At 63.5% G+C, this 57,111-nt stretch carries 50 protein-coding genes and 3 tRNA genes (2 of these 53 cut by a window edge); 23 read left to right on the top strand and 30 right to left on the bottom strand.

The genetic code is table 11. The annotated features are described in order from the left end of the window. On the top strand, positions 1-1,325 hold the 3' portion of the coding sequence (locus tag JGZ97_RS06770) for a CoA-acylating methylmalonate-semialdehyde dehydrogenase (protein WP_207061870.1). Its footprint begins 172 nt before the window's first position; the window shows 1,325 of its 1,497 coding nt (coding positions 173-1,497); its start codon lies beyond the left edge, outside the window; the stop codon is at positions 1,323-1,325. A gap of 117 nt (positions 1,326-1,442) precedes the next feature. After that, the gene (locus JGZ97_RS06775; RefSeq protein ID WP_207061871.1) at positions 1,443-2,222 is read left to right on the top strand and encodes an IclR family transcriptional regulator; all 780 of its coding nucleotides are present in this window, start codon (positions 1,443-1,445) and stop codon (positions 2,220-2,222) included. An 86-nt stretch (positions 2,223-2,308) separates the two neighbouring features. Here the strand turns inward: JGZ97_RS06775 and JGZ97_RS06780 are convergent, their stop codons facing one another. Continuing rightward, positions 2,309-2,719 carry a DUF2249 domain-containing protein gene (locus JGZ97_RS06780; RefSeq protein WP_207061872.1) on the bottom strand — a complete coding sequence of 137 codons (411 nt, stop codon included), beginning with the start codon at positions 2,717-2,719 and terminating at the stop codon, positions 2,309-2,311. A gap of 342 nt (positions 2,720-3,061) precedes the next feature. On the opposite strand from JGZ97_RS06780, the gene JGZ97_RS06785 reads away from it, so the two are divergent. The 4 genes from JGZ97_RS06785 (at position 3,062) to ahpF (ending at position 6,384) form a co-directional block, all read left to right on the top strand. After that, on the top strand, positions 3,062-3,331 hold the full coding sequence (locus JGZ97_RS06785) for a DUF6482 family protein (protein WP_207061873.1): 270 nt from the start codon (positions 3,062-3,064) through the stop codon (positions 3,329-3,331). A 53-nt stretch (positions 3,332-3,384) separates the two neighbouring features. After that, on the top strand, positions 3,385-3,822 hold the full coding sequence (locus JGZ97_RS06790; protein WP_207061874.1) for a DUF3429 domain-containing protein: 438 nt from the start codon (positions 3,385-3,387) through the stop codon (positions 3,820-3,822). A 330-nt stretch (positions 3,823-4,152) separates the two neighbouring features. Further along, on the top strand, positions 4,153-4,719 hold the full coding sequence (ahpC, locus tag JGZ97_RS06795) for an alkyl hydroperoxide reductase subunit C (protein WP_207061875.1): 567 nt from the start codon (positions 4,153-4,155) through the stop codon (positions 4,717-4,719). An 81-nt stretch (positions 4,720-4,800) separates the two neighbouring features. After that, positions 4,801-6,384, top strand: coding sequence for an alkyl hydroperoxide reductase subunit F (ahpF, locus tag JGZ97_RS06800; protein ID WP_207061876.1), 1,584 nt, complete (start codon positions 4,801-4,803; stop codon positions 6,382-6,384). A gap of 106 nt (positions 6,385-6,490) precedes the next feature. Here ahpF and JGZ97_RS06805 read toward each other — a convergent pair whose 3' ends face one another. The 4 genes from JGZ97_RS06805 to JGZ97_RS06820 all read right to left on the bottom strand — a co-directional run bounded on the left by JGZ97_RS06805 (position 6,491) and on the right by JGZ97_RS06820 (position 9,586). Further along, the gene (locus JGZ97_RS06805; RefSeq protein ID WP_207061877.1) at positions 6,491-6,898 is read right to left on the bottom strand and encodes an ArsC/Spx/MgsR family protein; all 408 of its coding nucleotides are present in this window, start codon (positions 6,896-6,898) and stop codon (positions 6,491-6,493) included. Beyond that, a complete protein-coding gene (locus JGZ97_RS06810; RefSeq protein ID WP_207061878.1) occupies positions 6,898-7,098 on the bottom strand; it encodes a CCE_0567 family metalloprotein in 201 nt (66 codons plus the stop codon). Before JGZ97_RS06810 ends, JGZ97_RS06805 begins: the two co-directional genes overlap by 1 nt. Positions 7,099-7,272: 174 nt before the next feature. Then, positions 7,273-7,947, bottom strand: a complete 675-nt coding sequence (locus JGZ97_RS06815) for a DUF502 domain-containing protein (protein ID WP_207061879.1) — start codon at positions 7,945-7,947, stop codon at positions 7,273-7,275. A gap of 112 nt (positions 7,948-8,059) precedes the next feature. Then, a complete protein-coding gene (locus JGZ97_RS06820) occupies positions 8,060-9,586 on the bottom strand; it encodes a bifunctional GNAT family N-acetyltransferase/carbon-nitrogen hydrolase family protein (RefSeq protein WP_207061880.1) in 1,527 nt (508 codons plus the stop codon). A gap of 211 nt (positions 9,587-9,797) precedes the next feature. Between JGZ97_RS06820 and wrbA the strand changes: the two genes are divergently transcribed. Next, the gene (gene wrbA, locus JGZ97_RS06825) at positions 9,798-10,400 is read left to right on the top strand and encodes an NAD(P)H:quinone oxidoreductase (RefSeq protein ID WP_207061881.1); all 603 of its coding nucleotides are present in this window, start codon (positions 9,798-9,800) and stop codon (positions 10,398-10,400) included. 81 nt (positions 10,401-10,481) lie between these two features. Here wrbA and JGZ97_RS06830 read toward each other — a convergent pair whose 3' ends face one another. Further along, complete coding sequence (locus tag JGZ97_RS06830) at positions 10,482-10,970, bottom strand: DUF411 domain-containing protein (protein WP_242521589.1); 489 nt, start codon at positions 10,968-10,970, stop codon at positions 10,482-10,484. Between the two features lie 136 nt (positions 10,971-11,106). Between JGZ97_RS06830 and JGZ97_RS06835 the strand changes: the two genes are divergently transcribed. Further along, a complete protein-coding gene (locus JGZ97_RS06835) occupies positions 11,107-12,096 on the top strand; it encodes a TIGR00341 family protein (protein WP_207061882.1) in 990 nt (329 codons plus the stop codon). Between the two features lie 33 nt (positions 12,097-12,129). On the opposite strand, the gene JGZ97_RS06840 is transcribed toward JGZ97_RS06835, so the two are convergent. Then, a complete protein-coding gene (locus JGZ97_RS06840) occupies positions 12,130-12,849 on the bottom strand; it encodes an aspartate/glutamate racemase family protein (protein ID WP_370584022.1) in 720 nt (239 codons plus the stop codon). Between the two features lie 280 nt (positions 12,850-13,129). Between JGZ97_RS06840 and gltA the strand changes: the two genes are divergently transcribed. Next, a complete protein-coding gene (gene gltA / locus JGZ97_RS06845) occupies positions 13,130-14,425 on the top strand; it encodes a citrate synthase (protein WP_207061884.1) in 1,296 nt (431 codons plus the stop codon). 91 nt (positions 14,426-14,516) lie between these two features. Here the strand turns inward: gltA and JGZ97_RS06850 are convergent, their stop codons facing one another. Next, positions 14,517-14,804 (bottom strand): encapsulin-associated ferritin-like protein, encoded by a 288-nt coding sequence (locus tag JGZ97_RS06850; RefSeq protein ID WP_207061885.1) that lies wholly within the window; start codon positions 14,802-14,804, stop codon positions 14,517-14,519. 291 nt (positions 14,805-15,095) lie between these two features. Here JGZ97_RS06850 and JGZ97_RS06855 point away from each other — a divergent pair, with 291 nt between their 5' ends. Further along, positions 15,096-17,450: a diguanylate cyclase domain-containing protein gene (locus JGZ97_RS06855; protein ID WP_207061886.1), complete on the top strand. Its 2,355-nt coding sequence runs from the start codon at positions 15,096-15,098 to the stop codon at positions 17,448-17,450. A gap of 135 nt (positions 17,451-17,585) precedes the next feature. Here JGZ97_RS06855 and JGZ97_RS06860 read toward each other — a convergent pair whose 3' ends face one another. Continuing rightward, positions 17,586-18,089, bottom strand: coding sequence for a hypothetical protein (locus tag JGZ97_RS06860; protein WP_207061887.1), 504 nt, complete (start codon positions 18,087-18,089; stop codon positions 17,586-17,588). Positions 18,090-18,237: 148 nt separating this feature from the next. Between JGZ97_RS06860 and paaX the strand changes: the two genes are divergently transcribed. Beyond that, entirely contained in the window at positions 18,238-19,158 is a 921-nt protein-coding gene (gene paaX / locus JGZ97_RS06865; RefSeq protein WP_207061888.1) for a phenylacetic acid degradation operon negative regulatory protein PaaX, read from the top strand. Between the two features lie 53 nt (positions 19,159-19,211). Here the strand turns inward: paaX and paaY are convergent, their stop codons facing one another. The 7 genes from paaY to JGZ97_RS06900 form a co-directional block, all read right to left on the bottom strand. Beyond that, a complete protein-coding gene (paaY, locus tag JGZ97_RS06870) occupies positions 19,212-19,814 on the bottom strand; it encodes a phenylacetic acid degradation protein PaaY (RefSeq protein WP_207061889.1) in 603 nt (200 codons plus the stop codon). 279 nt (positions 19,815-20,093) lie between these two features. Further along, positions 20,094-20,876: a DUF2189 domain-containing protein gene (locus tag JGZ97_RS06875; RefSeq protein WP_207061890.1), complete on the bottom strand. Its 783-nt coding sequence runs from the start codon at positions 20,874-20,876 to the stop codon at positions 20,094-20,096. A gap of 221 nt (positions 20,877-21,097) precedes the next feature. Then, positions 21,098-21,415: a cytochrome c gene (locus JGZ97_RS06880; RefSeq protein ID WP_207061891.1), complete on the bottom strand. Its 318-nt coding sequence runs from the start codon at positions 21,413-21,415 to the stop codon at positions 21,098-21,100. 200 nt (positions 21,416-21,615) lie between these two features. After that, positions 21,616-21,975 carry a rhodanese-like domain-containing protein gene (locus tag JGZ97_RS06885; protein WP_207061892.1) on the bottom strand — a complete coding sequence of 120 codons (360 nt, stop codon included), beginning with the start codon at positions 21,973-21,975 and terminating at the stop codon, positions 21,616-21,618. Positions 21,976-22,163: 188 nt separating this feature from the next. Further along, positions 22,164-22,877 carry a 3'-5' exonuclease gene (locus tag JGZ97_RS06890; RefSeq protein WP_207061893.1) on the bottom strand — a complete coding sequence of 238 codons (714 nt, stop codon included), beginning with the start codon at positions 22,875-22,877 and terminating at the stop codon, positions 22,164-22,166. A gap of 43 nt (positions 22,878-22,920) precedes the next feature. Beyond that, a complete protein-coding gene (locus JGZ97_RS06895; RefSeq protein ID WP_207061894.1) occupies positions 22,921-24,792 on the bottom strand; it encodes a putative nucleotidyltransferase substrate binding domain-containing protein in 1,872 nt (623 codons plus the stop codon). A 52-nt stretch (positions 24,793-24,844) separates the two neighbouring features. Beyond that, on the bottom strand, positions 24,845-26,476 hold the full coding sequence (locus JGZ97_RS06900; RefSeq protein WP_207061895.1) for a BCCT family transporter: 1,632 nt from the start codon (positions 26,474-26,476) through the stop codon (positions 24,845-24,847). Between the two features lie 243 nt (positions 26,477-26,719). Here JGZ97_RS06900 and JGZ97_RS06905 point away from each other — a divergent pair, with 243 nt between their 5' ends. Next, positions 26,720-29,110, top strand: a complete 2,391-nt coding sequence (locus JGZ97_RS06905; protein WP_207061896.1) for an EAL domain-containing protein — start codon at positions 26,720-26,722, stop codon at positions 29,108-29,110. Then, positions 29,098-29,991 carry an ABC transporter substrate-binding protein gene (locus JGZ97_RS06910; RefSeq protein ID WP_207061897.1) on the top strand — a complete coding sequence of 298 codons (894 nt, stop codon included), beginning with the start codon at positions 29,098-29,100 and terminating at the stop codon, positions 29,989-29,991. Before JGZ97_RS06905 ends, JGZ97_RS06910 begins: the two co-directional genes overlap by 13 nt. A gap of 32 nt (positions 29,992-30,023) precedes the next feature. On the opposite strand, the gene JGZ97_RS06915 is transcribed toward JGZ97_RS06910, so the two are convergent. After that, positions 30,024-30,494 carry an Lrp/AsnC ligand binding domain-containing protein gene (locus tag JGZ97_RS06915; RefSeq protein ID WP_207061898.1) on the bottom strand — a complete coding sequence of 157 codons (471 nt, stop codon included), beginning with the start codon at positions 30,492-30,494 and terminating at the stop codon, positions 30,024-30,026. Between the two features lie 427 nt (positions 30,495-30,921). Here JGZ97_RS06915 and putP point away from each other — a divergent pair, with 427 nt between their 5' ends. The 4 genes from putP (at position 30,922) to JGZ97_RS06935 (ending at position 37,877) form a co-directional block, all read left to right on the top strand. Beyond that, on the top strand, positions 30,922-32,388 hold the full coding sequence (gene putP, locus JGZ97_RS06920) for a sodium/proline symporter PutP (RefSeq protein WP_207061899.1): 1,467 nt from the start codon (positions 30,922-30,924) through the stop codon (positions 32,386-32,388). A 278-nt stretch (positions 32,389-32,666) separates the two neighbouring features. Continuing rightward, a complete protein-coding gene (gene putA, locus JGZ97_RS06925) occupies positions 32,667-36,299 on the top strand; it encodes a bifunctional proline dehydrogenase/L-glutamate gamma-semialdehyde dehydrogenase PutA (RefSeq protein ID WP_207061900.1) in 3,633 nt (1,210 codons plus the stop codon). Between the two features lie 461 nt (positions 36,300-36,760). Continuing rightward, entirely contained in the window at positions 36,761-37,117 is a 357-nt protein-coding gene (locus JGZ97_RS06930; protein ID WP_207061901.1) for a 2Fe-2S iron-sulfur cluster-binding protein, read from the top strand. A 406-nt stretch (positions 37,118-37,523) separates the two neighbouring features. Further along, positions 37,524-37,877, top strand: coding sequence for a hypothetical protein (locus tag JGZ97_RS06935; RefSeq protein WP_207061902.1), 354 nt, complete (start codon positions 37,524-37,526; stop codon positions 37,875-37,877). Between the two features lie 309 nt (positions 37,878-38,186). Here the strand turns inward: JGZ97_RS06935 and JGZ97_RS06940 are convergent, their stop codons facing one another. The 11 genes from JGZ97_RS06940 to JGZ97_RS06990 all read right to left on the bottom strand — a co-directional run bounded on the left by JGZ97_RS06940 (position 38,187) and on the right by JGZ97_RS06990 (position 47,727). Further along, a complete protein-coding gene (locus tag JGZ97_RS06940; protein WP_207061903.1) occupies positions 38,187-38,666 on the bottom strand; it encodes a hypothetical protein in 480 nt (159 codons plus the stop codon). Positions 38,667-38,931: 265 nt separating this feature from the next. Beyond that, the gene (gene ltaE / locus JGZ97_RS06945; protein ID WP_207061904.1) at positions 38,932-39,957 is read right to left on the bottom strand and encodes a low-specificity L-threonine aldolase; all 1,026 of its coding nucleotides are present in this window, start codon (positions 39,955-39,957) and stop codon (positions 38,932-38,934) included. 24 nt (positions 39,958-39,981) lie between these two features. Beyond that, complete coding sequence (locus tag JGZ97_RS06950; protein ID WP_207061905.1) at positions 39,982-41,418, bottom strand: AMP-binding protein; 1,437 nt, start codon at positions 41,416-41,418, stop codon at positions 39,982-39,984. After that, a complete protein-coding gene (gene menC, locus JGZ97_RS06955; protein ID WP_207061906.1) occupies positions 41,400-42,386 on the bottom strand; it encodes an o-succinylbenzoate synthase in 987 nt (328 codons plus the stop codon). Before menC ends, JGZ97_RS06950 begins: the two co-directional genes overlap by 19 nt. A gap of 15 nt (positions 42,387-42,401) precedes the next feature. Then, on the bottom strand, positions 42,402-43,256 hold the full coding sequence (menB, locus tag JGZ97_RS06960) for a 1,4-dihydroxy-2-naphthoyl-CoA synthase (RefSeq protein WP_304609760.1): 855 nt from the start codon (positions 43,254-43,256) through the stop codon (positions 42,402-42,404). Positions 43,257-43,313: 57 nt separating this feature from the next. Further along, entirely contained in the window at positions 43,314-45,029 is a 1,716-nt protein-coding gene (gene menD, locus JGZ97_RS06965; RefSeq protein ID WP_207061907.1) for a 2-succinyl-5-enolpyruvyl-6-hydroxy-3-cyclohexene-1-carboxylic-acid synthase, read from the bottom strand. Then, the gene (locus JGZ97_RS06970; RefSeq protein WP_207061908.1) at positions 45,001-46,254 is read right to left on the bottom strand and encodes an isochorismate synthase MenF; all 1,254 of its coding nucleotides are present in this window, start codon (positions 46,252-46,254) and stop codon (positions 45,001-45,003) included. Before JGZ97_RS06970 ends, menD begins: the two co-directional genes overlap by 29 nt. A gap of 420 nt (positions 46,255-46,674) precedes the next feature. Continuing rightward, a tRNA-Ala gene (locus JGZ97_RS06975) sits at positions 46,675-46,750 on the bottom strand. A 27-nt stretch (positions 46,751-46,777) separates the two neighbouring features. Beyond that, a tRNA-Glu gene (locus JGZ97_RS06980) sits at positions 46,778-46,853 on the bottom strand. A gap of 24 nt (positions 46,854-46,877) precedes the next feature. Continuing rightward, positions 46,878-46,953: transfer RNA gene (locus JGZ97_RS06985), tRNA-Ala, on the bottom strand. Positions 46,954-47,115: 162 nt separating this feature from the next. Continuing rightward, positions 47,116-47,727: a class I SAM-dependent methyltransferase gene (locus tag JGZ97_RS06990; protein WP_207061909.1), complete on the bottom strand. Its 612-nt coding sequence runs from the start codon at positions 47,725-47,727 to the stop codon at positions 47,116-47,118. Between the two features lie 122 nt (positions 47,728-47,849). Between JGZ97_RS06990 and JGZ97_RS06995 the strand changes: the two genes are divergently transcribed. Further along, a complete protein-coding gene (locus JGZ97_RS06995; protein WP_207061910.1) occupies positions 47,850-48,773 on the top strand; it encodes an ABC transporter ATP-binding protein in 924 nt (307 codons plus the stop codon). After that, the gene (locus JGZ97_RS07000; protein ID WP_207061911.1) at positions 48,770-49,531 is read left to right on the top strand and encodes an ABC transporter permease; all 762 of its coding nucleotides are present in this window, start codon (positions 48,770-48,772) and stop codon (positions 49,529-49,531) included. The genes JGZ97_RS06995 and JGZ97_RS07000 overlap by 4 nt, the downstream gene beginning before the upstream one ends. 26 nt (positions 49,532-49,557) lie before the next feature. On the opposite strand, the gene JGZ97_RS07005 is transcribed toward JGZ97_RS07000, so the two are convergent. Both JGZ97_RS07005 and JGZ97_RS07010 read right to left on the bottom strand, forming a co-directional pair. Then, entirely contained in the window at positions 49,558-50,961 is a 1,404-nt protein-coding gene (locus tag JGZ97_RS07005) for a sigma-54 dependent transcriptional regulator (protein ID WP_207061912.1), read from the bottom strand. Then, a complete protein-coding gene (locus JGZ97_RS07010; RefSeq protein ID WP_207061913.1) occupies positions 50,954-52,792 on the bottom strand; it encodes an ATP-binding protein in 1,839 nt (612 codons plus the stop codon). Before JGZ97_RS07010 ends, JGZ97_RS07005 begins: the two co-directional genes overlap by 8 nt. A 474-nt stretch (positions 52,793-53,266) precedes the next feature. On the opposite strand from JGZ97_RS07010, the gene dctP reads away from it, so the two are divergent. The 4 genes from dctP to JGZ97_RS07030 form a co-directional block, all read left to right on the top strand. Continuing rightward, positions 53,267-54,274, top strand: coding sequence for a TRAP transporter substrate-binding protein DctP (gene dctP / locus JGZ97_RS07015; protein ID WP_207061914.1), 1,008 nt, complete (start codon positions 53,267-53,269; stop codon positions 54,272-54,274). A gap of 98 nt (positions 54,275-54,372) precedes the next feature. Continuing rightward, the gene (locus tag JGZ97_RS07020) at positions 54,373-54,987 is read left to right on the top strand and encodes a TRAP transporter small permease subunit (RefSeq protein WP_207061915.1); all 615 of its coding nucleotides are present in this window, start codon (positions 54,373-54,375) and stop codon (positions 54,985-54,987) included. Positions 54,988-54,998: 11 nt separating this feature from the next. Then, complete coding sequence (locus JGZ97_RS07025; protein ID WP_207061916.1) at positions 54,999-56,408, top strand: TRAP transporter large permease; 1,410 nt, start codon at positions 54,999-55,001, stop codon at positions 56,406-56,408. Between the two features lie 99 nt (positions 56,409-56,507). After that, positions 56,508-57,111, top strand: partial view of a sulfite exporter TauE/SafE family protein gene (locus tag JGZ97_RS07030; protein ID WP_207061917.1) — the 5' portion only. It continues 155 nt past the right edge of the window; only the first 604 of its 759 coding nucleotides appear in the window; it begins with the start codon at positions 56,508-56,510; the stop codon falls past the right edge of the window.

Consider the following 57,111-nt stretch of genomic DNA (forward strand, 5'->3'; position numbering starts at 1 on the left):
ATACCCCGCCCATCAAGCGGGCGCGGGTGATGTTCAAGTTCAAGGAGCTGCTCGAAGCCCACGCGGACAAAATCTGCCAGCTGATCGGCGAAGAGCACGGCAAGATTGCCCACGACGCCATGGGCGAGCTGCAGCGCGGCATTGAGAACGTCGAATACGCCTGCGGGGCCCCCGAACTGCTCAAGGGTGAGCACAGCCGTAACGTCGGCCCCGGCATCGACTCCTGGAGCGAGTTTCAACCGCTGGGCGTGGTGGCCGGCATCACCCCCTTCAATTTTCCCGCCATGGTCCCCCTGTGGATGTTCCCGATGGCGATCGTGTGCGGTAACTGTTTTGTGCTCAAACCCTCCGAGCGCGACCCCGGACCCACGCTCTATATCGCCCAGCTGCTGCAGGAAGCGGGGCTGCCGAACGGCGTCTTCAACATGGTCAACGGTGACAAGGAGGCGGTGGACACCCTGCTGCACGACGCCCGCGTCAAGGCGGTCAGTTTCGTTGGCTCCACCCCCATCGCCGAGTACATCTATACCACCGCTTCGGCCGCGGGCAAGCGCTGCCAGGCCCTGGGCGGGGCCAAGAACCATGCCATCGTGATGCCCGATGCCGACATGGACAACGCCGTCAATCAGCTGCTGGGCGCCGCCTTTGGCTCCTCCGGCGAGCGCTGCATGGCGCTGTCGGTTGCCGTCGCCGTGGGGGATGCCGCCGCCGATACCCTGGTCAGCAAGATGAAGGCCGCCATGGTCAACCTCAAGGTCGGCGCCTTCTGCGACAGCAGCAACGACTTCGGCCCATTGATCACCCAGGCGCACCGGGAGAAAGTGGTCGGTTACATCAACAGCGCCGAGGAACAGGGCGCCGAGGTCGTGGTCGATGGGCGCAATCCCCAGGTGGACGGTTACCCCAGCGGTTTCTTCGTCGGCGGTACGCTGATCGACCGCGTGACCCCGGAGATGGTCAGTTACAAGGAAGAGATCTTCGGGCCGGTGCTGCAGGTGGTGCGCGTCGACACCATGGAGCAGGCAATGCAGCTGATCAACGACCACGAGTACGGCAACGGCACCTGCATTTTCACCCGCGACGGTGAGGCGGCACGCTACTTCTCGGACCATATCCAGGTGGGCATGGTGGGCATCAACGTGCCCCTGCCAGTACCGGTGGCCTATCACAGCTTCGGCGGCTGGAAGCGCTCGCTGTTTGGTGACCTGCACGCTTATGGCCCCGACGCCGTGCATTTCTACACCAAGCGCAAAACCATCACCCAGCGCTGGCCTTCGGCCGGGGTACGTGAAGGGGTTTCCTTCTCCATGCCCACGATGAAATAGTCCCTGTCGCCCCCGAGGGGACCTTTAGGTCATGCCGGCGCAACCGCCGGCACGACCCTTTTTTCATGGGAAGCGGCTTCCTATAATGGCCGACCGATTTACGCAACAGGCAGCAGCATGGCAACGCAACGCAGAGAAAAAGGCTCATCCATCGTCCGGGTCCTGGAGATCATCGAGGCCATCTCCCGGGCGGAACGCCCCCTGACCCCGGGCGACCTGTCGCTGCAGCTCGACATCCCCAAGCCCAGCGTGCACCGGTTGCTGCAGCAGTTGGAGGCGGAGGGCTTTGTGCAGACCAACATGCGCGGCCAGTTGGTACCCGCCGACCGGCTCCACGACATCGCCCTCGGCATTCTTTACGCCAGCCGCTTCAAGGCACAGCGACAGGCGATTCTCAAGAACCTGGCTGACAAGATCGGCGAGACCTGCGGGATCGCGATTCCCGACGGGGCCGAAATGATCTATTACGACCGGGTCCAGACCAACTGGCCCCTGCAGGTCCACCTGCCGGTAGGCAGCCGCACCCCGGTCTGGTGTACCGCCAGCGGCAAGCTCTACCTGAGCTCACTGCCCCCGGACCGGCGTCACCGCATTCTCCACAACCTGCCGCTGGAGAAGCGCGCCCGCAACACCCTCACCGACCCGGAGGCCCTGGAAGCGGCGCTGCGTGACATTGCCGACCAGGAGCGGGGGCTCGATAACGAAGAGTTCGTGGACGGCATGGTCGCCGTATCGGTACCGATTTACGACCCTTCCGGGCGCTTGTTCGCCTGCCTCTTCACCCACGCACCAATTCTGAGAAAAAGCCTCAAAGAGCTGCTCGACTACGAGCCCCTGCTGCGTCAAGCCGCGGTCGAGCTAGGCGAGCTGATCGGCGATCAGGACGCCAGGGAATAACCCACCAGCCGCCCTCCCTCCAGAGGCAAGCCGTACGGCGACCCCGGAGCGTGAGGCGTTATGGGCTCAGCCCCCTTTTTATGGGCTCAGCCCCCTTTACAGCCCCGGTTGCTGAAATCCAGCCGCTCGGCCTGGCCCTCGATGGCGGTGAAGGTGATCCGCACCCGCTCATCCTTAAGCCGCTCCACCTGCCAGTCAAAGCAGCCCCGAATGCGCTCGTAGAGCCCCTCGGGTTCGAAGCCGTTGACCATCACCAGGCGCGCCCCCTCGCCCAGGCTCTGCTGCAGGCCCGCCATGGCGTTGACCATGGGGACGGGGCAGTGGCAGCCGGTGCTGTCAAACTCGAGATACCGCTTCCCGTCACGGCTGTAACGGCGAAAATCCAGGGTTGCGCCGGGAATCCGGCAGTCGTTATCGCGCATGATGATGACTTTGCACTCCGTCGGCGGGCCCGCGCAATGGCACAGGCGCCAGAGGTTGATATCGATAACCCGCACCAGACGCCCTTCGCGCAGGGGCTGGAGCGAGGCCTTAAAGGGCGGCTGACCGCCGTTTTGCGAATCCTATTCTACCCCCCCCAGCCCAGCCGCCAACCATCTCTGCGCACCGGGGCGTTCCCGCCCAACGGGGCAAGGCGGCTCAGTCCGCCTCCCGCACCCGAAGCCAAAAGCCTGGGCCGTCGGCCGCGTTCGGTCACGGGCCGGTCAAAGAAGCGCCCAATCATCTCGGTTTTTACCCGATCGCAAGTGATCGGTTTGCGGCCTCTGCACGTAATAGAACCAACACCGAATTAGCTGACGCAATGACCGCTGATAAAAGCGATAGAGGAGCAAATGACCATGAGCCTTTCTCAAAACACCACTGCCGAAATACTCAGCTACGCCGACAGCAACCACTACCTGGTGCTGATTGCCCGGGAGGGCGAGCCCGCAGTACCCGTGATGTCACCCGACGAACAGGGGCCGATGCGTTTTCGCGGGCTGGCGGCGGCCAAAAGCTGGCTGCGCGATCAGGGTTTCGCCGAGGCCTACCTGCGCATGGAGACCGCTTACGACGAGATGATCGACGCGCCGCGGGAGCCCGACCGCATGCGGCTCTCAATCCACTGATTCGAGGCCCCGCTCGCCGGGGCCTTTTACGCCTTGACCAAGAGGATTAGACCGTGCTTTGGCAACGCCTAGGCTATGCGGGGCTGCTACCCTTTGTGTTCGCCCTCGCAGCGCAGGGGCTGGGCTGGCCAGCCTCGCCTAGCGAGCTGTCCCCGGCGCGGGTGTTTATCGCCTACAGCGCCATTATCCTCAGTTTTCTTGGCGGCACCCTCTGGGGCCGGGAAATCGACCGTTTTCCCCACTCGGCCCGCGCCCTTGCCCTCTGGGCCAGTAACGGTTTCGCCCTGCTGGGATTCGCCGCGCTGCTATGCGCTGAACTCCAACTCGCCACGGTGCTGCTCGGATTAGGCTTTGCCGCCCTCTTCTACACGGAGCTCCGTTACCTCGGCTTGCGCTCGGAGGCCGGAAGCTACCAGCGCCTGCGCCGCAACCTGACCGGCGTGGTCTGCCTGCTCCACGCTGTCCTGTTAGTGATGCTCACCCGGGGGTGACGAACGGGCCCCGTAGCGAACGTTGGGCGACATGGAGCCAGGGACCCGCCGTCCCATTGTTAATTGCAAACCGCAGGCCAAGCGGGCATTTACCGTAGCGCGGGGCTTTCCACGCCGCGCTGGCAGGCATCCCTGTGCCCTTTCGAACAAACCAGCGCCCGGAACAGCCCCAATGTCGCCTTTGCCACCCGCCATGGGCATGACTTGGCGGCGGCAAACATGCAATTAAGTTTTACTATCACACAAATCAAATCAATCAATTTCAAAAATCAACTGCCGCCGCTTAACCTAAATCCCGTGTTCAACGTTCATTCCTGCAAGGAGATCCACATGTCCAGCTACATCAATCAAGAAGTGAAGCCCTTTACCGCCACTGCCTTTCACAACGGCGAGTTTGTCCCGGTGTCCGACGAGAACCTCAAGGGGCAGTGGTCAGTCGTTTTCTTCTACCCGGCCGACTTCACCTTCGTCTGCCCGACCGAGCTGGGCGACCTGGCCGACCATTACGCCGAGTTCAAGGCGCGTGGGGTCGAGATCTACGCGGTTTCCACCGATACCCACTTCACCCACAAGGCGTGGCACGACACCTCGGAGACCATCGGCAAGATCGCCTTCCCGATGATCGGCGATCCCACCGGCACCCTGACCCGCAACTTCGGAGTGATGATCGAGGAGGCCGGCCTGGCCGAGCGGGGCACCTTCGTGATCGACCCGGAAGGCAAGATTCAGATCGTCGAGATCAATGCCGGCGGCATCGGCCGCGATGCCAGCGAGCTGCTGCGCAAGGTCAAGGCCGCCCAGTACGTTGCAGCCCACCCCGGCGAGGTATGCCCGGCGAAATGGCAGGAAGGGGAAGAGACCCTGGCCCCGTCGCTGGACCTGGTCGGCAAAATTTAACGCCGCAGAAGCATGTAGAAAAAGGGCCCACCCTCCGTGGGCCCGCTTCAAACAACGGATCAGCAACCAGGGGACACCGCCATGTTAGACGCCACGCTTAAACAACAACTGGATACCTACCTCAAGAATCTGGTTAACCCCATCGCCCTGCAGGTGTCCGGTGATGACAGCAAGAAGGGCAAAGAGCTGCGCGCCCTCGGCCGCGACCTTGAAAGCCTCAGCGACAAGATCACGGTCAGCGAGGGTAGTGACCAACGCACGCCCCTGCTCGCCATCGGCACCGAGGGCGAAGCGCCGCGCATCCGCTTCGCGGGCGTGCCCCTGGGACACGAGTTCACCTCCCTGGTGCTGGCGCTGCTGCACAGCGGCGGCCATCCGCCCAAGGTGGACCCGACCCTGAAGGCGCAGATCGAGGCGCTGGAGGGTGAATACCGATTCCAGACCTACGTCTCCCTCTCCTGCCAGAACTGCCCCGACGTGGTGCAGGCGCTGAACCTGATGGCGGCGCTGAACCCGAACATTCAGCACGAGATGATCGACGGCGCCCTGTTCCAGGATGAAGTCGAGTCACGCCAGGTGATGGCGGTACCGGCGGTATTCCTCAACGACGCCCCCTTCGGCCAGGGGCGCATGTCCCTCGAAGAGATCCTGGACAAGGTTGACGCCTCCGGCGCCGACCGCAAGGCCGAGGCGCTGAAGGACGTCGCCCCCTTCGACATGCTCGTGGTGGGCGGCGGCCCCGCCGGCGCGGCCGCGGCCATCTACGCGGCCCGCAAAGGGATTCGAACCGGTCTGGTGGCCGAACGCTTCGGCGGTCAGGTGATGGACACCGTGGGAATCGAGAACTTTATCTCCGTTCCCTACACCGAAGGCCCCAAGCTGGTGGCGAGCCTGGAAGAGCACGTGAAGGATTACGGGGTCGAGATCATCGCCGGTCAGCGCGCGGCCGGGCTCACCGCAGACGGCAGCGTGGCGGTGGAGCTGGCCAGCGGCGCCACCCTGACCAGCCGCGCGGTGGTACTGGCCACCGGCGCCCGCTGGCGGGAACTGAACGTGCCCGGTGAGCATGAGTACCGCGGCAAGGGCGTAGCTTACTGCCCGCATTGCGACGGCCCCTTGTTCAAGGGTAAGCCCGTGGCCGTGGTGGGGGGCGGCAACTCCGGGATCGAGGCCGCCATCGACCTGGCCGGCATCGTCGAGCACGTGACGGTGGTAGAGTTTGCCGACAGCCTGCGCGCCGACGAGGTGCTCCAGGCCAAGGCGCGCGCCCTGCCCAACCTGGAGATCGTGCTCAACGCCCAGACCACGGAAGTAGTGGGGGACGGAAATAAAGTGGTGGCCCTGCAGTACCGGGACCGCGCCAGCGGCCAGGATCACCGGCTCGAGGTGGCGGGAATTTTCGTCCAGATTGGCCTCGTGCCCAACACCGACTGGCTCAAGGCGAGCGGCGTGGAGCTGAACCGCTTTGGCGAAATTGCCGTCAACGACCGCGGCGCGACCAACCTGCCAGGGGTTTACGCGGCGGGCGATGCCACCACGGTTCCCTTCAAGCAGATCATCATCGCTATGGGGGCCGGCGCCGGCGCAGCACTGGGTGCCTTCGATCACCTGATGCGCTCAGCGCCGGTTGAGTCAACCGAAGAGCAACCCCGACTGAGAGCCTGACGCCTGGCTCAGGCCACGAGCGCCTGAGGGCTGTCGCCAATACGACAAACCGGGCCATCACGCCCGGTTTTGTCGCTTTTGCCTCCGCCGCTTTCAAAGCGGCTTATCAGCCGCCGTCGCAGGGATCGTCTCGACGGGGACAGACCTCCAGGTTCCCCTCCGGCACCCCGGAGAGCAGACCACTCAGGACCGCCGGTTCAAACCCCACCCAGCGTCGCTGGCCCAGGCGCATCAGGGGACGACGGATCAGTAACGGGTCGGCCACCAGCAGTTTCAGTGCAGCCTTGGCATCCAGGGACTCGGGTACCACCTCGCCCCGCTTCACCGCGGGGGCGCTGCGGTTGAACCACTCCGCCACCGGCCGCCTGCCAAAGTAACGACGCAACCGCGACGGGGTCCAGGGCTGGGCCAGCAGGTCATGCACCACCAGGTGATGTCCGGCCTTTTCCAGCAACTGCTTCTGACGGGCATTGCCCGCACAGCCCGGCTTTTCGTAAAACTCAATCACTGCCATCAGCCTTTGGCCTCTTTCAACGCCCGAGCCGCCTCCCGCCATGCCTGGCACGCCCGGTAGGTGGATTCAGCCACCGCTGGCAGTTCCTCGAACGCGGCGGGCAGCCGCTCTTCAGCCAAGTCGTGCAACTGCATGGCCCATTCGCCGGCAATGCGTTTGCGCTTCTTAACTTCTTTCTCCAACGTCGAAATATCGTTCATGAGATCTGGCTTCCACCCGGTATTCACTATGCTCAGTGCTTGCAGAACAACCTGCAAACACTATGCCGGAAGAAGGAGGTGGCCTTAAGCGTGCGAAGGACAGGGTGTGCAAGCAAATAAACCGGCGCGGCGGGGAAGACTGCGGGGCCAGCCGGGCCTGAGGCCCGCCCTAGATCAGGGCGTCTTGTTCTGCTTGGACTGCTGCTTATCGCGAAAGAACGCCGGCCTGCGAAACAGCGGGCTGCCAACGACCGGGGGGGCACGCGTGCCGGTGACGCCGGCGGTCAGGGTCAGGCGCATCGCCTCCTCCATGCTGATTTCCAGCGGGGTCAGCGCACTGCGGGGCATCAGCACCGTATAGCCGCCGATCATGTAGCTCATCGGCAGGTAAACCAGGATATGGTCCGGCTCACGCAGCCCCTTGGGCAGGTTCTCCTCCACCGTCTGAGTCACGAAGCCGATCAGCTTGATCTCGCCACCGCCCATCGAAACCGACACCACCTGGTCAAACTCCTTTTTGGTGGCGGGGGAGAAATAGTCGATAAAGTCATGAATCGCACCGTAGATGGATTTGACCAGGGGCATGCGGTACAGCAGCTGTTCGGACAGGGCGAAGAGGCGTTGCACCAGGTAGGCCTTCATCATCAGCCCCATCACGAAGGCGATTCCCAGCCCCGCCACCATGCCCATGCCGGGCCAGTAGTAGGCCTCGGGCAACATCAGCTTGATCATCTCCCCCAGCACGGCTTCGGCGGCGGTAGCCAGCCAGAACAGCAGGTAGAGGGTCAGCGCCACCGGCAAAATGGTGACCAGACCGGTCAATATATTACGACTGACAAAGCTCAGCATGAACGGCCTCCATGGCGGCGAGCATGCGGGGATACCCGCTTCATGGGAAGTGATATCACCGGCGGCAGAGACCGCCGGATAACGGGAAACAGGCTTTGGGTCTCAAACCGGATCAGCGCTTGCGCCAACGCAGGCTGTAGAGATCCCTGCGCCGGTCCTTGAGGTTGGTGACCGAACCTTCATTGCGCACCACCTTGAGCCGGTCCAGGTCCAGGTCGGAGAACAGGATCATCTCGGTATTGGGGGTCGCCTCGTTCATCACCGCGTCATGGGGGAAGGAGAAGTCCGAGGGCGAGAACACCGCCGACTGGGCGTACTGCACGTCCAGGCTCTCCACCGACGGCAGGTTGCCGACGGAGCCGCACACCACCACGTAGCACTCGTTCTCGATGGCCCGGGCCTGGGCGCAGTGGCGCACCCGCAAAAACCCGTTCTTGGTGTCCGTCCAGAAGGGTACAAACAGGATCTCCAGCCCCCGGCTGGCCATGATCCGCGCCAGCTCCGGAAACTCCACGTCGTAACAGATAAGAATGCCGACCCGGCCGGCATCGGTGTCGAACACCTCGAGACCGTCGCCGCCCTCGATCACCCAGTCCCACTTCTCATGCGGGGTGATGTGCAGCTTGTACTGCTCCTCCACAGAGCCGTCGCGGCGGCAGAGGTAAGAGAGGTTGTAGAGCCGCTCGTCCTTTATCAACGGCATGGAGCCGGTGATGATGTTGATGTTGTACTCCACCGCCATGCGCTGCATCTCGTCACGAAAGCGGGCGGTAAAGTTGGCCAGGAAGCGGATCGCCTCCATCCGCTGGGTGGAGTCGGTGAGTCCCATCAAAGGCGCGTTGAAAAACTCCGGAAACACCGCGAAATCGCTCTGGTAGTCCGAGACCGCGTCAACAAAGTACTCCACCTGCTGGAGCACGTCCTCGACGCTGTGAAATTCCCGCATCTGCCACTGCACCACCCCCACCCGCACCTGGGTCTTGGGCTGGGACAGCAGCGACGTATCGGGCTGGTAGAAGATATTGCTCCACTCCAGCAGGGTGGCATAGCCCTGGGACTTCTCGTCTTCGGGCATGTACTGGCCCAGCACCCGCTTCACCTGAAAATCGTTGGCCAGTTGAAAGGAGAGAATGGGGTCGTAAATCTCCCGGCGCCCCACCCGCTCGATATACTCCTGGGGTGAACACTCATCGGCGTGCTCGTGGTAGCCGGGAATCCGCCCCCCGGCCAGGATCCCCTGCAGGTTGAGCTGACGGCACAGCTCCTTGCGCGCCTCGTAGAGCCGACGCCCCAGGCGATAGCCCCGGTAGTCGGGGTGGATCAGCACATCCAGTCCGTAGAGGGCATCCCCCTTGGGGTTGTTGAGGATCTGCATGCGCTTGCCGATCAGGTCGTCGTAGGTGTGGGGGTTGCTGAAACGGCGGTAGTCCACCCGCACGGTCAGGGCCAGCCCGACGATTTCCTCGCCGTCCTCGATGCAGATCTGCCCCTCTTCGAAATCGGCCACCAGCTTGGCCAGGGTGGCCTCCGGCCAAGCGCCGCCGATGTCGTCATAGACCCGGTCCATCAGGCGCTTGATCGCCGGGTAGTCGTCTTCATGGAGGTTACGGAGATTCAGGTGAAGCTCTTCTGCGGCCATGTGGTCCTCTCTACTGCGAATATACCCCTATAACATAGTCCGGAGCCGCGGCCATTGTCGCATTCAAAACCGGGACCTGGAAACCGGCGGCGCCGGGCAGACCGGTTCTTTAATGGCAACCAAAATGCGATTTGTCCGTTGCTGCACCGGCATTTTGCGACCCAAGCGCTACCCTTAACGGGGATCAAACCACGGGCAGAAGGAGCATCCGATGAGCAAATTACTGGTTCTTTACTACTCCATGTGGGGACACGTGGAAACCATGGCCAAGGCGGTCGCCGAAGGCGCCCGCGAGATCGAAGGGGTCGAGGTTACCCTGAAGCGGGTGCCGGAGCTGATGCCCGAAGAGGTGGCCAAAAACGCCGGCGCCAAGCTGGACCAGGATGCCCCCGTGGCCGACCCCAAGGAGCTGGGAGACTACGACGCCATCATTTTCGGCACCCCTACCCGGTTCGGCAACATGGCCAGCCAGATGCGCAACTTCCTGGACCAGACCGGCGCGTTGTGGGTCAATCACTCCCTGGTAGGCAAAGTCGGCAGCGTCTTTACCAGCACCGGAACCGGGGGCGGCAACGAAACCACCATTCAATCCTTTCACACCACCCTGATGCATCACGGCATGGTGCTGGTAGGCCTGCCCTACAGCTGCGAAGCCCTTGCCGACATCAGCGAGGTCAAAGGCGGTTCACCCTGGGGCGCCGCGACCCTGGCGAACAGCGACGGCTCCCGCCAACCCTCGGCAAAAGAGCTGTCCATGGCCCGCTTTCAGGGGCGGCATGTTGCCGAGATCGCCCATAAACTACACGGCGGCTGAGGCGGGCCCTAAGACCGTCAAAAAAGACCTGGAAAAAGAACGGCGGCCCCCGGCCGCCGTTGCCAGGAGCTTGAGCCTGCCTCAGTAGTCGCTGTACTCCTTAAACAGGCTCACCTCGCCATCCTCCGAGAGGGCATAAACCTTGAAGGCGTCCTTGCGCGCGCCTTCCCAGTCCATACCCGGCCCGCCGGAAGGCATCCCCGGCACGGTCAGTAGCCGAATATCACTCTCACTCGCCAGCAACGCCTTGATATCCTGGGCCGGCACATGGCCCTCGATCACCTTGCCGTCCACCACGGCGGTGTGGCAGGAAGCCCCCTGGGGCGGCACCCCGTGCTTCTCCTTGTAGGGATCGACGTCCTCCACCACCACATCCTCAACCCGGAAGTTATGCGCCTCAAGGTGCTCGATCCAGCCCTTGCAGCAGCCGCAGCTTTCCGCCCGGTAGACGGTAATATCGTATTGGCGATCGGTCCGCCCCTCGAGCCAGACCGGGTCGGCCGCCCCCGCGCTGGCCGCTCCGACCGCCATGATAACGCCGAGAGTCGTCGCCAGAAGTGCTTTTTTCATCTATGAATTACCTCTGATTAGCTTGAAATTGTAAGCCGTGATTCGCCCATCTTAACGCCTAGAGACCCTACCCGGGACAGGGAGTTCCGGTAAGCGTTTGAATCGCTTTTTCGATAGCCCGCCTGGAGCGCCCGCAATGAAATACGTTGAAGTGATTGCCCAGGCGTCCAGTACCGAAACCATCCTCAAGATCGCCGTCAAACAGAAAGCACTGGACGTACGCCTGGGGCTCGAAGGAGACGACGGGATGCGCCCCATCCGCCTGCTGGTGCGCAAAGACCGCCTGCAGGCGCTGATCGACGACCTGCAGCATATTCTCGGCGCCCAGCCCACCTCGCGCATTCTGGTCATGGCGGTGGAAGCCACGGTGCCCGAGCCCGAGGAGTCGGAGCGGGAACGGGAGAGCGAAGCCATCGCCGCCCGCGAAGAGCTGGTGGAAACCGCCGACCGCATGAGCCGCCTCAACCTCAACTATTTCATCCTGGTGCTGCTTTCCACCCTGGTCGCGGCCATCGGTTTGATCTACAACCAGGTGGCAGTGATCATCGGCGGTATGGTGATTGCCCCGTTGCTGGGGCCTAACCTGGCCCTGAGCCTGAGCATCACCCTTGGCAACGTCCGGCAGGTTCGCCAGGCCCTGGTCAGCCTGGCGGTGGGCGTTCTGGTGCCCATTGTGGTGGGGGCCCTGATCGGCTTTTTCTGGACCGGGGAGTTAGACAGCCCGGCCATCAGCGCTCGCACCAACGCGGGACTTGCCGCCGCCACCCTCGGCCTCACCTCGGGTGCGGCCGCGGCGCTCTCCCTGACCAGCGGCATCTCCTCGGCTCTGGTCGGCGTGATGGTCTCGGTGGCCTTGCTGCCACCGGCCACGGCCCTGGGACTGATGCTGGGCCAGGGTGAATATCTGACCGCCGCCGGCGCTGCCCTGCTGCTGGCGATCGACATCGTCTGCATCAACCTGGCCTGCAAAGCCGTGTTCTTTTTCAAGGGCGTACGGCCCCGCCTGGGGGAAGACCAGGAACGGGCGAAACTGGCGACGGTCGGCTACGCCCTCACCTGGGTCGCATCCCTGGCGGTGCTGCTGCTGTTGAACGCCCTGCGCCAACAGCTTCTGTCAGCCCCCTAGGCGGCTGCTGGTACAGGACTTAACGCCATGCCCTCATGGATCGCCCAGACACCAGGCCACGGCGTGCTCTGCGTGAAGGACCGTGGTATCAAACAGCGGCAGCGCCGCTTCGCCGTCATCGACGAGCATGCCGATCTCAGTGCATCCCAGGATCACCCCCTCGGCGCCGGCCTTCCCCAGGCGTTCAATCACCTCGCCAAGACGGGTCTTTGAGCGTTCGCTTACCACCCCGCGGCACAGTTCATCGAAAATGACGCCGTGCAGCCAGGCCCGGTCATCGGCGTCAGGAGTGATCACCGTCTGCCCAAAGTGATCAACCAGCCGTTGCCGGTAGAAGGGCTGCTCCATGGTAAAGGCGGTACCCAGCAGGCCCACCTTGCGAATGCCCGCCTGCGCCAGCGCCGCACCGACCGCGTCGACGACGTGCAGCAAGGGAATTCCGAGAGCCTCCTGGAGCGTCGGGGCCACCCGGTGCATGGTGTTGCTGGCGAGCAGCAAACAGCCGGCCCCGGCCCCTTCCAACTGCTGGGCCGCCGGCACCAGGATGCGGCGAACGGTATCCCAGTCGTCGCGATGCTGGGCGCGCTGCAAGGGTTCAAAATCGACACTGGCGAGCAGGATGGATGCCGAGTGCAGTTTCCCGAGGGCCCGGTTGACCCCCTGGTTGAGCAAGCGGTAGTAAACCTGGGTACTTTCCCAGCTCATGCCTCCCAAAAGACCGACAGTTTTCAACACAGCCTCCTGTACATTCACACTCTTTTGCCCGCACGCAGCGAACGTCCTCGGAACGAGATAACGCAACCTGTTGTAGCAGGACCGTTAGTCGCTGTCCTTCCTAAACCCGGGCCTGGGCCCGCACCCGCACCTGCACCCTCTCCTGCAACACGCACCGGGTTGGCGCCGCCTTTTCCCGGTCCCAAACCGCGGCGGTGCCGCTCCTTTGGAACGGGGCCTTCCTGCGGCCTCCGTTGCGCCGGCACTGGTCTATCCTCAAATTGGCAATGCCCCTTACCGGCATCGCAAGGATCCGATTATGGCCAAGAACACCGTTACCATCACCGACAACCGGAATGGCAACTCGCTGGAACTGCCCATCCAGCAAGGCACCGCGGGACCACCGGTGGTGGATATCCGCGGCCTCTACCCGGAACTGGGGCTGTTCACCCTGGACCCGGGCTATAAATCTACAGCCGCCTGCACCAGCCGCATCACCTTTATTGACGGCGAGAAGGGCATTCTCCTCTATCGGGGCTACCCCATCGAGCAACTCGCCGAGCAAAGCAACTTCACCGAAACCGCCTACCTGTTGTTGAAGGGGGAGCTCCCCACCCAGGAAGAGCTTGACGGCTTCAACGGTCTCATCCGCAAGCACTCCATGGTCCACGAGCAGCTACTGCACCTCTACCAGGGATTTCGCCGCGACGCCCACCCCATGGCGATCATGGTGGGGGTGGTGGGTGCCCTCTCCGCCTTCTACCACGACGAGCTCAATATTCACGACCAGCAGGATCGCGAGCGCTTCGCCGTGCGCCTGCTCGGTAAGGTGGCAACCATTGCAGCCGCCTCCTACAAGCACGCCCTGGGCCAGCCGTTTGTCTACCCGGACAACAGCCTGGATTATGCCGGTAACCTGTTGAAAATGCTGTTCGGCGTGCCCGCCGAGAAATACGAGGTCAACCCGATCCTGTCCAAGGCCCTGGACAAAATCCTGATCCTTCACGCCGACCACGAGCAGAATGCCTCCACCTCCACCGTGCGCCTGGCCGGTTCCACCGGCGCCAACCCCTTTGCCGCCATTTCCGCGGGCATCGGCGCCCTGTGGGGGCCGCTCCACGGCGGGGCCAACGAAGCGGTGCTGGCGATGCTGGCCGAGATCGGCGACGTCAAGCAGGTGCCCAAGTTCATCAAACGGGCCAAGTCCCCCGACGACCCCTTCCGGCTCATGGGGTTCGGTCATCGGGTCTACCGCAATCACGATCCCCGCGCCCGAGTACTGCGCGAGGAGGCCAAGAAAGTGTTGGAGGCCCTGGGGCGGCTGGAGGATCCGCGCTTCAAGCTGGCGCTGGAGCTGGAGCGTATCGCCCTGGAAGATGAGTATTTCATCGAGAAGAAGCTCTACCCCAACGTGGACTTCTACTCCGGCATTATCGAAAGCGCGATGGGGATTCCGACCAACATGTTCACCGTCATGTTCGCGCTTTCCCGTTGCGTGGGCTGGATTGCCCAGTGGAAGGAGATGATGGTCGACCCGGACCTGGTGATCGGCCGCCCCCGTCAGCTCTACGAGGGAGCGGGGCCTCGCGATTACCTATCCATTGAACAACGGTGACCCTTAAGCCGCTGCGAAGGGCGGAAGTTCAAGCATCACCGCTGCGGGCCGGCAGAAGCCAAGCGAGGCGCGCTGCCGGCATAGCCGGGTATCAGTCGTGGGTGATCGGCTTGTCGGTGAAGAGAAAGTCTTTGAGGTGAGCGTCGAAACAGGGATCGCGGCGGCGGATCCACTCCAGCAACATGGCCGCGTGTTCCTTTTCCTCGTCCCGGTTGTGGGCCAGGATCCCTTTGAGTTCGTCATCCTTGGCGGCGTCAACCCGCTGGTTGTACCAGTCCGCGGCTTCGAGCTCTTCCATCAGCGAAGTGATGGCCCGGTGCATATCCCGCGTCTCGTCGGACAGCTCCTCGATCGGCTCATGGTAGCCTTCATTGGCCATTGGCAGATTCCTCCCGGCATAATTGAAGCGTTTCGAATATAACTAAAAGGCCAGGGCAATCGAACGGAACCCGCCTTTCACTCTCTGAAAAGGTAGCAAAGGGGTTAATTTTCAACAAATTCCCCCAACTTTTCCTGAGCGATTACCAGCCTGGCACGGACGCCTTAGCAGCGCGTTTTTTACCTAAGCCTGCGCTAAATCAACCCGCAGATCGAGCACCCGGGTTACTATGGGTTTCAACCGGTGCCGATCGTTCAGGAGCTTGGCACATGATCACCAGGGAGGGGATATATGGTCAGTGACCGCAGGCTTCAGTATGGCGTGGCGAGCCTGATCGTCGCGCTCACCTTAGTCTGGAATGCCGCCGAACTGATCGCTTTCAGCGGCTACGACACCCGTTTCCCGATTCTGCCCCCCAACGCCTGGTTGCTGGCACTGGTCCTGGCAGGCTTTCTCGCCCTCGGTCTTTATCATCAGCAACGCTTGCTGGTACGCGACCGGGCCTCCATCAGCACCCCCTCGCGCCTGCCCCTGCTCACCGCGCTGGCGTTCCTGCTGACCCTGATCATCAGCACGCTCTTTGTCCACCTCAACCATGGTCACCAGATTACGCAGAAACGCACCAGCGCCCTGAGCCTGGCCGCCTCTCAGGGCCAGAACCTCGGCGTGCTGCTCAACCAGGCGCGCACCACCACCACCGCCCTCGCCTACCTGATCCAGGAAAACCACGGAGAACTGGCCAATTTTTCGGAGCTGGCCTCCGGGCTGCTGCAATCCAGCCCCGCCATTTCCAACCTGCAACTGGCTCCAGGGGGAGTGGTCCACCAGATCCATCCGCCCCAGGGGCAGGAAGCGGCGATCGGTCACGATCTGTTCGCTGACCCCGGGCGCAATCAGGAGGCCCTGAATGCAATCAAGAGCCGCGCCCTGACCCTCGCCGGCCCCTTTGAGCTGCTGCAGGGCGGCCAGGGGCTGGTGGCACGTCAGCCCGTATACCTGCGGGAACCGGGCCGCGGCGAGCAGTTCTGGGGGTTTACCACCGCCCTGGTGATGCTGGACAACCTGCTCGCCCGAACCGGTCTCGATACCCTGCAGGCGCGCGGCTATGCCTGGCGCCTGCAGCGCCCCGAACCCGGGGGCGGCTACCGCACATTCGCCGGTTCCGAGGCGCCCCTGGCAGGTGACCCGGTCACCTACGACCTGCCGGTGCCGAATGGGCGCTGGCAACTGGCGCTGACGCCGAGTGAGGGCTGGAGTGGGCCCACCGACCAGATCAATGACACCCTGTTGATCCTGCTCAGCACCCTGTTGGTCACCCTGCTGGTGTTCAACGCGTTCAAGTACCCGCTCCAGCTCTCGTCGGAGCTGGCCGAGCGCACCGCCAGCCTGAACCGGGAGCGGATGCTACTGCGCCAGGCCGAAGCGCTGTCCCGAACCGGCAGCTGGAGCTACGACCGGCGCTCACGCCAGCGCAGTTGGAGCGAAGAGCTTTACGAAATCCTGCAGGTACCCCGCCAGCAGTCCCCCCTCCGCCCGCTGGTGCTGGAGCGGATTCATCCCGCGGATCGCGCCGAAGTGCTCAACGCCTGGCGCAGGCTGGTTTTCGGCACCCCCTACCAGATCGAGTACCGCCTCGACGCCGGAGGGCAGACCCTCTGGATGCGCGAAACCGCCGTGGCCGAACGCGGATCCAGCCGCCACGTGCAGCGCATGGTGGGCGTCACCCAGGACATCACCCGCCAGAAAGCGCTGGAGCGGGAGCTGCGGACCCTGACCCTGGCGGTGGAACACAGCCCTGCCGCCACGGTTTTTACCACCGCCGAGCCACGGATCATCTACGTCAACCCACGGTTTACCCAGGTCACCGGCTACAGTCTGGACGAGGTCATGGGTACGCATCCCAATTTCTGGGAAGCCCCCAAACCGACGCAGGAGGTCTACCGCGATCTCTGGAAAAAGCTGGAAGCCGGCGAAGTCTGGGAAGGTCAGCTCTGGAATCGCCGCAAAGATGGCTCGGCGTTCCTGGAAAAAGTGGCGATCACTCCGGTGATCAACGAAGACGGCGAAATCACCCACTATGTGGCGGTCAACGAAGACATCACCGAAAAATGGCAGATGGAGCAGACGATCTGGCGTCAGGCCAACTTTGACCAACTCACGGGGCTGGCCAACCGAGCCCGTTTCAACGAGCGTTGCGAAATCGCGATCGACCGGGCCCGGCGCCGCAAGGAACGGGCGTTGCTGCTCTACCTGGACCTGAACAAATTCAAGCCGATCAACGACCGTTACGGCCACCAGGCGGGAGACGCCGTGCTCAAAGAGTTCGCGGCCCGACTCAAGGAACACATCCGTAGCTCGGATACCGCCGCCCGCATCGGCGGCGATGAGTTCACCGTGCTGCTCGAAGACCTGCCGTCCAACCAACCCATCGAAGCCCTGATCGAGAAGCTGCACCGCCACCTGATCACGGCCGATTACACCGTGCCCGATGGACGGGGACGCCTGGTGGAGGTGCCCCTTGGCACCAGCATCGGGTTCGCGCTCTTCCCGGATCACGGTCAGACCCCCTCGGAGCTGATGCGCCATGCCGACCAGGGAATGTACAAAGACAAGCGCACCCAAGGGGCGGAGCGCGAAAGCCGCTGAAGTTCAGGGCGGGAAATTCAGCGTGGGTGATTCGGTACGGAAAGTTCAATACTAGGCCTTCGATGCCGATAGCCGGCAGCGCCCAAACCCCGGCTACGCCGCGCTACCCGGGTCCAAAACCTGCTGCAACTGCGGCTAATTGGGGGCGGTCAGCGTTTGCCGCCCCCGTTCGGCCGAACCTGTTCGTTGGGCCGGACGTCGAAACACCCGGTCATCCGGCTTCTGGCAGTTGGCCAGCCCCAGCGGACAGGCCTCACCGCGATCATCGCCCACGTTGTCGTCCCGGTCCGGCGGCGGCATCCTCATCACCTCTTCACGCTGGACCGGCTGGCTAACCGGTGGCGCCGCCTTGCGCACGGCCGCCTGCTTCGCCTCCCGTTGCCGCCTTTCGGCATCGACCTCCTGAATCAGGGCACGCATTTCCGCCCGCCGCTGCTGCTGACGCGCGACTTCCTCGGGGCTGGGCCGGTCAACCCGCAGTTCAATGACCTCCCCTCCTTCGCTACAGGGAACCCCCTGGTAGGCGACACCGTCTGCGCCCTCACAGCGGTAAATCTCGGCCCGGGCCGCCCCTCCCCCGACCTGCCCCAGCAGCATCGCCGCGGCAAACGCCAGCAACGCCCTGTTGATTGAATGCATAGCCGCTCCCCGATGCCGCTTGTAATAAGCAGAGTATAGAGACGCATACCAGGATGCGGGGCAAAGCCGGTGGCGCGCATTGCCTGCATCCCACCACCTCCGTAGAATCCGCTTCATTCCCAGTCAAAACCAAGACGCGGCCCCACTGATGACGTTTCAAACGCTGGAGCACCTGATCGAAGCGTTTCGCCAGCGCCGCCCCATCCGGGCAGGCTCACTGATCATTACCGTATACGGCGACGCGATCGCGCCGCGCGGCGGCACGGTTTGGCTGGGCAGCCTGATCAAGCTTCTGGCCCCCCTGGGACTGAACGAACGGCTGGTGCGCACCTCCGTGTTCCGGCTGGTGAAGGACCGCTGGCTCAGCGTGGAGCCGGTCGGGCGACGTAGCAACTACAGCCTCACCGACTCCGGGCGGCGGCGTTTTGAGAAGGCCGGAAAGCGCATCTACGCTGAGCGCAACCCGGCGTGGGATGGGCGCTGGACCCTGGCGCTGCTCAACCAGCTAAGCCCAGAGCAGCGCCAGGAGATGCGCCAGGAACTGACCTGGCAGGGGTTTGGCTCCCTCTCCTCCACGGCGATGCTGCACCCACAAATTCCGCCGAGCGAAATGCGCGCCATTTTGCAGGAGTACGCCTACCAGGATGAAGTGATCGTCCTTGACCAACTGGCTGAAGACAGCACCACGACCCGCGCCATGCGGCGCCAGGTTCGGGAGTCCTGGGATCTTGACAGGTTGTCCCAGAGCTACCGCCACTTCCTGGAGCAATACACCCCTCTTGGCCAGGAAATCGAGCGCCTGGGCGCCCCGCCGCCGGCCGAGAGTTTTTTACTCAGAACCCTGATGATGCACGAGTATCGCCGCATCATGCTGCGTGACCCGGAGCTGCCCGAAGCGCTGCTGCCCGACCACTGGGAGGGCAAGGCCGCGCGGGAACTCGCCGCAAATATCTACCAGGGCATTTGGCGTGCCACGGAGCGCCATCTGGAAACAGTGCTGGAGTGTGCCGGCGCCGAGCTGCCCGCTCCCGATAGACACTTCTACCAGCGCTACGGCGGCCTGCCGTAACCCTTCTGCCGTAATCCTTCTGCAGTACCCCTCCCGAATCAGATGCGGGCGGGTTACCCGCCGTCGCGCTGGTACTTGGGCTTAAGGTCGGTCCCGGGCAGGCGTGGACGCCCGGGCTCCACAGCGGTGAGCGGCTCGCAGGGCTGCATAGATTCATGGCACTCCCGGGTCAACTGCTGGTAGCGGGCCGTCGCGGAGGCCTTCCAGGCGACCTCCTGCTCCGACAAGCCACGCAACACCTTGGCGGGCGCCCCCACCACCAGACTGCGGGGCTCACAGCTGAAAGCGGCCTTGACGAAAGCACAGGCGCCCACGATAGACTCGGCGCCGATGCGGGCGCCGTCCATCACCACCGCGTTCATCCCCACCATGGCGTTGCGCCCGACCCGACAGCCGTGCAAAACCGCGCCATGACCGATATGCCCGTCCCGCTCCACCACGGTATCGCTACCGGGAAAACCGTGCACGACGCAGGTGTCCTGAACGTTGACCCCTTCCTCCAGCACTAGGCGTCCGAAGTCACCACGAAGCGAGGCCGCCGGCCCGATATAACAGCCCGGCCCGACGATGACATCGCCGATCAGAATCGCTGTGGGATGAACAAAGGCGGAGGGATCCACCACCGGTGTGATGCCATTGATACGGTATACCTGCATACAGCCTCCTTTCAGCGCGGGCCCGACAGGACCTTCTGTTTATCCCTGATCATCACCGTAATCAGCGCCTTTGGCCAGCCAAAGGCGCACTATCCGCACTGAGCAAGGCTTGTTGCAAATACAAATCCCGGCGTAATCGGCGGCTTTAGGCTCGGATTGGTAAATGACTCGATTGGCTGGCGCCTACGGTAATCTAGTAGAGCTGGGTGTGGATCGGGGAGCAGACGAACTCGCGGCCGATGAGTGAAGGCTCCCCGGTTGGATTACCGATCTTGCCCCCTATTCGTATCGGCGGGGACGACGGGTCTCGATCACCGCGATATAGGCGTGCCAGCTGGCATAGCTCAGCAACGGCATGAGCAGCACAAAGCCCACTGCCGAGGTCGCAAAGCCCAGCACCACCAGCCCCCCGATCAGCAGTGCCCAGATCAGCATGGGCAGCGCATTGTCGCGCACCGCGGACACCGAGGTGACGATCGCGGTCATCATATCCACGCGCCGTTCCAGCATGATCTGCGGGGCAAACGCCGATACCGAAAACACGAGCCCCAGCATCAGGGCCCCCACCAACGAGCCCACCGCCAGAAAGCCCCCGAGTTCTGTGAACGACGGCTCCCCGAGGGTCGGATAAAGGGCATGAATCAGGGTCGCCAACCGCATCCAGGCGATCATCAGCAACGTCAGGATCACGGCAAAGCCCCACTCGCCGGCCGGGTTGCGGAGCAGCGCCCGAAAGCTGTGGTAGAGCGAAGGGCGCCGCCCCCGCTCCAACTGCCAGGCGACATCATAGAGGGCAACCGCGAAGAGCGGCCCGACCAGGGCGAAGGCCACAGTAGCGGGCAAAATCACCAAATGGGTGCCCTGCGCCAGGGTAAGGGCCAAAATGGCTGCTGGAATCAGGCTGAAAACCGCGCCGAACAAAAGGCTGATCCACGGTGCTGCGACCAGGTCACGGGCGCCGAGGCGCAGCCAGTGAAAGGGCGCCCCTGCCGAGACTCGATTCGCGGGCAGGCGACGCGCGATGCCACCGTCCTTCAGTGCATAAGGGTGTGTATGGTCCATACCGCAGTCCTCACTTTGCCGGGTATGAACGTTACGTACGGGAGGGGATTTTGGTTCATCTTCAACCGCATTCCGCGGCTTTGGATCAATGAATCAATGGACCAGTGACGCTTGCGCCAAAGCCCAACGAATTACCGCTCGCCCGATTGAGAACGGAGATGAACAGGCAACGCCAGCCGAAAAGCCCGACCGCTCCCATCGGTAGCGCACACGCGCTTTCCTCAGTCGGCTTGCGCCAGGTCGCGCAGATGTCTCGCCACCTGTTCGGCGTCTTCCTGGGTTAAATGGGGAAAGGAGGGCATTTCAGGAAAGCGCGGCATGCCCTGGCGGATCAGTTGCACTATCTGCTCTTGGTTGAGCTGCGTATTGGCGCTCGCGGGAATCCCGGCAATAAAATTGCCCTTGCCGTTCTCCTTGTGACAGCCCGCGCAGGTTTCATTAAACAACTGTTCGCCGCGGTTAGCCGATAAAGGTTCTTCAGCGCCGCAACCGACAAGCACCACCAGCACTGCAAACACCGGTACCCGATTGATAATCATCAGGTTTCCCTTAGCTAGCTGAACTTACCCTAAGTAAAGCGTAAAAAAGCGCTTCTGGGTAGTCAGCCGCTCATCCCGGTTAAATCATCGCCCGTGATGTCACTTTTTCCGGCGCCAGGCACCCAGCGGCCACCGGCGACCACCGGCGCCCCCTGTCCACCGACGGGCGTAAATGCTGGGAAAAAAATAGACTCCCTGCGCTACATCTGCCGCTTGTGAGCCTGGAGCTGGGTGAAACCGCCGCCGTTGAACAGGTTAGTGTACCCTGCGCTGCGCAGGGCCTGTTCTGCGATGCCTGCCCGGTTGCCGCTGCGACAGTAAAGCACCACCGGCTGATCCTTGGGAACGCCCTGCCGGGCGAACTGCTCGACCACCTGCTGATGGGGAATCAGCACCGCGCCCTCCAGGTGCCCGCCGCGAAACTCGCCGGGCGTCCTCACATCCACCACCAGCGCGCCGGATTCAATTTTTTCCCATGCAATCTGCTCGCGCTCGCCCGCAGCGCTGTAGCTGCTGAACAACAGGCTCAGCAGCAAAGAGAGGGTGGCGATCGGTTTCATAAGGCAACTCCTTTGACTTTTTTGATGTTTTTGAATTACTTGGGGGGCTTTGCCGGACGCGCCTGTTTCCAACCTTGCAAACCGGATACGCGCCGTTGCATGCGATCATTCTAATTTGAATAGATAGCGCCTTCACCTAAAAAGTAATGCGCCTGTTAAGTCCAGCGCCTGCCCTTGCCCTGCCATCATTATTTCCAAAGCTCGGCCACCGGGGTCTCGGGCGAAAACCGGTGCGCAACCTGGGCCTGCAACAATTCGGCGGTGGCCAGGGCATCGGTCAGGGCATGGTGGAGCGAATAGTGGGGCAGGTGGTAGCGTATGCGGCTATCGGCCAGACGGATCGACGCCGGGCGCTGGCCCAGCAGGCGCCGCCAAAAACCAAGGGGCTTGGCGCGGTGCAGCCTGGCCTCCAACTCCATGGTATCGATGACCGGAAACTCGATCCCCTCGCCGATGCGCCTGCGCAGGGCAACGTCGAGAAACGGCCGCTCGATCCCCCGGTGATGGACCACCACCACCTTGCCCTGGATTGCGGCCAGCAGCTCCCCCAGCACCCGGGTCAGGTCCGGCGCCTGGGCCACCTCCGAGTGGGTGATGCCGTGCACCACCACCGACTCCGGCGTCAGCCGTGCCCGCGGCCGCACGATCCAGTGGCGGGCGTCGGCAAGCCGAATTCGATCAAGATTCAGGGGCACCAGGCCAATGCTGACTATACCGCTGCGCTGCAGGTCAAAACCGGTGGTTTCAAAGTCCATGGCCACCAGGGGTACTGCCGCCAGCGGCGTCTCGGGGGATGCGACTCCGGCCAGGTAAAAAGCACGCAGCCGCGGATCCAGGGCTTGCTCCGCCAGGGTCCGGTACCGGGCGGGCCAGTCCCTGGCGACCTGTTCGTCCCGAGCCAAGTCCGGCTCGTCCGGTGATTCCGGCCCAAGGTAGAACACGGGATCAGAGCGCCCGGTTCGGCGCGTAGCGGTAACGGAGAAACTTCTGGGCGTCGCTCAGGATCTGGAACGCCCCCTTGAGGTGCTTGCGCTCAAATTCGGACAGGTTCTCAGGTTCGATGTTGTTGTCCGGCTCGCGCCCCGCATCCAGGTCGAGGGCCTGGTGGCGCAAGCGCATCAGGGCAATAAACTCCAGCGCATCGCGCAGGTCCTGCCCCCGCCCCCGCGGCAGAATGTCGGCCTCGATCACATCCTCCAGCCGCTCAAAGGTGTTCAGGGCACTGGAGCCCACCGCCAGGGCGTGGACCCGGACCAGGTCCACGAAGGGAGCGGTGCCTCGGCGCTTCATATTGACCGAGTTGCTCTGGCGCCCGTCGGTCTCCATGACAAAGTCGCGAAAAAAGCCCAGCGGCGGGGTCCGGCCGAGGGCGTTTCGGGCCATGCAGGCCAGAAAGCGCGGCTGGCGCTGGGCCTTGGTGCGAATCAGGTGGTAGAGTTTTTCCGCCCACTCGGTCTTGCCCCAGACGCCGTTCAGGTCAAAGAAAATAGAGCTGTTGAGCAGGAACTCGGGGCTCGGGCGCTCAATCCATTCGCTGAAATAGCCCTCCCAGACCTTCAGCGGCTGCCGCCAGCGGCGATTGGTGGCCATGATATCGCCGTTGCAGTAGGGATAACCGCAGGCGTTCAGACCGTCGCAGACAAAGGCGGCCAACTTCGCGAAGTAGTCGTCGTGACGCTCGGGGTCGAAGGTGTCGGACAACACCAGGGCATTGTCCTGATCGGTGACGATCGACTGCTCGTCCCGGGCCATGGAGCCTAACGCCAGAAAGCAATAGGGGACCGGGGGCGGCCCCAGGAATTCCTCCGCCAACTCCAGCAGCCGCTGCTTGAAGCTGCGCCCGATCACCGCCAGCGCGCTGCCGATCATGCGGGAGTTTGCATCCTCGGCCACCATACGTCGAAAGCAGGCCCGGACATCGGGCACCAGGGCGGCCAACCCCTCCTGATCCGGCTGGCGAAAGATGCTGGACACCACGAAGAGGCTGTTCTGGGACTCGTAACGGATAATGTCGGGCAGCTCGATAATACCGATCGCCTTACCCCGGCCCATCACCGGAAGGTGGTGAATGTTATGCCGCAGCATCACCAGCATCGCTTCGAACACCAGCTGGTTGTGGGCCACGCTGATCGGCGCCTCGGTCATGATTTCGCTGACCGGGGTATCGTAATCAAGCCCGGGCGTCACCAACCGGTCGCGAATGTCCTGGTCGGTGACGATACCGGCCATGGCAGTCGCCGCGCCGCTTTCATCCTCCTTGACCAACAACAGGGAGGCGGCCCCTTCCTCGGTCATTTTGATCGCCGCTTCGCGCGCTGTGGAATGCACGCTGAGGGTCACCGGTGCCCGGCTGATCAGGGCGCTCACCGGGGCCGTCATCAGCTCGTTGGCTTCCCGCCTTGAGACCGCCTGGCGCAGTCGGGTGCGGTCTTCCACCTCCACAAAGTCGGCAAACAGCTCGTGCTCTTCGAACAGCGTATTGAACGCCGACTCCGGAAGCAGGTAGATCAGGGTGTCCTCCAGAGTGGAGACCGGAAAGCGCACCCGGCGGTCGCGCAACAACCCCAGCTCGCCAAAGATGCCCCCCTCGCTCAGGCGGTTGTAGAGATCGCCGTTGCGGCGAAACACCTCAACTGAGCCGCTGCGAATCACATGCAGTGCATCGATCTCGTCGCCCAGGCGCAGCACCTCCGTACCGGCCTTGAAGTAGGCGACCTCCATCTGCGAGGCCACCCAGTTGAGCCGTTCCTCGGGCAACTCGGAAAAAGGCGGATGGCGACGCAGAAAGTCGCAGATTTCCAAGTGTTCAGCCTGCATGAGACTCCCCGCTCCGCCGTCAACGCAGCCGCGGTGACGACGGTAACGCCTGTCAGCTGCTGCGCGGTTCTGAGGCCAGCCCTTTAATCAGGGCCACGCAGGAGACCAGCAGCACGATGGTAAAGGGAAAACCGGTGGAGACGGCCATGGCCTGGAGCGCGACCAATCCTCCACCCAGGATCAGCGCAATCGCCACCAGTCCCTCAAAGGTGCACCAGAACACCCGCTGGGGGGCTGGCGCGTCCACTTTGCCCCCCGCGGCGATGGTGTCGATCACCAGGGAGCCCGAGTCCGAGGAGGTCACGAAGAACACCACCACCAGGATGATCGCGATAAAAGAGGTGATCTGGGCCAGGGGCATCACATCCAGCATGGTGAAGAGCTGCAGGGGCAAGGCGGCCTCGGTGACCGCCTGATAGCCGTCATTGACCACCTGGTGAATAGCCGTGCCCCCGAACACGCTCATCCAGAGCACGCAAGCCGCCGAGGGCACCAGCAACACCGAAATGATAAATTCGCGCACCGAGCGCCCCCGGGAGACCCGGGCGATAAACATGCCGACGAAAGGCGACCAGGAGATCCACCAGGCCCAGTAAAACGAGGTCCAGCCCTGGGAGAAGTTCACGTCCTCGCGGCCGAAGGGGTTCGCCAGTGCCGGCAGGTACTGAAGATACGCCCCCAGGTTACTGAAAAAGCCCCCCAACAGGGCCAGCGTGGGTCCGACGAGGATCACGAAAAACAACAACAGCACCGCCAGCCCCATGTTGATCTCCGACAGCCGCTTGACCCCGGCATCGAGGCCGGCCAACACCGAGATCAGGGCAATGGCGGTAATCCCGACCACCAGCACCACCTGGGTCGTATTGCCCTCGGGAAAGCCGAACAGGTAATTAAGGCCGGAGGCGGCCTGGGCAGCACCGAAGCCGAGGGAGGTGGCCAGCCCGAACAGGGTCGCCAGCACCGCCAGAATATCGATCAGGTGCCCCGGCCAGCCCCAGACCCGCTCGCCGAGCAGGGGGTAAAAGACCGACCGCATGGTCAGGGGCAACCCCTTGTTAAAGGAGAACAGCCCCAGTCCCAGGGCCAGCACCGCGTAAATGGCCCAGGGGTGCAGACCCCAGTGGTAGATAGTGGCTGCCATCCCCAGGCGTCTTGCCTGTTCGGGATCGCCTTCGGCCGCGCCGAGTGGCGCCCAGTCGGTGCGGACGCCGTTTTCAACACTGATGCCGCCCATGGAACTGCTGAAATGGGAAAGAGGCTCGGATACACCGTAGAACATCAGGCCGATACCCATGCCGGCGGCAAACAGCATGGAAAACCACCCCAGGTAGGTGTAATCCGGGGTAGCCTGTGTGCCGCCCAGCCTCACCTTACCCAGCGGCGAGAACGCCAGCCCCAGGCAAACCAACACAAAGATATTGCCCGAGCTGATAAAGAACCAGTCGAGGTTGGAGGTCAGCCATTTGCGCAGACCGCCGAACATGGGCGCTGCGTAGCTCTGGAATGCCAGGGTCAGCACCACAAAGGCGATAACGGCAAGGGCTGAAATCACAAAGACACGGTTGTGGATGTCCAGGCCGAACGGCCCCACATGGACGACCACGTTGTCCTGGCCAACCTGATAGTCGGTGTCAATGGGGTTAACGTCCCCATCGGGCACCATGGGATCTTTGCTATCGCTCATCGACTATACCCCCTGGGATGCGGTGCGCCCCCGTTAGCCGGATATCAGCGCCATGCCCGGGGGGGAAGGCTGCAAGGCGTACAGACCGACCGGCTGAGACTATTCATAATAGCCTAGCCCCCACAGCCCAAAAGAACAGGCGGAGAGCGGGTTCGCCGGCGCCAGGGGTCTTGCATCCTGAAGGGCATCACCTACCTTTTAGGTTACCCTCCCCCTTTTCCAGAGCGTTCGATGTATGACCGGGTGAAGCAATTTTTGGACACCCACCCCCTGTCCATGCGGGTACTGGTCAGCATTCTCCTGATCAGCACCCTGTTGGCCCTGGCGGCCGCGGTCATCCAGTTGCGGGTTCGCTACGACGCCCAGCTCACCAGCTTAAACCAGCGCCTCGAGGATGCCCGGGCAAGCTTTCTTCCGGCGCTGACCGACGCGACCTGGCGGCTGGACGAGCCGTTGATCAAGCTCAACCTCAAAGCCCTGCAAAGCCTTCCCTTCATCAACAGCGCGCTGCTTGAAACCCGCGAGGGCGAGCAATATCAGATCGGCCTGCCCCAGAGCGGCACATTCACCGAAACCAAGGTGCAGCCGCTGGTTCACGAGAGCGACGCGGGGCCGATGGAGCTGGGCACCGTCGCCCTCGAGGTGGACTACAGCGCCCTCTTCACCAGCCTGCGTCGTGACGCCCTGGTCATCCTCGCAACCCAGTCGGTAAAAACCTTTATCGTTTCATCGCTGATCCTGCTGATTCTGCACCGGCTGATCTTTCGCCACCTGCTGCAGCTCAGGCGCACCGCAGCCCAGCTTCGGGTCGAGGACATGAACCACCCTTTCGTCCTGGATCGCGCGCCCCTGGACGATAAGGACGAACTGGAGCAACTGCGACACACCCTGGAGCAGATGCGCGGCTGCATCGAGAAAGGCATCCCCCGCCTGGAGCAACTGGCGACCGACCGCGAGCGGGTCTACCTGGCCGCCAACGCCACCCCGGCCGCGATCATGATCTTCAATGCCGAAGGCGTGCCCTACTACCACAACAGCGCCTTTCTGGATTTTTTCAAGGCCGCCGTGGATCAGGCTCCTGCCGAGCAATGGCTTCCCAGGGTGCTGGAGGCCATTCCCCGCCACCCCGATTTGCAGACGCTGGTGACCCGGGTGCGCGAACAGGGGGTGTGGCAGCGGGAGGTGTTCTGGCCGACCGACAAGGCCCATCCCCGCTGGATCGATATGCGCGTGGTCAGTTACATGTGCCGGGACCGGGAGACATTCTTCCTCACCGTCAACGACATGACCGAACTGCGGACCGCCCGCAAGCGCGAGCACACGCTGCTGGCCAAGGACCGCCTGACCGGGCTCTCCAACCGCCGACAGGCGCTGGCCGGGGTGGCGAACTTGTTGCGGGCCGCCCAGCGCGACCCGGGGCACATCGCCCTGGTGGTGCTGGAAGTCACGGCCTTCAAACCGGTGATGGAGTCCCTGGGGCTGGAGTATGCAGACCTGCTGATTCTCGAGGTAGCGGACCAGATACAGCGTGAGCTCCCCCACCCCGCCGTGCTGGGACGGGTTGCCGACAACCAGTTCATGTACGCCTTCCGTCTCGACTCCTCCGACGCCCAGCCGGTGATCAGCCAGGTTGAAGCCCTGCGTGGCCGGCTGGTCCAGGCCATCGAACTGCATGAACAAAAGGTGGACCCCGGCTTCTGCGCCGGTATCGCCATCTCCCCCAACGACGGTGACACGCCGGAAACCCTCCTTAAACACGCCCACTCCGCACTGCGCCAGGCGCAGCGCCACGAGCGGGTTCGCCGCTGGCGGTTTTTCGAGCCCGGCCTCTACCAGCACGCTTCCCGACAGCTTCGCATTGTCGGCCAGATCACCGCAGGCAGGCTGCTGCAGGAGCTTGAGCTCAAGTACCAGCCCATCGTCTCTGCAAAGAACGGTCAGCCGTTGGGGTGCGAAGCCCTGGCCCGCTGGCAAAGCCCAGAGCTTGGCAAGGTGACCTCCGATGAATTTATCGCCGCCGCCGAACAGCTGGGACGCATCGACCAGTTGGGACAGCACATCCTGAGGAAAGCCTGTGAACAGCTCGCCCAATGGCGCCGCCAGGGGCACAACCTGTTTGTCAGCGTCAACGTCTCGGCCCTGCAGTTGCACAACCCCCGGTTTGCCGAGCAGGTCGAAGAGACGCTGAAACAGTGCGGGCTGCCGGTCAATGCCCTGAAGATCGAGATCACCGAGCAGGTCACCCTGGAACCGAGCAAGCAGATTATCCGCCAGCTCGATGCCCTGAAGGCGCTCGGGATTGCCCTGGCCATCGATGACTTCGGCACCGGCTACGCGTCGCTCAATTACCTGTGCGACTACCCCTTCAACGTACTCAAGATCGACCAGAGTTTCGTCCTGCGCATGCAGCACGATCCTCAGGGCCACACCCTGGTCGAGGGCGTGGTCCGCCTCTCTCACCAGCTGGGTCTGGCGGTCGTGGCCGAAGGGGTCGAAACCGAAGCGCTGCGCCGGACGCTGCAGGAGATCGGCTGCGACCTGCTCCAGGGCTACCTGTTTAGCCGCCCCCTGCGCCCGGAGCGCTTTTTGAGCTGGCTGGAACAACCGCAGGAGGCCCGCCAATGGCGCGCCTGAAACCGGCCCGAACGCTATGCGCGCTGCTGCTTGCCGGCATGCTGGTCAGCGCAACTGCCTCGGCCCAGGACCCGCTGGTGGTGCGCTACAGCGTAGGGGATAGCGCCGAAGATGCCCGTTACCACTACTACACCGCCATGCTGCAGCTGGCGCTCGACAAGACCACGCCGGAATTCGGCCCCTACCGGCTACAAGCAGTCGACGCCGGCATCACCCAGCAGCGGGGCTTCGCCCTTATTCGCGAAGGCCGCATGCTCGATGTGGTCTGGGGCATGACCAGCCGTGAACGGGAAACCGAGACCCTTGCCGTACCCGTTCCACTGCAGAAGGGATTACTGGGGGTACGGGTGCTGCTGGTCAAGCAGGCCGGGGCGGATCGTTTTCAAGGGGTGGATTCACTGGCGCGCCTGGCAAACTATACCGGCGTCCAGGGCACAGGATGGCCGGACAACGAGATCCTGCGCGCCAACGGTCTCAACCTCGTGACCAGTTCGCGCTATGAAAGCCTGTTCGAGATGCTCAGACACGGGCGTGCAGACTATTTTCCCCGCAGCATCACCGAAATCTGGGACGAGCTGAAAAGTCCGCTGGGAAAGGATTTGACGCTGCTCGAGCACCTGGTTTTGCGCTACCGGATGCCAATCTATTTCTTCGTCTCACCCGACAACGAAACGCTGTTCAGGCGCCTGCAGACGGGGTTGGGCCGGGCCCGCGCGGACGGCAGTTTCGACGCCCTGTTCAAACGTCACCCCGGTAACGCGGCCGCACTGGCATTTTTGCGCCGCTCGGACCGGCGCTGGCTGGAGCTTGAACCCCACGACCCCGCGCCCTCGGTGGCCAGGCTCGACAGTGCAGACTGGTACCGCCCCCCGCCACCGTAGGCCCGCCGGCGCGGGAAAAAGCCGCCGCTTGCTCAGGCGTCGCCGTCCAGCTTCGCCGGGTCATCCTTGACGTTTTCCATCACCGCAAAGGTGCTGGTGTGCTGCACGTGGGGCAGCGCGGAGATCTGTTCACCCAGCACACTACGATAGGCCGCCATGTCGGCGGTGCGCACCTTGAGCAGGTAGTCGAAGCCCGCCGCGATCATATGACACTGCTCCACCGCCGGAATCTTGCGCACCGCTTCGTTAAAGGCAGTCAACGCCTTGCTGCTGGTGTCACTGAGGCTGACTTGAACAAAGGCGATGTGATTAAGCCCCATCTTGGCCTGGTCCACCAAGGCGACGTAGCCGAGAATATAGCCCTGCTCCTCCAGGCGCCGCATGCGCACCTGGCAGGGGGTCTTCGAGAGCCCTACCCGGGAGGAGAGTTCGGTAACCGTGATCCGCGCATTCCTCTGCAGCTCACGAATGATCGCTCGGTCCAGCTTGTCCAGTTCGTCCACGGCTCCTCCAGGGGAAATTACCTTTTTCACCTTTTGACACAATCAAAAAGCAAGAAAAGACTGCATTATTTAAAAAAACAGGAAAAAAATCTATCGAACCCGGCTTAAAATAGCCGTTTGTTTCCAGGGCCGGAAATAGTCAATGAATTTCGGGGGGTTAGGGTCGCCAGCCCCGTCCCCCGGATCAGCGTCGGCGGCATACCATACCCGCCTTCAACCGTACGTTCCACTCGTGGTTCGTATTCAGTCGATTGTCGAGTCTGGGAAGGCGGGCGAATCGTTAACGTGGCAGCCCACCACCCGACACGACACGGTATGCAGCCCCATCAACGGCACGGAGCGCCTGGGGGATAAAACACCGGCCCGCCGCGAGGCTGGCCCTACAAACTTCGAATCACAACGGGATAACAATAATGAGGATCCACTCATGATCACACTTACTTTCCTGATATACCTCGCCCTGATGCTGGGGATCGGCATCGTCGCCTATCGCCGCACCCAGGACCTGTCCGACTACGTGCTCGGCGGGCGTAACCTGGGCGCCCTGCCCAGCGCCCTCTCCGCCGGCGCTTCCGACATGAGCGGCTGGCTGCTGCTGGGCCTGCCCGGCTATGCGCTTTCTGCCGGTTACGGCGCCTTCTGGCTGGCCGGCGGCCTGCTGGTCGGTACCTGGCTCAACTGGCTGCTGGTGGCCCAGCGCCTGCGGGTCTACTCCCAGCACGCCGAAGACGCCCTGACCCTGCCGGCCTTCTTCGAGAAGCGCTTCGAGGACAAGAGCCACAGCCTGCGGGTCATCTCCGCCGTCTTCGTACTGCTGTTCTTCCTCTTTTACACCAGCTCCGGCCTGGTTGCCGGCGGCAAGCTGTTCGAAACCGTGTTCGGGTTCGATTACACCCTGGCCGTCACCATCGGCACCCTCGCGGTGATCTCCTACACCCTGTTCGGCGGCTACCTAGCCGTCTCCTGGACCGACGTGGTACAGGGCCTGCTGATGGCCGCCGCGCTGGTGATCGTACCGCTGGTCGCCATGGGTGAAGTGGGCGGCATCTCCGCCACCTGGGCAGCGATCAAGGCCAGCAACCCCGAGCTGCTGAACGCCTTTACCGACACCGACGGCAACGCCATCACCGTGATCGGCACCCTCTCCCTGCTGGGCTGGGGACTGGGCTACTTCGGTCAGCCCCACATCCTGGCGCGCTTCAAGGGCATCAAGAGCAAGGATCACGTGCCCACCGCCCGCCGTATCGCCGTGTTCTGGAGCGGCCTGACCATGCTGGGCGCCTGCCTGGTGGGCTTCGCCGCCATCGGCTACCTGGACGCCCCGCTGGGTGACAGCGAGAAGGTCTTCATGGTGCTGGTCGACGCCCTCTTCCACCCGGTCATCGCCGGCATCCTGCTGGCCGCCATCCTGGCCGCGGTGATGAGCACCGCCGACTCCCAGCTGCTGGTTTCCTCCTCCGCCCTGGCGGAAGATTTCTACAAGGCCCTGTTCAACCGCGACGCCGACCAGAAGCAACTGGTGCTGGTGGGTCGTATCGCCGTGATCGTGATCGCCCTGATCGCCTACTTCCTGGCGATGGATCCCGATTCCAAGGTGCTGGAGCTGGTCTCCTACGCCTGGGCCGGCTTCGGTGCGGCCTTCGGCCCCGCCCTGATCCTCTCCCTCTACTGGAAGCGGATGAACAAGACCGGTGCCCTGGCCGGCATCATTGTCGGCGGCGTCACCGTGGTGGTCTGGAAGCAGATGTCCGGCGGCCTGTTTGACCTCTACGAGATCATCCCCGGCTTTATTTTCGCCACCCTGGCCATCATCGCAGCCAGCCTGATGACCCCGGCACCGGCCCGCACCATCGAGGCCAAGTTCGAAGAAGTCGAGGCGCTCGTCAAGAACTAAGCACCGTCCCATAGGACCGGGCGAACCCGAAACAGCGGGTTCAACCCCACCCCAAAGCCACGCTCACCGAGCGTGGCTTTTTTGTTTTCGCCAACATTTCCGCCGTCTTCCGGGGCAAGTCGTTTTGCCCGCCTCCTCACCATAAGGCTCTATTTTTTATCCAGAAAGGCAGAAACAAAAGTCTGTTTTATACTTTGATGAATATATTTTGGTGAATTCGCCTACAGGCAAAAAACTATAATCTGCCCCCTTAACGCAACAATAAAGAAGGAGCCATTATGGGACAGGTGAGCGAAAGCACTTTGACAACCGAGGCCTGCCGTTTGCTGGTACGCCGCGATTATCTGGCCGATGAAGCCCAGGCGGTGAAAGCGCTGATCGAGACCGCGCAGCTGTCCGAGGCTGACCGCCGCCAGATCTCCGCGCGCGCCGCCGAGCTGGTGCGCCAGGTCAGGGAGCAGGGCAAAACCACCATGATGGAAAAGTTCCTGGCCCAGTACGGCCTGACCACCAAGGAGGGCGTGGCCCTGATGTGCCTCGCCGAGGCGCTCCTGCGCGTGCCCGACAAGCACACCATCGACGAGCTGATCGAAGACAAGGTGGCGTCCGGCGACTGGTCTTCCCACCGGGGCAAATCCGACTACCCCCTGATTAACTCCTCCACCTGGGCCCTGCTGGTAACCGGCAAGCTGATTGCCCCCGTGGACCAAGAAGGTGTGGTGCAGACCCTGCGCGGACTGATCAAGCGCCTGGGCGAGCCGGTGGTGCGCACCGCCGTGGGCCAGGCCATGAAAGAGCTGGGCCGCCAGTTCGTACTTGGACGCACCATCGAAGAGGCGACCAAGCGGGCCCGCAAGCTGGAGAGCGAAGGCTACACCTACTCCTACGACATGCTCGGCGAAGCCGCCCGCACCGACGCCGACGCCCTCCGCTACCAGGCCGCCTACGCCCAGGCGATCAGCAAACTGGCCGCGTCCTGTAAGCACGACGACATTCGCCAGAATCCGGGCATCTCGGTCAAGCTGTCGGCGCTCCATGCCCGCTACGAATTTGCCCAGCGCGACCGGGTGATGAACGAGCTGGTGCCGCGCCTGCGCGAACTGGTGCTGCAGGCCAGCGCCGCCAACATGGGCTTCAACATCGACGCCGAGGAAGCGGACCGTCTCGACCTCTCCCTGGACGTTATCGAGGCCGTACTGGCCGATCCGCAGCTGGCCGGCTGGAACGGTTTCGGCGTGGTGGTGCAGGCCTACGGCCCCCGCGCCCGCCACGTGCTGGACTGGCTCTATGCCCTGGCCACCCGGCTGGACCGCAAGATCATGGTACGGCTGGTGAAAGGGGCCTACTGGGATGCCGAAATCAAGCGCGCCCAGGAGATGGGTCTGGAGGGTTTCCCGGTCTTTACCCGCAAGGCCAACAGCGACGTCTCCTACATCGCCTGCGCCCGCAAGCTGCTGGCGATGACCGACCGGATCTACCCCCAGTTCGCCACCCACAACGCCCACTCCGTCTCCGCCATTCAGCACCTGGCCGGCGACGAGGACAATTTCGAATTCCAGCGCCTGCACGGCATGGGCGAATCCCTGCACGACGCCGTGGTCAAGGCCCGGGGCTCGCGCTGCCGTATCTACGCCCCCGTGGGCGCGCACCGCGACCTGCTGGCGTACCTGGTACGCCGCCTGCTGGAGAACGGCGCCAACAGCTCCTTCGTCAACCAGATCGTGGACACCCGCATTCAACCCGAAGAGATCGCCCGCGACCCCTTCACGGTGGTCGAAAAAATGGGTGACCAGGTCTCCAGCCAGAGCATCGCCCGCCCCGCCGAGCTGTACGGCCAGGGCCGTCGCAACGCCCGGGGCTGGGATATCACCGACCCGGTCCAGGTCGAGAAAATTGAAGCCCAGCGCGGTGCCTTTAAAGGCCACCGCTGGCAGGGCGGCCCGCTGCTGGCCGGCCCCGTTGAGGGCGGCGAGGCGGTTCCCGTCTACAACCCCGCCAGCCCCGCCGATTGCGTCGGCGAGGTCGTCCAGTCGTCCGCCGCCGACATCGAGCAGGCCATCAGCGCCGCCCGCGTCGCCGCCGAGGCCTGGTCCGCACGGCCGGTGAGCGAGCGCGCCGCCCTGATCCGCCGGGTGGGCGAACTGTTCGAAGCGAACGCCGGCGAGCTTTTCGCCCTGGCTACCCGGGAAGCGGGCAAGACCCTGCTGGACGGCGTCGCCGAGATCCGGGAAGCCGTCGACTTTGCCCTCTACTACCCCAACCAGGCCGAGCTGCTGGATGATGCAGGCGAAGCCCGCGGCGTCATCGCCTGCATCTCGCCCTGGAACTTCCCCCTGGCGATCTTCTCCGGACAGATCCTGGCGGCCCTGGCGGCGGGCAATACGGTGCTGGCCAAACCGGCGGAGAGCACCAGCCTGATGGCCTACCGCGCCGTGGAGCTGATGCACGAGGCCGGCATTCCCAAGGATGTCATCCAACTGCTGCCCGGTACCGGCGCCACCGTCGGCGCCGCCCTGAGCAGCGACCGGCGCATCGCCGGCGTCTGCTTCACCGGCTCCACCGCCACCGCCCAGCGCATCAACCGGGCCATGGCCGAGGAAATCACTCCCGAGGCGCCGCTGATCGCCGAAACCGGCGGTCTCAACGCCATGATCGTGGATTCCACCGCCCTGCCCGAGCAGGTGGTGCGGGATGTCATCGCCTCCGCATTCCAGAGCGCCGGACAACGCTGCTCCGCGCTGCGGGTGCTCTACGTGCAAAAAGACGTGGCCGAGCACCTGCTGGAAATGCTGTTCGGCGCCATGGACGAGCTGCGCCTGGGTAATCCCTGGCAGCTCAGCACCGACATCGGCCCGGTGATTGATGAAACCGCCAAGGCGAAAATCGAAGCCCACTGCGCCCGCTTCCGGGATCAGGGGCGGGAGCTGAAGCGCCTCGAGGTCCCCGCCGAAGGCAGTTTCGTTGCCCCCACCGTATTGCAGGTGAGCGGTATCGAGGAGCTGGAAGAGGAGATCTTCGGCCCCGTCCTGCACGTAGCGACCTTTGACGCCGAGCAACTGGAGCAGGTGGTGGATGCCGTCAATGCCAAGGGCTACGGCCTCACCTTCGGCCTGCACACGCGGATCGAAAGCAGGGTGGAGCGGGTCGTGAAGCGGATCAAGGTGGGCAACACCTACGTCAACCGCAACCAGATCGGCGCCATTGTCGGCTCCCAGCCGTTCGGCGGCGAAGGCCTCTCCGGCACCGGTCCCAAGGCCGGCGGTCCCCAGTACGTGCGCCGTTTCAGAACCGCCACGGACGCCGCAAGCATCGCCCCCCAGGGTCCGGCCCAGATCGGCGCGCCGAGCCTGCAGGCCGCCATTGACCGGCTGGATAACGCACAGTGGGCGGAAGAGAAAGCCCGCCAGGCGAAAATCCAGGATGCACTCGGGGTCGCCGCCGTCCCAACCGCGCTGGACGCCGAACCCGAAGCCATGCCCGGGCCCACCGGGGAGACCAACCTGCTCTCCAACTGCCCCCGCGGCACCCTGCTCTGCCTGGGTCCGGATCGCGACACGGTGCTGGCGCAAGCGGCGACCGCCCTCTCCCAGGGCAACGCCGTAGTGCTGGTCGCACCCGGTGCCGAAGCCCTGGCAGACAAGGCCGCCGCCAAGGGGCTGCCCGTTGCCGGTATCGACGGGCTAATCACGCCGGAGGCGCTGCTCCAGGCCAGTGGATTCCAGGGAGTGGTCAGCAACGCCGACCACGAGACCCTGCGCACCTACCGCATCGCCCTGGCCGCCCGTGAAGGCGCGCTGCTGCCGCTGATCACCGAGGCCGACGCACCGGAGCGCTTCGTCATCGAGCGCCACCTGTGCATCGATACGACCGCCGCCGGCGGTAACGCCAGCCTGATCGCCGCTTCAGAGTAACCGGGACCGGGTGGCGGCGCTGCCGCCACCCGCTATCCCCCGCCCGGTGTCCCGCCCATCCTTCCTCCCCCTGCCCAGCCGCCCGGCTGGACCAAAGCCCGTACCGAGCCCGCACTAAACCACCCTGACACGGTGCCTGTTTTTCGGGTTCGGCACCAGAGACCCGGTTCCGAGGGGATCGCGCAGGCTGTGGAGGTTGACCGCGGATCATTCTCCTTCGGATTAGCGAAAAGCCCCAGTTTCAGACGCCTAACCTGCGTCACCGCAAAACCCTTCGAATGAGTGGACAAACGGCAAAAACCCTGTGAACTGTGCGACAAAAGCGCTTCCGTTGTTTCCTGCATGACAACCAGCGCCCAACCTTACTTCGTATAATCAATAATTTATTGCTGGCACACTCCTTGCGATACCCTGGCCGGCGGTATTTCGCCGCCGTGGTTATAACAACCAAGGAGAACGTTATGCCTGTCGTAACTTTTCGCGCTAAAACGGGTAAGAAAGGCGACCAAACGGTGACCTACGCGGTGGCCGGTAGCCACACCGAAACCGTATTGAAGCTGGCACAGCAACACGACGTGCCGATCGCTTTCGACTGTGAAGACGGCAACTGCGGCACCTGCTGCGTGGACGTCAGCGTCCAGGGCGATAAAGCGCCCATGGGCGGCCACCTGACCGACAAGGAACGCCAGACGCTGGTCGAGATCGGTAAGCTCAAGCGGGCAGAAATCGAAAAGACCTACACGGATGACTTCCCACCCCCACATCGACTGGCGTGCCAGTTGATCCTGCGCGACGAAGATGTTCTGGTCGAGTACTGATTCGTCGCGCATCGCCCGTGTCCGCACGGGCGACTCTTCCCGCCCCCGGCTTGCCTGCACATCGCCCGTCCCCCACCGCAACCACACGATGACCTGTAGCGCCCTGGCCGCTTATCGTTGCTGCGATTTCAGGCTGGGGGGCTGCTGCGCAATTCAGCGAAGGCTCAAAGACTTTGACAGATCAGTTGCAGAGAGATTGATGCACTAGTGGTATGAAAAGTGGCTGGTTAGCGAAAGCGGACAGTTAGATGCTGCCAATGCAGCGTTACCACTGGAGGTCAAAAAACAAGACCTGACCCCGTGGCCCTTGTGACCCCGTGGCCCTTGCGGGCCCACCGGGGAGACCAACCTGCTCTCCAACTGCCCCCGCGGCACCCTGCTCTGCCTGGGTCCGGATCGCGACACGGTGCTGGCGCAGGCGGCGACCGCCCTCTCCCAGGGCAACGCCGCGGTGCTGGTCGCCCCCGGTGCCGAAGCCCTGGCGGAAAAAGCCGCCGCCAAGGGGCTGCCCGTTGCCGGTATCGACGGGCTAATCACGCCGGAGACGCTGCTCCGGGCCAGTGGGTTCCAGGGCGTGGTCAGCAACGCCGACCACGAGACCCTGCGCACCTACCGCATCGCCCTGGCCGCCCGTGAAGGCGCGCTGCTGCCGCTGATCACCGAGGCCGACGCACCGGAGCGCTTCGTCATCGAGCGCCACCTGTGCATCGATACGACCGCCGCCGGCGGTAACGCCAGCCTGATCGCCGCTTCAGAGTAACCGGGACCGGGTGGCGGCGCTGCCGCCACCCGCTATCCCCCGCCCGGTGTCCCGCCCATCCTTCCTCCCCCTGCCCCGCCGCCCGGCTGGACCAAAGCCCGTACCGAGCCCGCACTAAACCACCCTGACACAGAAGCTGGGTATTCCCCTGTGATCGAGGCATGGTGAATCACGCCGTTCTCGTGGCACTTCCAATGGATCTGCAGGTGCCTGTTTTTCGGGTTCGGCACCAGAGACCCGGTTCCGAGGGGATCGCGCAGGCTGTGGAGGTTGACCGCGGAGCAGGCCCGCTTTGCTCACATGAGCTGTCTAGCCGATCCCAACCTCGGTAAATTTCTCTTGGCGGGCTTTTTCTCGCCACGTCTCGATGGTTCCGGACTTGATCGCTTCAAGCGCCTCCTGGAGTTTGGTGATTTCTTCCTCTTCCACACCGTATTCGTTGTCTCGCCATCCGGGGTAGCCGCTGTCGTAGATCAGAGGAGCCTTCTTGGCGATGGCGTCCTCGAGGTAGATTTTCGCCCTATCTAACTCGCCCATTGCGACGGCTGCAAAAGCCGCCGATTTACCGTAATCAAACCAGGCGCCTTCAAATTTCTCTGCACTATCGATCTTGTCGAACCAGGGAAAGGCATAGCGTTCTAACTCCGGTAGGATACGCTTTGCTTCGTTTACCGCTGCATCGTGATTCTTGGGGTACCAAGAGGCACTTAGGCGATCACCGACATGGTAAGTACCAGTAGAGGTCACTGGGTCTTCAACCAGATGAACCGAATAGTAGATGTAGAGCACCTCAGATCCCCATCGGCCGAATCCAAAGCAGATGTTGTCCAGCAAGGGGCCCCGGGGCACGGGGTCAGGTCTTGTCTTTTGACTGCAGACGAAAGAGCTATATGAGCTATACCGAACAGTCTGCAAGGGGGCCAGACGCTGACATTCGGTGATCACCGCCAGCACAACATCAAAGCACCTGACAGGAAGCATCCAACGGTCTGACTGTCACCGCCGCCCGTTCCCGTGACACCGACTCCCCGGCGAAGCCGCAAGAAAGAAGGGCTCAGCCCTTTTTGTCCAGCGGCCCGGCCAGCACCTCGGCCAAGGCCGCGGCGGCCCGTTCGATACCCGCCGGGTCGATATCCCGGTGCACCACCAGACGTAGCGTCCGACCGGGCGCAACCCTGACCCCGCGCTCGCTCAATGCCGCGCACAACGGTTGCGGGTCCACCGTCGCGGGCAGGCGCAGATAGATCATATTGGTCTGCACGGGCTCAACCTCGACCCCGGGCAGCACCACCAGGCGCTCGGCGAGCCAACGGGCTTTTTGGTGATCCTCGGCCAGATCCGGGAGATGGTGATCCAGGGCGTAGTCGGCAGCCGCGGCCAGGATACCGGCCTGGCGCATGCCACCCCCCAGCATTTTGCGGTAGCGCCTTGCGGCATCGATAAACGCAGCCGAGCCGCAGAGCATGGCGCCCACCGGGCAACCCAGCCCCTTGGAAAAGCAGAGCGACAGGCTGTCGAAATGGCAGCTGATGGCGCTCAATTCCACATCCAGGGCCGCGGCGGCATTGAAGACACGGGCGCCGTCGAGGTGAGTAGCCAATCCATGGCGTTCGGCCAGGGCGTGGGTCGCCTTGAGGTAATCGAGGCCGATCACCTTGCCGTGGTGAGTATTCTCAAGGGCCAGCAGACGGCTACGGGCAAAATGCAGGTCATCGGGCTTGATATGGGCTTCCACCCGGTCCAGCGCCAGGGTGCCGTCGGGCTCCACCGCCAGCGGCTGCGGCTGAATCCCTCCCAGGGTGGCGGCCCCGCCGGCTTCGTACAGGTAACTATGGTAATCCTGGCCGGTCAGGTACTCCTCGCCCCGTTGGCAGTGGGTCAGCAGCGCCAGCAGGTTGCCTTGTGTTCCGGAGGCTACGAACAGCCCGGCCTCCATGCCTGCCATGGCGGCGACCCGCGCTTCCAGGGCATTGACTGTCGGATCCTCGCCGTAGACGTCGTCCCCCACGGCGGCCGCGGCCATGACTTCGCGCATAGCGGCGCTGGGATGGGTAACGGTGTCACTGCGTAGGTCTATCATGAAAACTTCTCCCGAAATGAATGGCTATCGCCGTCGGCCTTCAGCGGCCAACATCCGCGTGGCCAGCTGCTGTAGCGGCTGGCGTTGAATCTTTAATGGGGTACCCGTTGTCTGCGGTAACGGAAGGTAGACACGGGGCACCTTGTAGCCCGCTATGCGCAGCCGAAGCCAAGCCCTTAAGCCCTCTGCGTCATCCGGCAGGGCCAGCCCCGCCACCAGCGCCACCGGACGCTGGCCGAACTCGGCATCATCGACCGGCACCACCACGCAGCGCTCGACCCCTGGATAACGGGCGATCCAGGCTTCAATCTCCTCGGGCTGTATGTTCTCGCCGCCGCTGATGAACTGGTTGTCCTGCCGCCCCAGCACCCGCAAGCCCTCGGCGGCGAGGTCTCCCAGGTCGCGGGTATGGAACCAGCCGTCATTATCCAGCGGCCGGCGCAACATGCCCCCCTCGTCATAGCCGAGGAACAGGGTAGCGCCGCGTACCAGGATCTCCCCGTCAGGTGCGATCTTAAGCTCCCGCCCCGGCAGGAGCCGGGCCAGCACCCCGTCCGCGTTCACCGGGCCGCTCATCACCTGCGAGCTCATCTCGGTCAGCCCGTAGCTGATCAGTACGTTGACCGATTGCGGGGCCAACCACTCCAGCAGCCCTTGGGGAAAGGCGCTGCCCCCCAGCAACAGGGTACGCAGGCAGCCCTGATCCAGCCGCCGCCCCTCGTTCTGCAACCTGAGCACCTGGGTGCTGACCGCCGATAGGTGGGTGGGGCCGGCCGCGTCGCGCACCAGATCGGCCAGGGGGCGTTCAGGATCGGGAATCTGCAGGCAGGCGCCGGCCAGCAAACAGCGGAAGATCAACGCCAGTCCGCCGACGTGGTAAAAGGGCAGTACCGCAGCCCAGCGATCGCCGGGACCAAGCGGGATCAGTTGCTGACTGCCGAGGGCGCTGGCGTGGTGGTTGCGGTAGCTGTGCAGCGCCAGTTTCGGGGTGCCGCTGCTGCCGGAGGTAAAGACGCCGGTGTAGGGGCGATCCGGACGAATCTCGACGCCGACAGGGGCGTCGTTTCCAAAGGAAGGGGGCCTGGCCGCGAACAGGCGCGGGTCGAAACCGTCCAGCGCCACGCCCTCGAGTGTTCGCTCCGTCACCAGCCAGTTCGGCACGGCGCGTTCAATCTGGGCCGCGAGCGCGGCATCCGGCTGCGATGGATTGAGTACCACCGCACACAACTCTAATCTGAGCGCCGCCAGCAGCCATCGCACGATGGCGCCACGGTCGTCCGTGGCCAACGCCAGCCGGTCCCCCGGTTGCACTCCATACTCGCTGAGCTGCCGGCACAGGTGACTGACCTCACGCTCCAGAGTCCGGAACGTGACCGCAGCGCTACCTTCCTCCAACGCCGGCTGCTCCGGCCAGCGTCCAGCGGCCCGGTAGAGTGGGCAGACTAGCTGCGCCACAGACATGTCAGTTGCTCCAGCGGCAGCAGCGGCCGGGTTGAATTGGGTAGCGGCCGGATCAGGTCCTGCGGCCAGGGCCCGAGGGTATCGAGGCCCGGCGGCTCGTCGGGGGTGAGTTCCCGCGCCAGCGCCGCCAGCTGGCCCAGCGCCAGCGGGGATTCGAAACAGCTGCTGAGCAGGGTGCGCATCCCCCGGCGGCGCGCCTGCTCCAGCCACCGCTGCAACCGACTCAGCGAGCCGACCAGGGTCGGCTTGAGGATCAACGCCTTCAACGCGGGGGAGTCGGGCAACCGCTCTCCGCATTCACTCAGGCTTTCATCCAGCCCCAGTGGCAGGCGCTGCTGTTCGGCCCAGGCCAGCGACTGCTGCAGCTGCTGGCAGGGCTCTTCGATATAGTCGATGGCGGCGCGGAGGTCCTTGCTGAGCGCGCTCGCGAACTGCTCGGCCTGTGCCCGGGTCCAGCGGCGGTTGATATCCAACCGCAACCGCAGTCGAGGCGCGTCATCGAGCAGCTGCTGCAACCAGGCGGCGTCACTGGCGGGCGCTTCGCCACCGAGTTTGAGCTTGATCGACACGGGGGGCTGGTCGCGTAACGCCAGCCATTGCCGTTGCTGCTGCTCGCGACTGCCGGCCAATAACGGGTAAGCGCCAAGGGTCGGATCGGCCACCAGCAGACCCTTATCGAGCTCCCACCGGGCGCAGTCAAAGGCGAAGGCAGCCGCCGGGGAATCCGAGGTTCGCGCCACTGGCACCTCGTCCAACCAGCCGGTTGCTAACCGTCGCAGGCGTTGCTCGGCCTGGTCCAGCGAGTCGGGACTGAAACCGGGCAGCGGCGCCGCTTCGCCCCACCCCTGGCGCTCACCATCTTGTAGTTCAAGGACCACTCCCTCGCGCACACAAAGGGTGCCAAAGGCCAGCCGTAGCGGCCGAACCAGTGGCACCCGGTAGCGATAGAGAGCGGCGCGACGGGTCATCGGCGGGCGGCTACCTCAGGGTTGGCGTTTGAATTTGCTGAACTCGGGGCGACGCTTCTCCATAAAGGCGTTGCGTCCCTCCTGTGCCTCTTCGGACATGTAGAACATCAGGGTGGCGTTGCCGGCCAGCTCCTGCAGCCCGGCCTGGCCGTCGCAGTCAGCGTTCATGGCGGCCTTCAGGCAGCGCAGTGCCATGGGTGAGTTCTGCAGCATCTCGCGGCACCAGCGTACGGTCTCGCGCTCCAGCTCCGCCACCGGCACCACGGTGTTGACCAGCCCCATGTCCAGGGCCTGCTGGGCATCGTACTGACGGCAGAGGAACCAGATCTCGCGGGCCTTCTTCTGACCGACGATCCGCGCCATGTAGCTGGAGCCGTAACCGCCGTCAAAGGAGCCGACCGCCGGGCCGGTCTGGCCGAAACGGGCATTGTCGGCGGCAATGGTCAGATCACAGATCAGGTGCAGCACGTGACCGCCGCCGATGGCGTAACCGGCCACCATCGCCACCACGGGCTTGGGGCAGGTGCGGATCTGGCGTTGAAAATCGAGCACGTTGAGGTGCTCGGTCCCCTCCCCGTCGCTGTAACCAGCATCGCCGCGGATCGACTGGTCGCCGCCGGAGCAGAACGCCTTGTCGCCGGCGCCGGTGAGGATAATGCAGCCGATCTCAGCGTCGTAACGGGCGTTGTCCAGCGCCCGCATCATCTCCTGCACGGTGCGGGGACGAAAGGCGTTGTGAACCTGGGGGCGGTTGATGGTGATCTTGGCGATCCCTTCGCCCTTGTGATAACGAATATCCGCGTACTCGGCGCTGCAATCGCGCCATTCGACCGGAGCGTAGAGTTCCGCTTCGCTCATCCCATACTTCATGATGTCCTCCAGACATAGTACCGGCGCGATCGGCGCCGGCGTCATAACGCAATGATCTTAACTGGATTTGTACGCAGCAGTAAGGCCGCGGATAAAGGCGACGCTGTCATCGGCGTCACAGCGCAGTTCGATCACCCGGTGCTGACGCCGTTGCAGCGCATCGCGGTAGTCGGCAGCAAATTCCGCCAGCGACCGCGGACAGCGGTAATCGACCCCGAACTGGGCGCAGCCGGCGGCAAAATCGAGCCCATGGGGGCGTTGATAATGAGTCTTCAATAGTTCCTGATCCGGCACCGGCAGCAGCCGGAAGATGCCGCCGCCGTCGTTGTTTAGCACCACGATAATCAGCGGTGTGTCCAGTTCGCGCAGCAGGATCAGGCTGTTGAGGTCGTACAGAAACGCGGTGTCGCCCACCAGCAGCGTCACAGGCCGCGCACTGGCCTTAGCCACCCCGGCAGCGGTGGCGGTCAGCCCTTCGATACCACTGGCGCCCCGGTTGGCCAGAATTCGCGGGGCGTTGGTCGCGGTGCCGGCTATCATGTCCAGAAGCCGGATCGCCAGGCTGTTGCCGGCCACAAGCGGCGCGCCCTCGGGAATCAGTTGCAACAGGCGGTGGACCGCGGTCGGCTCCGTCAAGCGCTCATCAGCGCTCAACTGCTGGTGAAGCGCGACGGCCAGATGGCGATTCAGCTCTGCCAGCGGCAGCTGGCACTCGGCCTCACCTTCCTCCATCAGGTCCTGGCACCAGGCGTCCGCTTCCGCGGCAAAAAACGCGCTCTGGTTACGCCCCGGCGCCAACGGGTAGTCGCCGGGGTGCACCACCCAGAACCGCTCCCAGCGGTGTTCATCGATAAACCGCTGCAGCGCCTTGGAGACCAGCCGCCCGCCGAACTGCAGCAGGTGACGGCAGTCGCGCAACGCAACGCCTGCCGGTGCCGCCAGCAGCTGGTCGGCCTGGCTGATCGCGGCGGCATCAAACTTGAGCGGCGACTGGATATCTGCGATCAGCGGCCACCCCAGCGCCTGCGCCAACGCTTTGATGGCTCGGAAAGAGCGCACCTGCGCTCCGACGACGATCACCCCGGGCGCCCCTTTGAACACCTGCCACGCAGCGGCGTCAGGCTGCGGCGCTCGCGGTGCAGGCGGCGGTTGTGTCCAGGGTTGGTCCCCCTCGCACCAGGGTGCAACAGAAGCCAGGTAGCGGCTGAAGGACTCCAGCTCGCTGCCGGGATAGAGCGGTTCGTCAAAGCGACAGTTGATCTGAACCACCCCGCCGGCGGCCCCGGCTATCAAGTCCAGCGCCTCGCCAAGCTCGGCGAGCAGGGACTCGGGAGGCGTGTCCCGACTCGGGGGTTCCAACCGCAGCACCCGGCGCGGGTAGTCCGAAAAAATATGTGTCTGGCGGATCGCCTGGTTGGCGCCGCAGTCCTGCAAGCGGGGCGGACGATCGGCGGTCAGCAGCACCAGCCGTACACCGGTCTGGCTGGCTTCAATCAGGGCAGGATAGAGGTTGGCCACCGCGGTGCCGGAGGTGGTGATCACCGCCACCGTGGCGTCACTCTGCTTGGCGATACCGAGCGCCAGAAAGCCGAGACCGCGCTCGTCGAGGTGGTGGTGCAGAGTCAATGATGGACGTCGGGCCGCCGCCAGCACCAACGGGGTCGAGCGCGAGCCCGGGGCCAGGCAGAGGTGGCGGATGCCGCGGCGCTCCAGCTCCTCCAGCAGCAACTCGGCCCAGAGCTGATTAAGATCGGGATGCGACGGCGGGAACATGCGCCTCCTGAGGTTTGGCGGAGGCCGTGCCGTGCGTAAAGAGGCTCATCGGCAGCGCAATTTTCCGCTCCAGCTCCTCCCACTCAAGGGCAGGGTCAGAGCCGGCGACGATGCCGGCACCGGCATACAGGTCCAGCGTATTTGCGCACACTCGGCCGCTGCGAATGGCCACCGCCATTTCGCTGCGCCCCGGTTCCACCGGACCGAAGCAGCCTGCATACCAGCCCCGGGTAAAAGGTTGCTGGCGGCGGATAAAAGCTGCGGCCGATGCCGCTGGCAGCCCGCAGACCGCCGCCGTCGGGTGCAAGCAGGCCAGCAGGTCCGCATCACTGACACCGGCTTTGAGCCGGGCATTAAACCCGCAGTAGAGGTGCTGCATGTTGGGCTGGTTATAGAGCCCTACCCCGGGATCCGCCTTCACCTGGTCACAGCAGCGCGCCAGTTTGGCGTTCAGGTCATCCACCACCAGGGCGTGTTCGTGGCTGAGCTTGGCGTCAACAGAACCCACGGCCGGACTCGAATCACTGTGCCAGAGGGTACCGGCCAGCGCTTCAGAGCTGAGGACCCGGTCCTCCCGCCGGAACAACCGCTCGGGCGACAGCGACAGGAATCCCCGCTCCCCATCCTGCAGGGCCAGTTGATAACAGCGTTGACTCAGGCTGCGCCAAGCGAGAAACAAACTCCACAACGGCAACGCCCTGGCGGCTGCCAGGCGCGTCCGACGGGCCAGCACCACCTTGGCGAACTCCCCTGAGGCGATCGCCCGGCGGGTGCTTTCAACTGCCGTTCGCCAGGCGGCCTGCTCGGGCTGATCCTCACGCGTCACCGGGGGCATCTCCCTCGCCGGCGTAGCCTTCCCATGCCAGCGCCGAAGCCCCTCACAGCACTCGTCCAACGCGCGCGCCGCCAGCTGGACCTGAATCCAGCATCGGCCGCTATCCCGCACCACCGCGAGGGCCGGCTGGATGAACAACACCCGCGGCCACTGCTGCCAGCCCTGGTCACGTTCAAACCCTGAGATCCAAAAAGCCAGCACGCCGTCGCTGCCCTTACGGTCCTTGAGCTGCCGCCAAGCGGCGTCATCAACCCAGCGTCGATGCCACCCCAGGGCCGCGACTTCGCGCTGGCCGTCCCGTGAACGCCAATAAAGTTTTTCCTGCCCAACCTGGGCACCGAGCCACGCCGCCAGGTCGGCCTCGGCCGCGAGTTCAGCCGGCTGGGTCAAAGAGTGCGTGCCGAATTCCGGCACCGCTGTCCGGCCTCGCTCCAACCGGCAAGCGAGTGCCTCGGCAGCCTTGATCAATGGTGTGAACGGAGTCATAAAACGATGAGAGGTCAACTAACCGGTGCAATATCGGCAATTAGACCACGATTTCATCCAAGTTGCTTCCGGGGAAACCTGTTTTTAGACCCAAGCCACCGGTTTCTACGCGGCGAGGATCACCGCAGGCGCCAATCCCGACGCGAAGGCAATTCAGGCTCTGCCTCAAGGCCGTTGGAACCGATAGGAGAGTTAGGAGAGAGGAAATATCACCAGGCACTTAAGTGGGCTTAAGCCACAATCGCTACAGGCAAACTATGGAAATAGCACCGCGAATTCCTGGCTGTTCGCGCCGAAAGGCAAGGAGAACATTCTGAAGGAAATTGGTGGAGCCTAGCGGGATCGAACCGCTGACCTCAACACTGCCAGTGTTGCGCTCTCCCAGCTGAGCTAAGGCCCCACGCACCTGCCGGTCGGCAGGAAAAGATGGCGTCCCATAGGGGGTTCGAACCCCTGTTACCGCCGTGAAAGGGCGGTGTCCTAGGCCACTAGACGAATGGGACGCAGGTAACGTTTTGGTGCGGATTTGGTGGAGCCTAGCGGGATCGAACCGCTGACCTCAACACTGCCAGTGTTGCGCTCTCCCAGCTGAGCTAAGGCCCCTCCGCAAAACGTGGGCGTATTCTATAGGTAGCCTGCGGCAGGAATCAAGGGCTTTTTTTTCAAATTTATCCTACCCCGGAAACACGCCGCCATCGCCCCTGAACGATCCTCCGAGGACTTAGCCCGCAAGCCGGCCGATTGTATGGTGGCAACGCAGATCCCTCATGCGTTTTTCGGCCAGCGGGCGGTCACCAGGAAGATGGGATAGTCGCGCCCTTCCCGGCTGACCGTGACGGCCGTGGTGAAAGCCACACCTTCAAATCCCAGCGCCTCCAGAGCTTCTCGCAAGCGCTCACGATCAAAGCCGTGGTGAAAGATGCCCGGAGTACCCGCCGGGTGGAAACTGCCGTCTTCACGGTCAAGATCAGCCAGGGCGATCTCGGCTCCCGGTTTCAGGTGCGCGGCAAAGGTTTTCAACAGGGCTTGGGTATCTTCCACGTGGTGCAGCGCCATGGCGCTCACGATCAAGTCGAACCGGCGATCCAGGGGAGCAACCAGCAGGTCCTGGCAGCAGGCTGTCACCTTGCCCGCCAGCTCAGGCTTGGCGATCAGCTTTTCCAACATGGCCGGAGAGATATCCACCGCCCAGATCTGCCGGACTTTACTGGCCAGCTGCACCGCAACCAGCCCGGTCCCGGCGCCGAAATCCATGACCTCAAGCTCAGGGGTCAACGCCAACTGGCGGTTTAACGCCGCGCCGACGCCGGCGGAGATCTGCTGGGGCAAGGGGCGCGCATCCCAGTCCGCCGCCTTGTGCTGAAAAAGATCGGCCATCGCCGCTTCTCCTGTGGCTGAAAGATTCACCAACACTAATGCAAGGCGCGTCCCGATTCCATGGTGGCCGTCGCTTTCGGGCCTATACTTGCTTTCCAGTACTTCGCTGAACCGGGGGCCACGTGAGGCCGATCATTACCGTTGAGGGGCTCAACAAAACCTACGCATCCGGTCACTGCGCCTTGCGGGATATCAATCTGGCAATAAAACCGGGGGAGATCCTGGCCCTGCTGGGCCCGAATGGCGCCGGCAAAACCACCCTGATCAGCATCGTGTGCGGCATCGTCAACCCCAGTTCCGGGCGGGTGCGCGTCGACGGCCACGACATTCAACGGGACTACCGTGCAGCCCGCGCCTGTATCGGCCTGGTGCCCCAGGAGCTCTCCACCGATGCCTTCGAGAGCGTGCTGGCGGCGGTGCGCTTCAGCCGGGGCCTGTTCGGGCGCGCGCCGAATTCAGCCTTCCTGGAAAAACTGTTACGCCAGCTGTCACTCTGGGAAAAGCGCGACAGTCGTATCATGGACCTGTCCGGGGGCATGAAACGGCGCCTGCTGATCGCCAAGGCCCTCTCCCACGAACCACGGATTCTGTTTCTGGACGAGCCCACCGCCGGAGTCGACGTGGCCCTGCGCCAGGACATGTGGCAGATGGTGCAGGAACTGCGCCAGCAGGGGGTAACCATCATTCTGACCACCCACTATATCGAGGAAGCCGAGGCGATGGCCGACCGCATCGGGGTCATCAACCGCGGCGAGCTGATCCTGGTGGAGGATAAGAGTGCGTTGATGGAACAACTGGGCACCCGCCAGTTGCGCCTGACCCTGCAACAGCCCCTGGAACAGCTGCCGCCCAACCTGTCGGGCGAGGGACTGAGCCTCAGCGAAGACGGCCAGGAGCTGGTCTACACCTTCGATGCCCAGCACGAGACCGGCATTGCCCAGCTGCTGCGCCGGCTCGACGAGGCCGGGGTGGACTTCAAGAACCTGCACTCCAAGCAGAGTTCGCTGGAGGAGATCTTCGTCGACCTGGTCAAGGAGGCACGGTGAACCTGCACGGCGTAAGCGCAATCTACCGCTTTGAGATGGCACGGGCCCGGCGCACCCTGATGCAGAGCGTCGCCTCCCCGGTGCTCTCCACCTCGCTCTACTTTATCGTCTTCGGCACCGCCATCGGCAACCGCATGGGGGACATCGACGGCATCGGCTACGGCGCCTTTATCATTCCCGGGCTGCTGATGCTCTCCCTGCTCAGCGAAAGCATTTCCAACGCCAGCTTCGGCATCTTCTTCCCGCAATTCTCGGGGACCATCTACGAAGTCCTGTCCGCGCCGGTGTCACCGTTTGAAATCGTTCTCGGGTACGTGGGCGCGGCCGCCACCAAGTCAGTGATCCTGGGGGTACTGATCCTGATCACGGCGCGGCTGTTCGTGGACTACAGCATTGTCCACCCATTCTGGACGCTGGCCTTTCTGCTCCTCACCGCGGTCACCTTCAGCCTGTTCGGTTTTATCATCGGCATCTGGGCAGACGACTTTCAGCAGCTGCAGGTCATCCCCCTGATGGTCATCACCCCCCTCACCTTCCTCGGGGGGGCGTTCTACTCCATCGAGATGCTGCCCGAGCCCTGGCAGTCCCTGACCCTGTTCAACCCCATGGTCTACCTGATCAGCGGCTTTCGCTGGGCCTTTTACGGCGTCGCCGATGTACAGGTGGGCATCAGTTTGCTGATGACCCTCGGCTTTCTGCTGCTCTGCCTGGCGGCGGTGACCTGGATTTTCCGCACCGGCTACCGGCTCAAAAGCTGAACCACCCTTTCGCGGCGCAGCGCCCTTCAGCCGGGAAGGTAATCACGCCGCCGTATCTCGTACTGTTTCATCTTGTTGTTGAGGGTCCGACGGGGCAGCTCCAACTCCTCGGTGACCGCCTGAATACTTCCCTGGTGGCGCCTGAGGGCCTGGATGATCAATTGGCGCTCAAAACTCTGCACCCGTTCTGCCAGGCTCTGGCCCGGACTGGGCGATTCTGGCTGCTCACCCTGGCCAAGCATCGCCTGAATCGATCTCGCGGCGCCCACCCCCAGCACGTAACGCTCGGCAATGTTCTTCAACTGGCGCACGTTCCCCGGCCAGTCGTAGTCCATCAGCAGGGCCAGCTCCTGCGCATCGGGTTCAACATAATCGCGCTCATACTGCAGCGCCGCCTTGTGGGCAAAGAACTCGAACAGCAGGGGGATATCGTCACGGCGCTGGGAAAGCCGCGGCAGGTGCAGCTCGACCACGTTAAACCGGTAGTAGAGATCTTCTCTGAAGCGCCCTTCGACCGACGCCCGGGCCAGGTCCTCCTTGGTGGCGGCGATCACCCACAGATCCAGTGAAATTTCCCGGTTGGAGCCGACCCGCTCCAGCTTCCGCTCCTGCAATACCCGCAGCAGCTTGATCTGAAAGTTGATGGGCATGCTCTCGATCTCATCGAGAAACAGGGTGCCGCCCTGGGCATGCTCGATCTTGCCGATGCGGCGCTGGTCCGCCCCGGTGAACGCCCCCTTCTCGTGACCGAACAGTTCGCTCTCGAACAGGTTTTCGGGGATGGCGCCACAGTTCACGGCAACAAAGGGATGCTCACCGCGACCGCTGAATTCATGCAGACAGCGAGCCACCAGCTCCTTACCGGTGCCGGTGGCACCGTTGATCACCGCATCCACCGGGGTCTGCCCCAACTGCAACACCTGCTGGCGCAGAGCCACCATGGCCGGCGACTGGCCGATCATGCGACTTTCCAGGGAGGGTCTCTGGGCCAGCAGCCGGTGCAGGTTGCGGTTCTCCAGCACCAGGCGCCGCTTCTCCCCGGCCCGCTGGATCCGGTCGATCAGCAGGTCCGGCTCCACCGGCTTTTCAATGAAATCGTAGACTCCGTCGCGCATCGCCTCCACCGCCATCCGTACGTCGCCGTGGGCGGTGACCAGCAGCACCGGCAAATCCGGGTCAAGGCGCTGCACTTCACGGGCAAAGGCCATTCCGTCCATTCCCGGCATGCGGATATCGGAGACGATCACCCGGTCGCAGCCCGGCTCGATGGCGCTCAGCGCCGTCTCCGCACTGGAATAATCCTCAACCTCCATGCCGGCCAGGTTGAGCCACTGGCGAGTGGCCTTGCGTATCGCCTCTTCGTCATCCACCAGAATCACCCGGATCGGGGGACGGTTGCGCAAGGATGAGTGGGCAAGGCTGTCAGACATGTGCGAGCTCCGCTTGTACTAGGGTCAGGCAGAAGGTGGTGCCCCGTCCGGGCTGGGGTTCGACTTCGAGGCGCCCCCCGAACTCCTCGACGATGCCGAAGGAGACCGACAGCCCCAACCCCATCCCCTGGCCGGGCGGCTTGGTGGTAAAGAACGGGTCGAACAGTTTGGGCAGGTGACCGGGATCGACTCCGCAGCCGTTGTCACGGATCCTGAGCTGCGCGTGCCCCTGCGCCGCGCTCAGGCAAATGTCGATTTTTCCCGCCGCCGTAACGGCGTCGGCCTGGATGGCGTCGATCGCGTTGCGCAACAGATTGACCAGAATCTGCTCCAGTTTGATCTCGTCAGCCCGGACCGCAACCGGGGGCGCCGGCGGCGTCCAGCTGACCTCAATATTCGATTTGGCGAGGCTCGGCCCAAGCACCAGCAGCGCATGCTCCACCACCCGGCTGAGATCAACGCTGCTGAGCGTGCCGCGGGATTTACTGGCGAAGCTTTTGAGGTGGGTAACGATGGCCGAAACCCGACGAATCAGACCATCGATATCCCCCAGGTTTTCCCGGGCCGGCGCCATGTGACCGCGCTCGACCAGCAGCCGGGTACTGGCCAGGAAGGTCTGGATCGCTGACAGCGGCTGGCTGATCTCGTGCACCAACCCTGCGGACAGCTGCCCCAGGGCCGCCATTTTTTCAGCCTGGATCAACTCCTCGTGGGTTTGGCGCAGCGCCTGTTCAGCACGAATCCGCTCGTCGATCTCCTGCTTGAGCTGAGCGTTACTCTGGTTCAGCGCCTCGGTGCGCTGCGCCACCCGTTGTTCCAGCTGCTGCTGGTGGCGCAGGCGGCTGGAGAGAAACAACCCCAGCACCGCCAGCAACGCGGTGATCAAAAACGCCACCAGCACCGCGTAGCGCTTACTTTCGGACAATGTTTTCAAATCACTGAGGTAGTAGAGCTTCCAGCCAAGCTGCTCGATGGGCCGCTGGTGCAGCAGGTAGCGCCCCGAGGGCGCCCCTGCCCTGGCGGCAGGACCGTCGCTGCCAAGACGGATCACCCGGTTGCCCCGGGGCGAAGGCGCCAGCTCCTCCAGCGCCAGGGCGCGAATGGGGTGAAGGCTGTATTTCTGGGCCTCCTGCAGCCGCCTCAAGGTCACATCGGAGAGAGGCGCCAGGGAGCGGTAACGCCAGGCCGGATTACTGGCCAGGAAAATCACTCCATCGCTGTCACTGATCCAGACGTTTTCCCCACCGGCGGCCCAGTTGGCCTCCAGGGGCGTCATGTCAATCTTGAGAACAGCCACCCCCAGCACTCGGCCTTGGTGCAATACCGGACGGGACAGAAACAGCCCCGGGCGCCCGGTGGTCACTCCAACCGCGAAAAAGCGGCCGCTGCGCCCCTGGGAAGCCTCTGTGAAGTAGGGTCGGAAGTGGTAGTTTTTGCCGACGAAGCTGAGCGGTTGCGCCCAGTTGCTGCTGGCCACCACCAGGCCGTTTGCGTCCATCAGATAAAGCGCCTCAGAGGCGGATTCTGCCTGCCAGCTCTCGAGCTTTCGATTTACGGCGTCCCGCAGATCGGCGCGCCCCGGCGTTTTTAGTAATTGCTGAACCTGATGGTCCTGAGCGGCAATAAACGGAAGATAGTCGAAGCGCCGATGCGCCGACTCGACCGTGGAGGCATACAGGTTCAGGCGCTCGGCACCGATCCGCTCAAGCTCCGTGAAGTGGGCCCGTTCGGTTAAGCTCAGCAGCACCGCGGTCAGGAGCAGCCCGAACAGCGCGGCGCCCAGGAGAATCCAGGTGGTCGTCTTTGAGTTACGCTCGGGCATGTACGGCATCCCGGATCTCCGCTCTACGGGCTCTGCTCTCACCGGTTAAGCAGTCAGGAAGTGACGCTCAACCGTGACGGTTGCTTCAAGGCGCTTCGGCAATGGACCAAGGCGCTGAATCAAGGCAATAATCAACGCAATTAACGCGCCAAGGAGTGGGGTGCGCCCCCGAAAGCCCGCCGGCCTTCCTGCCATGGTCGACAACGCCTCTGATCGCTAATCGCCCCCTGACCACAATCGGCCAAAAATGGCTGATTAAGCCGAAAACCGGCCCGATTTGCCAGCCAATTTTGGCTCATCAAACAAACCCGGCGCCCACCTCCCTGCTCGAAAGATACAGGCGCAAGACGTATCTCTTTTGATTATCAATTAATTAAGCGGTATCCGTCAGATACATACGCAACTTGGCAAAGCCTTTGCTATATCTCTGTCAGCACCCCGTCTGCCGGGTGACGATAACGACAACAATCAGAGGGTAGAAGTATGAAGGGTTTGAAAACTGCGGTTATCGCCTCGATGGCCATGGCTGGCCTGGTCGCCGGCGAGGTACAGGCGGCCACCGAGTGGAACGTGTCCCTGTGGGGCAAACGCCGTGCCTTTACTGAAAATGTCGAAAAGCTGGCTGAGCTGGTCGAGGCGAAGACCAACGGCGAGTTCAAGCTCAACATCTCCTACGGCGGCCTCTCCAAGTCACGGGAGAACCTGGACGGAATCTCTTTCGGCGCCTTTGAAATGGCCCAGTTCTGCTCCTTCTATCACAGCGACAAGAACCCCACGATCACCGTGACCGAGCTGCCGTTTTCCCAGGATGTGTCCCTGGCGCGGGTAAGCGAGATCTACCAGGAGGTGTTTGAGCACCCGGTTGTTAAAAAGGACCTGGCGCGCTGGAACGCCACCCTGCTGATGCCCACGCCGATGCCCCAGTACAACATCGTCAGCAAGGGCGAACCCCTGACCGCCCTGGAGGGCTTTGACGGACTGCGCGTACGCGGGCCCGGGGGAATTATGGGTGTACTGGGCAAGCTCGGCGCAGTGAAAACCGGCGTTCCCTTTGCCGAGGTGCGCCAGTCCATGGATTCAGGCGTCATCGACGCCGCCTCCTTCGCCCCCCACGCCCACCTGGCGGCCAATACCCTCGCCGTGGGACAGTGGGCCACCACCAACTTGAACCTCGGCTCGGCCAACTGCCCCGTGGTGGTCAACACCGACGCCCTGGAGATGCTGGAGCCGGCCCACCGCGAGGCCCTGCTGGGTTCCGTGGATGAGGCACTGGATTACTACGTTCAAAACTACGAGCAGAACACCACCGCCAAGTACGAAGCCGCGCTCAAGGAGCAGGGGCTGACCCAGGTGACCTTTACCCCCGAGCAGACCGCCAAACTGAACGAGCTGGCCGACTCCGTCCGCCAGGAGTGGGTCAAGAAGTACGCGGGCCAGTTCGATGCTCAGGCGCTGTTTGACTTCACCGCCAACCTGTTCGCCGAGAAGTAACCCCCTCCCCGCGTCGGGCGCTACGGTCCGGGTCTCCTGACCGTACCGCCCGACCGGCTCCGTCTGTTTTTCCCGCATTCGCAAAAAGGGGGAATGTTATGTCTGCCGCCGCATCTGTTTTGTCCGACGACTCGCTGCTGAGTCGCCTCGACCGTTGGTTTTTCCGTTTCGAGTCCCTGCTCAACCTGGCGGGAGGGATCGCGATTTTTCTGCTGGTGCTGCTGGCAACCGTCAACGTGCTGGGCCGCTGGCTGCTATCTGCGCCGATCAGTGGCTATGTCGACTGGGTCGAGCAGGCCATGGCCTTTATCGCCTTTTTCGGCCTCGCCTACACCCAGCGCATGGGCGGGCATATTCGCATGGATATTCTGGTCGGCCAGTTTCGCCGCCGCTGGCTCTGGTTTACCGAACTCTTGACCACCGTACTGATGCTCCTGGTGACCCTGGTGCTGATCTACGGGTCCTACCTGCACTTCTGGCGCGCCTACTCCATCGGCGACTCTTCACTGGATATCAACCTGCCCACCTGGCCTGCCAAACTGGTGGTGCCGCTGGCCCTCAGCGTGCTGGCCTTACGCCTTGTGCTGCAGATCTGGGGCTACCTACGCGCCCTGCGCAAAGGGGGGGACAGCCCGGTCGCGGTGCCCCTGATCGAGTCCGCCGCCGACGTGGCGGCCAAAGAAGCGGGATCCGTTAGCGGACACGACCACTAGGAGCCCTGACCATGACCGAACTCTTTCAAGCCATGGGCAGCATGGACTCCATCGATATCGGCCTCTGGGTCTCCGGCGCCATGTTGCTGTTCGTGGTGCTGGGCGTGCGGGTCGCCTTCGCGGCGGCCATCGCCGGCTTTCTGGGCTTGCTGTGGATCTTCTCCGCCAAGCTCGGGTTTGAACGGGGCTTTCTGGTAGCGGTGAAGATGGCCGGCACCATCCCCCACTCCAAAGTCTCGTCCCTGGCCCTGTCGTTGATTCCCACCTTTATCCTGATTGGCTACCTGGCTTACCACGCCGGCCTCACCCGCGCCCTGTTCGAGGCGGCCAAGCGCTGGGTCGGCTGGCTCCCCGGCGGCATGGGGGTGGCGACAGTGTTCTCCACCGCGGGCTTTGCCGCGGTCTCCGGGGCCTCAGTCGCCACTTCGGCGGTCTTCGCCCGCATCGCCGTGCCCGAGATGCTCAAGCTCGGCTACGACAAGCGCTTCGCCGCCGGGGTCGTGGCCGCCGGCGGCACCCTCGCCTCCCTGATTCCACCGTCCGCGATCCTGGTCATCTACGCCATCATCGTCGAGCAGGACGTCGGCGCACTCCTGATGGCGGGCTTTCTGCCCGGTTTCGTCTCGGCGTTGATCTACGGCGGCCTGGTGATCCTCCTGGCCATGACCCGCAAGGATTTCGGTCCGCCGATCACCGGCTACAGTTGGAAGCAGCGGCTGGAGTCGGTTCCCGGCGCGCTGCCGATCTTCTTTGTCATCGCCATCATCATGGTCTGCATCTACGGCGGGGTCGGCACCCCCACCGAGGCCGGCGCCCTGGGGGCCAGCGTGATCCTGTGCATGGCGCTCTACCACGGCAGCCGCTGGAAAGAGCTCAAGAGCTCGCTGATGGAAACCGCCAAGCTGTCGGCGATGATCTTCGCCATCATCTGGGGCGTGCTGATCTACGTCCGCTTTCTCGGCTTTGCGGATCTGCCCAGTGCCTTCTCCGACTGGATCGTCGGCCTGGAGCAGAGCCCGATGCTAACCTTGCTGCTGATCCTCTGCGCCTACGCGGTACTCGGCATGTTCATGGATGCCATCGGCATGCTGCTGCTGACCCTGCCGGTGGTCTACCCGGCGGTAATCGCCCTCAACGGCGGTGCGGACGTGCTGGCCGCCGATTCGGCCTTTGGGGTCTCGGGCACCGGTTGCGCCATCTGGTTCGGTATCATCGTGGTGAAGATGGCCGAGCTCTGCCTGATCACCCCGCCCATCGGCCTGAACTGCTTCGTGGTCGCCGGCGTGCGTCCGGAGTGTTCGGTACAGGACGTGTTCCGCGGCTGCATTCCTTTTTTCGTAGCGGACGTGGTGACCATCGCGGTGCTGATCGCCGCCCCCGGCATCGTGCTCTGGCTACCGGCGCTGGTCGGTTACGCCTGAACATGACTACGGCGAGCACTGCCGCGAAAAGGGCTTGCCTGGCGGGGCGCTGGCCGAGCGCAACACCCCCTTCCTGCTAACCCACTAGAGACACTCTACGTGCTGGAAACATGGCAGCTGTTCGTTTTGAGCCTGGTGGGGCTGCTGGCCGGTTGGCTCAACGTGATGGCCGGCGGCGGCTCCCTGCTGACGCTGCCGGTGATGCTGTTTATGGGGCTTCCGGCGCCGGTGGCCAACGGCTCCAACCGAATCGGCATTCTGTTGCAGAATATCAGCGCGACCCTGACCTTTTACCGCCAGGGTTTCAGCGACTTCCGCCTCAGCCTGGGCCTGGCCCTGTTTGCCTGCCTCGGCGCCCTCGCCGGCGCCAGCCTCGGCGTGCAACTGGATGGCGCCTGGTTTGACCGGCTGCTGGCGCTGGTCATGATCGGCGTCCTGCTGCTGATGCTGTTCGCCCCCCCTGACACGCCCCGTTCAGAGACCACCGATCAAGCGCCCGGCAAGCGCCGCTGGCTGGCCTACCTCTGCATGATCGCGGTGGGGTTCTGGGGCGGGTTAATCCAGATTGGCGTGGGCTTTATCCTGATGCCGGTACTCAACCGTGTCCTCGGCCTGGACCTGGTGCGCGTCAACATGCACAAGGTGTTCATCGTCGCGGCGTATACCCTGGTGGCCCTGGGCGTGTTCGCCAGTCAAGTCGAGA

The sequence above is a fragment of the Motiliproteus sp. SC1-56 genome (assembly GCF_017309075.1).
Lineage (GTDB): Bacteria > Pseudomonadota > Gammaproteobacteria > Pseudomonadales > Balneatricaceae > Motiliproteus.

Bases quoted from the DNA above. Each gene is read 5' to 3' on its own strand.
- JGZ97_RS06855 (WP_207061886.1), top strand. From the start codon at position 15,096: ATGGTCAGTGACCGCAGGCTTCAGTATGGCGTGGCGAGCCTGATCGTC.
- JGZ97_RS06885 (WP_207061892.1), bottom strand. From the start codon at position 21,975: ATGAAACCGATCGCCACCCTCTCTTTGCTGCTGAGCCTGTTGTTCAGC.
- JGZ97_RS06990 (WP_207061909.1), bottom strand. From the start codon at position 47,727: ATGGCCGATCTTTTTCAGCACAAGGCGGCGGACTGGGATGCGCGCCCC.
- wrbA (WP_207061881.1), top strand. From the start codon at position 9,798: ATGAGCAAATTACTGGTTCTTTACTACTCCATGTGGGGACACGTGGAA.
- ahpF (WP_207061876.1), top strand. From the start codon at position 4,801: ATGTTAGACGCCACGCTTAAACAACAACTGGATACCTACCTCAAGAAT.
- JGZ97_RS06880 (WP_207061891.1), bottom strand. From the start codon at position 21,415: ATGATTATCAATCGGGTACCGGTGTTTGCAGTGCTGGTGGTGCTTGTC.
- JGZ97_RS06910 (WP_207061897.1), top strand. From the start codon at position 29,098: ATGGCGCGCCTGAAACCGGCCCGAACGCTATGCGCGCTGCTGCTTGCC.
- menD (WP_207061907.1), bottom strand. From the start codon at position 45,029: ATGTTCCCGCCGTCGCATCCCGATCTTAATCAGCTCTGGGCCGAGTTG.
- JGZ97_RS06815 (WP_207061879.1), bottom strand. From the start codon at position 7,947: ATGCTGAGCTTTGTCAGTCGTAATATATTGACCGGTCTGGTCACCATT.
- putP (WP_207061899.1), top strand. From the start codon at position 30,922: ATGATCACACTTACTTTCCTGATATACCTCGCCCTGATGCTGGGGATC.
- JGZ97_RS07025 (WP_207061916.1), top strand. From the start codon at position 54,999: ATGACCGAACTCTTTCAAGCCATGGGCAGCATGGACTCCATCGATATC.
- putA (WP_207061900.1), top strand. From the start codon at position 32,667: ATGGGACAGGTGAGCGAAAGCACTTTGACAACCGAGGCCTGCCGTTTG.
- ahpC (WP_207061875.1), top strand. From the start codon at position 4,153: ATGTCCAGCTACATCAATCAAGAAGTGAAGCCCTTTACCGCCACTGCC.
- JGZ97_RS06835 (WP_207061882.1), top strand. From the start codon at position 11,107: ATGAAATACGTTGAAGTGATTGCCCAGGCGTCCAGTACCGAAACCATC.
- gltA (WP_207061884.1), top strand. From the start codon at position 13,130: ATGGCCAAGAACACCGTTACCATCACCGACAACCGGAATGGCAACTCG.
- JGZ97_RS06830 (WP_242521589.1), bottom strand. From the start codon at position 10,970: ATGAAAAAAGCACTTCTGGCGACGACTCTCGGCGTTATCATGGCGGTC.
- JGZ97_RS06950 (WP_207061905.1), bottom strand. From the start codon at position 41,418: ATGTCTGTGGCGCAGCTAGTCTGCCCACTCTACCGGGCCGCTGGACGC.
- JGZ97_RS06900 (WP_207061895.1), bottom strand. From the start codon at position 26,476: ATGAGCGATAGCAAAGATCCCATGGTGCCCGATGGGGACGTTAACCCC.
- JGZ97_RS07010 (WP_207061913.1), bottom strand. From the start codon at position 52,792: ATGCCGTACATGCCCGAGCGTAACTCAAAGACGACCACCTGGATTCTC.
- JGZ97_RS06895 (WP_207061894.1), bottom strand. From the start codon at position 24,792: ATGCAGGCTGAACACTTGGAAATCTGCGACTTTCTGCGTCGCCATCCG.
- menB (WP_304609760.1), bottom strand. From the start codon at position 43,256: ATGAAGTATGGGATGAGCGAAGCGGAACTCTACGCTCCGGTCGAATGG.
- JGZ97_RS06785 (WP_207061873.1), top strand. From the start codon at position 3,062: ATGAGCCTTTCTCAAAACACCACTGCCGAAATACTCAGCTACGCCGAC.
- JGZ97_RS06875 (WP_207061890.1), bottom strand. From the start codon at position 20,876: ATGGACCATACACACCCTTATGCACTGAAGGACGGTGGCATCGCGCGT.
- JGZ97_RS06930 (WP_207061901.1), top strand. From the start codon at position 36,761: ATGCCTGTCGTAACTTTTCGCGCTAAAACGGGTAAGAAAGGCGACCAA.
- JGZ97_RS06810 (WP_207061878.1), bottom strand. From the start codon at position 7,098: ATGAACGATATTTCGACGTTGGAGAAAGAAGTTAAGAAGCGCAAACGC.
- JGZ97_RS06850 (WP_207061885.1), bottom strand. From the start codon at position 14,804: ATGGCCAATGAAGGCTACCATGAGCCGATCGAGGAGCTGTCCGACGAG.
- JGZ97_RS06805 (WP_207061877.1), bottom strand. From the start codon at position 6,898: ATGGCAGTGATTGAGTTTTACGAAAAGCCGGGCTGTGCGGGCAATGCC.
- JGZ97_RS06820 (WP_207061880.1), bottom strand. From the start codon at position 9,586: ATGGCCGCAGAAGAGCTTCACCTGAATCTCCGTAACCTCCATGAAGAC.
- paaY (WP_207061889.1), bottom strand. From the start codon at position 19,814: ATGCAGGTATACCGTATCAATGGCATCACACCGGTGGTGGATCCCTCC.
- ltaE (WP_207061904.1), bottom strand. From the start codon at position 39,957: ATGATAGACCTACGCAGTGACACCGTTACCCATCCCAGCGCCGCTATG.
- JGZ97_RS07020 (WP_207061915.1), top strand. From the start codon at position 54,373: ATGTCTGCCGCCGCATCTGTTTTGTCCGACGACTCGCTGCTGAGTCGC.
- menC (WP_207061906.1), bottom strand. From the start codon at position 42,386: ATGACCCGTCGCGCCGCTCTCTATCGCTACCGGGTGCCACTGGTTCGG.
- paaX (WP_207061888.1), top strand. From the start codon at position 18,238: ATGACGTTTCAAACGCTGGAGCACCTGATCGAAGCGTTTCGCCAGCGC.
- JGZ97_RS06775 (WP_207061871.1), top strand. From the start codon at position 1,443: ATGGCAACGCAACGCAGAGAAAAAGGCTCATCCATCGTCCGGGTCCTG.
- JGZ97_RS06860 (WP_207061887.1), bottom strand. From the start codon at position 18,089: ATGCATTCAATCAACAGGGCGTTGCTGGCGTTTGCCGCGGCGATGCTG.
- JGZ97_RS07005 (WP_207061912.1), bottom strand. From the start codon at position 50,961: ATGTCTGACAGCCTTGCCCACTCATCCTTGCGCAACCGTCCCCCGATC.
- dctP (WP_207061914.1), top strand. From the start codon at position 53,267: ATGAAGGGTTTGAAAACTGCGGTTATCGCCTCGATGGCCATGGCTGGC.